Below are 57,671 nucleotides of genomic sequence, written 5' to 3'. Positions count from 1 at the left end.
CTGACGGTTTGAGCAATTGCCCTGCTGCAGCACTTTGCGGGCTGCATCACGGCGCACCTGATCAATCAGGTTGGCAAAATTGGTGTGATGTTGACGAAGCTGGCGTTTTAAACTGCTACCACTCAGGCCCAGGGCATCTGCAACGTGCTGTTGGGTTAATAGTACCGGTAAGGCACGTTGCTGCAGGGTGTATATGCACTCAAGCAAGCCACGCTGCGGGCTTAAGACACGGTTTAACTGCAAACAGGTGCGTTTTGCGGCGCGAAATTTAACCGGGTCAGCATCGGTAAATGTTTGATAGCACAGTGGCAAGGGGATGCTCAGGCTGTCACAATACTGGTTGAAGCTTACCGTGCAACCCCAGTAAAATTGCTGTTGCAGCAAATTTTCAGGTACATCTTGCTGCAGCCGGATAGTCACGCCTGTAAGGGTACCCAATTGTTGTTTCAGTAAGCTGACCAACAGTGAAAATACGGTGGCCAGCATAAAAGTGTGTTGATTAGCGAAACCCAACGCCGGATGTAATTCGATAACCAACTGCTGTTGGGTTTGATAGGCTTTGGCGAAAATGCCGGGAAACAGTTGATGGCGGAAATAATAAAGCTGGGTCAGTGCCTGACGCAGGTTTCGCGCATACTGTAAGCTCTTGCACAGCGAAATATAGCTGCTGTTCAGAAGCGCATCGCCCAACAAAAAAGGTAGCTCGGGGCTACTGACCTGCTGCTGACAGTTTTGCAACAATTTTAGCCAGTCAGCATGGTGCAGACGGCCATGGGGTCTATGTAAGTCTTGCTCAAAAATGTTAGTGCCACTTAATAGTTTGTGCAGCAGCGCGCCACGGCGTTGTGCCAGTGCCAGCAGTTCGGTGCTGCCATGTTGCAATAACAGTACCTTGTCCTGATAACTAAAGCTGCGCGCTGGCATCAGGTACGCTGCAGTTCTAGTGTTGTCGCAGCTTTGGCCTGAGCCAATGCCTTGTCGGCCGATTGCAACGCTGTTTTTGCACAGCTTTGCTGTACAGCTAATGCCTGAATGGTCAGTTCTGGCTCGTCATTATGGCTGGTTAGCTGAGCCAGTTGTTGGCGCAGGTGCTGTGCCATAATTTGTGCTTGCGGCAATGCGGTTGCGGGTAATAGCGCTATAAAGCGATCACCGGCGTACCGGCATATCACGTCACTGTGTCGCAGCTGGTTAGTCAGTAACTCACTTAACCGGCCAAGGTATGCGTCGCCTGCTGCCATACCGCAGCGGCGGTTAAAGCCGCTGAAGTTGTTGATATCCAGTACCAGCATACTCAGGCTTGATTGCTGACTTTGGTGCAATTCAATTTCACGTTGCAAAACGGCCTTTAAGTATTCCATCCCATAAAGCTGGGTTAATGGGTCAATCAGCTGATGATCACGTAAATATAATTCACGGCCGCGCAGCTGACGGTTTATAGCGCGTTGTTCCCGGTGCCAGCCAACCAACCCATAGGTCAGCACCAGCATACCGACAGGAGCCGGTAAGGATTCGAGCCAGCTCATCAGCCTGATATGGTCTGGGTAGCGAATAAATTCATCCAGCAAATCGAGAAAATAGGAATACACCAATAACAAGCTGCCGTAGTAAAGCCACTCGGTAACCCGGCCTGTCGGGCGGCTGCTGATAATCAGCCCCAACCAGCCGCACGCCACCAGTAAAGTAGTGCCTTCACCCAACACATCCAACCAATCGAACTGGTTGCCCGCTTTTGCTTCACCGGTATTAACGGCCAGCAGCAGACCACTTAACAGCAATAGCGCGCTAAGCAGCATTTTATAGCGGTGTTGTCGCCACATAGTCAGGTTATCCGATGAAATAAAACCAATTTTCCGCTGCCTGTATGACAGCCGGATGACAGACTTAGGCTGATTTGGCAACGTGGTGCACGGTGAAGACCCGGGTCTTCACAGCTCAGCGTAATGGCTTACTAAACGGCATTTTGTCATACAGCCACAGCACAATGTTCGGCAGTGATTAGCCCGGAACTGAGAGCAACCCATGAAGCCGATTTACCATAAAAATACCCGACGTACCCTGCTGGCCAGCGCAATCAGCCTGGCATTTGCCGGCCTGACTGCCCCGGCCTTCGCCGATGCCGATGTACAAGGCAGAATTACCGACAACCGCAGCAACCTGCTAAGCGGTGCTGAAGTCAGTATCCCCGAATTAAAGTTACGTCGAACTACGGCAGCCGATGGCCGTTTCTATTTTAGTCAGCTGCCGGCAGGAACTTACACTTTATTAGTGAACTACCTGGGCGCAATGCCAGAGACCAGGGTATTAGTAGTTGCTGATACTGAGCAGCGTTTGGGTGATATTAAGTTGCTGTCCGCCAGTGAAGAAATAGAGCATATTGAAGTGGTTGGTCAGTCCGGTGCAGTAAGCAAAGCACTAAACCGGCAGCGTAATGCTGCCGGTATTATAACAGTGGCGAGTACCGACGAAATGGGTCAGTTTCCGGATAGCAATGTTAGCGAAGCGCTGCAACGGCTGGCGGGTTTGTCAGTAGAGCGGGATCAGGGCGAAGGTCGCTTTGTCCGGGTGCGTGGTCTGGCGCCTGACTACAATGCAGTAACCTACAATGGTACTCAGCTGGCGGCGCCTGAAGCAGGCCGCAGGGCGGTGGCACTGGATGTTATTCCCTCTGATTTACTGGAATCAGTAGAAGTAAATAAAACCCTGACCCCGGATATGCCGGCCGGCTCGTTAGGCGGCACGGTAGAAATTAAAAGCTTATCTGCCTTTGATCGCAGCAATGACTTTTACTCTTTCACTGCGGAAGCGGGTTACAACGAGCAACAAAGTAAAACCAGCCCCAAAGTGTCGGGCGTCTATAGCAAAATACTCGATTTTGCCGGTGAAACCGATAGTTTCGGTATTGCTATTGCTGCCAGCTTCGCCGAACGTAAGTTTGGCTCAGACAACATTGAGACCGGCGGCAGCTGGGACTTCGATGAGGGACTGGAAGAGTTTGAACTGCGTGACTATGTGATTAGCCGCGAGCGAATTGGTCTGGCACTGAATCTCGACTACCGTCCTGGCAACAATAATGAATATTACCTGCGTAGCCTGTACAGCCGGTTCAGCGATACCGAGACGCGCCAGGGGATGATAGTGGAACTGGCCGAGCCGCAGATTTCCGGCAGCAGTGGTGGTGCGGAGCTAATTCGTTCGCTGAAACAACGCGAAGAAACCCAGAGCATCAGCGCCCTGGTTGTTGGCACCCAGCAAACTGCTGGTAACTGGCAATGGCTATTGGAAGCCGGCACCAGCCGCGCAGATGAAGATACGCCGTTTAATATCGGCGCCGCTGATTTTGAGCAGGAATTTACTGATGGCGTTGGCTTTAGCGGCAGCAAAATACTGCGGCTGACCGCGCCGGCAGACGCCTTTCTGGCCAATAGCTATCAGCTGAAAGAAGTGGAAATGGGCGATACCTATGCTAAAGAAACCGAGCGTAATATTAAGTTTGATCTTAGCCACGAAATTATTCAGCGTCATGGCAGTCTGCTGTTAAAAGGCGGTGGCAAATTCAGCCAGCGCGAAAAACGGGCCGAAGAAGATGTCTGGCTGTTTGAAGACTTTGAGGATTTGGGTATTAGTGCCCTTAGCCTGAGTGATTATGCCGGCGGTATTGTCGATTACCCGTTGAGTAATCTGGGACCAGCAATAAACAGTGGTAGTATTTATCAGCTGATAAATAGCCTGAATCGTGTTGGTTTTGTTGATGAGGTTGAATCTCAAATCAATGATTACCAGGTCGATGAGGATATCAGTGCGGCATACTTTATGGCGCAGTGGGAGCGCAGTAACTGGCAGCTAATCAGCGGCGTTCGATACGAGCACGAAAAGCGTGAAGCAACCGGTAGCCGCTATGATGCGATAGAGGAAGTTTTCAGTGCTAACCAGGTTGATAATTCAGAAGGTTACTGGCTACCGGCTGTGGTAGGGCGTTATAACCTGTCACAGCAGAGTATTGTCAGGGCCGCGTTTAGTACCGGTTTGGTCCGGCCCAATTTTGAACAGCTGTCACCGGCCTTTATTCTGGAACAGGATGACGATGAATTGGAAGCTGCCTTTGGTAATCCTGATTTAAAGGCATTAACGACCAATAATTTTGATCTGGGTATTGAACACTATGCCGATAAACTTGGTGTATTGTCAGCCATGCTGTTTTACAAACAAATTGATGATTTTATTTATGAAGCCGACTTAGCCGGCCGTGGTGAATACGCAAACTTTGCCAAAGCCGAAACCTTTGTTAATGGTGGTAAAGCGGATTTATACGGTCTGGAATTAAATGCAATTCATAAAGTGGCGGGTTTTGGTAACTGGCTGGATAATTTACTGTTGTCCGCCAACCTGACTTTAACAGATTCGTCGGCAGACATTGAGTGGTTTGACGATGGTGTTTTACTTAGCCGCGAAGTGGCGCTACCCAGTCAGTCAGATAAAACGGCTAACCTGAGTCTGGGTTATCAAACCGACCGGATCAGTCTGCGGCTTGCCGCCAATTATAAGTCGAAGTATCTGGCTGAAGTGGGTGATGTTACCAACGCGGCCTATGATGTTTACTCAGATGATCATCTGCAACTGGACTTCAGCAGCAAATGGACTTTTAGTCGCGGTATGCAGTTGTATTTTAATGTTATTAACTTAAATGATGAGCCCTATTACGCCTATACCGGTCTTAAGTCTTATAACTTCCAATATGAACAGTATGGCCGCACCGTGGTGCTGGGCGTGCAGATCACTAACTGGTAATGGGATTAGCTTATGCAATTTTTTAAAAAGAAGTTTATTAGAAGCACCCTTTACCTGACGTTCAGTGCAACGATAGCTGGCTGCCAATACGGGCAGCCGGGTACAACCGAATTACCCGGCACAACCGCACAGCAAGTGCAGTTGAACATTAGTGCCAGTCATTTTAATCAGTTTGAGCTTGGTGGTGAGCGCTATCAGTTGCTGACAAATCAGTCAATGCTGCAGGTAATGGCCGGTACAGAGCGACTGGCAACAGTTAAAGGTAATTTCAGCCGGCTTACTGTGCAGCGTCTCAACGGGCAAATGCTGTTGGCGGCAATGGATACAGACAGCAATAGTTTGTATTTATGGCGCCTGAATCCGCATGATAGTGAACCATTTCAGCTACTTTATCAGCAGTTAATCAGCAGCCGGGTAGTAGACGATCTGTGTTTTTATCAGAGCGGCGAGAACCAGCAACTGAGTCTGTTTCTGCTGGGGGGCCGGGGGGGCGCAGATCAGTTACTGTTACAGCAACAGCAGCAATGGCTGGCCGAACCCCTGGTGATCCGCGAGTTAAATGTGCCTTACGACAGCACCGCATGCGTTGCCGACCCCAACAACGGGGCACTCTACCTCGCTGAAGCGGATCGCGCCATCTGGCGTTATCAGGCTGAGCCGGAAGCAGATGAAGGCCGCAGCATCGTGCAGGTAAATGCGCCGTTTGGCCAATTGCAGGGCGAGATAAAAGCGTTGCAGCTATTGCCAGATGGCAGTCTGATGGTGTTGGAAGAAGAACCAGCCCGGATATTGCATCTGAACGGCAGTGGTCAAATATTTGCAACGTTGCCGGTAAATACCGTGGCTGAGGCAACTGGCTTATCAGTCAGTATGTTGGCAACTGACAGTGCAACCTTGTTTGTCAGCAGCGAAGATGCCAGCCCGGTGCAGCAGTTAACCCTGCCATTACCCTCAATGCAAGCCAGGCCAGGCAGGGAAGCGCTGGTTCAGGTCGCGCCTGCCCTGCAAACCGAGCCTGCCTTGCAGCGTGGCGATGTCATTGATGACCAGGCAGTATGGCATCATCCAACGAAGCCAGAGCTAAGTCTGATTCTCGGCACCGATAAACGTGCCGGGCTGGATGTCTACAATATGCGGGGGCAGCGGGTGCAACAGCTTAAGGTAGGCCGATTAAATAATGTTGATGTTCGTTATGGTGTTACCTGGCGGAACCAGGCTCATGATGTTGCTGTTGCCAGCTTACGCGATGATAATAGCCTTCAGCTATTTGCTATTGATAGCAATGGCTTGCTGCACAATGCCGGTAAAGTTGCTACGGCTATGACCGAGATTTATGGCCTGTGTATGTATCAAAGCAGCCGCAGTGGTCAGCACTATATTTTTGTCAACGATAAAGCGGGGCTGATAGAACAATATCGGCTTGTTAGTGATGGCATTCATTGGCAGGGTGTTTTAGTTCGCTCGTTGCAAGTACCCAGCCAGCCAGAAGGTTGCGTGGCCGATGATAAGCGCGCCGTTTTATTTGTGGGTGAGGAAGATCACGCTATCTGGCGTTTTGCCGCGGAAGCCGATGCGGCTACGACAGGCGAAGCTATTATACGGGTGGATGGTGAACGGTTGGTTGATGATATTGAAGGCCTGGCGCTGGCTGAACATAACGGCAGCAGCTATCTGATTGTTTCCAGTCAGGGCAATGACAGTTACCTGATTTATGATGCAATGCCGCCTTATACAGAGCGCCTGAGATTCAGAGTTACCACTAACCCGACGCTGGGAATTGACGGTACGTCAGAAACCGACGGTCTTGAAGTTACTACCCGCTCATTAGGGCCGGGCTTTGAGACAGGGGCACTGATCGTGCAGGACGGCCGCAACCGGATGCCGGAAGAAGGCCAGAACCTGAAACTTATACCGTGGCACCGCTTATCAGAGCAACTTAATTAGCGGGGTATTGCGCTGGCAACATCGCCCCGCCAAACCTGAGCGGGGCGTTTAATTCGGTTAATTAGCTCAGGTCCTGATCTTCCGGTGTAGTTTTTCACCGAGCACCAGCATACAAGGTGTTAAAAACAACGTAAGCAGGGTGGCGAAGGTTAAGCCGCCGGCAATGGCGCTGGATAACTGGGTCCACCATTGGGTGGACGGTGCGCCGAAACCCAAGCTGGGTTCCAGCAGGTTAACATTAACCGCCAAAACCATTGGCATTAAGCCCAGAACAGTAGTCACTGACGTTAACAACACTGGCCGTAAGCGCAGGCTGCCGGTTTCCAGTGCCGCCTCCACTGCAGACATGCCGCTTTGCCGCAGTTGATTAAAAGTATCTATTAACACAATATTGTTATTCACCACGATGCCAGCCAGGCCGATAATACCCATACCCACCATCACAATACCAAAGCTCTGGCCATTAACCAGCAGGCCCAGTAATACGCCGGCGGTTGAAAATACTATCGCTGACAACACCAGTAAGCTTTGATACCAGCTGTTAAATTGCACCAGTAAAATCATTAGCATTAAAAAAACAGCTGTCGCAAAAGCACCCATTAAAAAGGTCATGGCCTCCTGCTGATCAGCACTTTCTCCGGCTGTTTTTACTTTAACGTTGTCTGGTAACTTCATATCACTGGCCAGTAGTGCCTGTAAGCGTTCACTAACCTGGGCACCAGGCGCCAAATCGCTTTTAATGGTAACAGCCCGGTTGCCGTCAATACGCTTGATAACACTGGTTTTGGGGGCAGGCACCAGTTCAACAAAGTTGCTTAGTGGCACCTGGCCGCGTGGTGTTTGAATAGTTAACCGTTCAAGCTGGTTTAGTGAGCGCCAGTACGCTGGAAATCTGACCCGGATATCCACTTCATCGCTGGCATATTCCGGCCGGTATTTTGCCAGTAACAAACCGTTGCTGACCATTTGCACCGCGTTACCCACTGTCAGCACATCTGCGCCAAACCGGGCCGCGGCGGCGCGGTCAACCACTATCCGCCACTCAATGCCGGGCAGGCTGCGGTCATCTTCAATATCAACAAAGCCGTCCATTTGCGTCATCTGGCGGATAATCTGCTCCACTGCCTGCTCAGTTGCAGCTGCTTCGCTGCTGCTAACCTGCAACTCGATTGGTTTGCCGGCCGCGGGGCCTTCCTGCTGCTGGCGAAACTCCAGAATAACCCCGGGTATATCAGCTGTAAGCTTGCGCATATCATCCAGAATGGCGGCGGCTTTGCGCCTTTGGTGCCAGTCGATAAACTGAAATTGCAGGGTGCCGACCACATCCGGCGCCAGTTCACCACTGCTGCTGGCCAGAGACCTGGCGTACAGCGCTTTTACCTCGGCCAGGCCGAGCAGACGTTGCTCTACATCTTTTAGCAGCGCATCTTTTTCATAAATAGACATATCACCACGGGCCCGCACCCAGACTTGGGCCGACTCCGGCTCGACATCGGGAAAGAACTCCAGGCCATGGTTATATTTGCCATATGCCACAAAAATAAGCGCCATTGCCCCCAGCAAACCTGCCAGGGTCAGACCCGGGTGACGTAATAACCGGCTTAAAAGCTGCCGGTAGGCCTTGCCTGCGCGACTTGCCTCTACACTATGCGGGGCAGGCCTGGCCCGGCTGATGCCGCCCATTACCGGCAGAAAAATCAGCGCCATAAACAGTGATGCCAGTAAACACAGAATTACGGTCGCAGGTAGGTATTTCATAAACTGGCCTACTACGCCGGGCCAGAACAACAGGGGCATAAACACCACCACGGTGGTGGCAGTTGAGGCAATAATAGGCCAGGCCATGCGCCCGGCTGCATTGGCCCAAGCTTCTTTTGGTTGCTGGCCCTCACCGAGGTTTCGGTCAGCCAGTTCACTGACCACCACGGCGCCGTCAACCAGCATGCCTGCCACCAGAATAAGCGCAAACAGTACGATAATATTCATGGTGTAGCCAAGGGCAAAAATCATCAGAATGCCGGCAAAGAAGGCACCAGGAATGGTGATGCCAACCAGCAGTGCCGAGCGCACACCCATGGTAGCAATAATCAGGATCAGCACCAGCACCACAGCTGTCAACACGTTGTTCAGCAGGTCTGACAGCATGTTTTTCACTTCTTTTGACTGGTCCATAATGTAGTTAATCTGCATGCCGTCCGGAAACTGGCTGCTGGCCTGGTCAATTAAGGCTTTGGTTTGCTCGATAGTGGAAATAATATTGGCACCGGCCCGTTTTTTGACTTCCAGTACAACTGCTGGCTGGCCGTTGATCCGGGCAAAACCGAGCGGGTCTTTAAAGCTGCGGCTGATGGTGGCAACATCGCCGAAAGTAATAACGGTATCGCCATCTACTTTAATTGGCATCGACAAGACATCGTCAAGGTTTTCGATAACGCCGGGTACTTTCAGTGCCAGACGTCCGGCGCCGGTATCGAGGCTGCCAGCAGCAACCAGCCGGTTATTGTTTGATACCAGACTGAACAGTTGCTGGTAATCGAGGCCATAGCCCTCCAGCACTTGCGGGTCGACCACGATTTCCAGCATATCTTCCCGGTCGCCGCCAATATCCACTTCAAGTACTTCTGGGATGGCTTCAATGTTTTCCTGCAATTCCCTGGCAATATATACCAGCTGGCTTTCTGAAACCGGACCCGATAACCCGACAGACAGCACCGGAAACAGACCAACATTTATTTCATTTACCGTGGGCTCGTCGGCTTCACTGGGTAGCTTAGCCCGCGCTGCATCAACCTTTACCCGCACATCGGCCAGTGCCTGATCAGCATTAAAACCGGCATCAAACTCCAGCATAACGGACGCGTGGCCTTCGCTGGAGGTTGAGGTCATTTTTTTAATACCCTCGAGCGATCGCAGCTCGTGTTCCATCGGCCGGACTAACAGGCGCTCACCATCTTCGGGGCTGATACCATCGAGCGACATCGACACATACATCATCGGTATAGCAACATCGGGGTTGGCTTCTTTCGGAATGGTCTGATAGGCAGTTATGCCGGCAATAAACAGAAATAGCAGCAGCATTAAACTGGCACGGCTGCGACCAATGGCGGCCTGTATAATGGCGTTCATGGTTTAGCTCCTGCCACCTGTACCTTGTCGCCTGGTTTCGCAAAGCCGGCACCCTGGGTAATAATGTGGGCCCGGTCCGGTAAGCCAGTTACCCGCGCGCCCTCATTATCGGCACTAAGAATAGTGACCGGGTGGAATTCAACCTGTTGCTGCTCGTTAACCAGAGAAATACCTAACTGGCCATCACTATTAAGGCTTAACAGCGCAGGTGAGATTAAATGGGCCTGAACCGGTGGTAACAGCACTTCAACCGTGGCACTGCCGCCGGCTATCCGCAATAGTTCCGGGTTAGCAACGGTAACTTCAATATAAAAACTACGGGTGGCGTTATCGGCGGCATAACTGATAAAGCTCAGCTCGCCGCTAAGTTGTCTGCCATCCAGCAAGCGCAGGTTAACCTGCTGGCCTCGTTGCAGTGCTTTTACATGTTGTTGCGGGATCTGGGCGGTAACTTTCAGCTTATCAATTTGCACCAGTTCTAATAATTCGGTGCCCACCTGAACGACATCACCTACTTCAATATGACGACGGTCGATAACTCCGGCAAACGGGGCAACCGGTTCAAGTTGCTGTACTGCCAGGCTGGCACGTTCAAGCTCTGCTTCGGCTGTTGCCAACTCGCTTTTTAAGCGGGTAAGTTCGGTTTCGGACACAAATTGCGACTTACCAAGCGCCTGAGCACTGGCCAGCTCGTTTTGGCGCAAGGTCAGATTTGCCTGAGCTTGCACCAATAGTGCGCTTCGCCCTTCATCCGACAGCCGCAATAACTTATCGCCTTGCTCAACTTTGTCGCCCTGACTGACCAGCAGTTGGTTAACCGTGCCGGCTTGCTGAGATTTAATACTGACCCTGCGCCAGGGTAAAACCTGACCCTGTGCCACCCGGGTAAGCTGATAAGGTTCGGCCTCAGACCAGCGTGTTTCGACTAAAGCCAGGCTTTGTTCCGGTAGCTGTTGCGCCGCAGGTTCTTCCGTTTTTGCAGAGTAGTTATCACCACTTAATAACCAGAGCAATAATACCAGCGCCAGCACAACGGCGATGATGACAGGGGAGGCAGCGAGTTTTTTAAGCATGAACAATCCTTGGCGGTAACGAAAATAATAGCGGGGCCAGCAGCGCTAAAATATACCTACATGGATGAATGTCAGCAAGTTAAGAACTGTAACCAAATATGGCCACCGACCTGCTGCTTCTGGTTATTCATCGCCAGCACCCTTGTTTTTAGGCAAACCAGACCAATTAAGTTCAGACTGATTAACCCTGACTGACAGGATATAGCATGGCAAATTTATTCGACCCGATAAAAGTGGGAGACTTACAATTACCTAACCGGATTATTATGGCGCCGTTAACCCGTTGTCGCGCCGATGCCGGCAGAATACCAAATGATCTGATGGTTGAGTATTATTGCCAGCGGGCCAGTGCCGGACTAATTATAACCGAGGCAACGTCGGTAACGCCGATGGGGGTAGGTTACCCTGATACGCCGGGTATCTGGTCTGATGCACAGGTAGCCGGTTGGCAAAAAGTAACAGCGGCAGTACACCAGGCGGGTGGGCGAATTATGCTACAGTTATGGCATGTAGGCCGGATTTCTGACCCGCACTATTTAGATGGTGCGCTGCCGGTAGCGCCCAGCGCCATAGCTGCAGAGGGCCATGTTAGTCTACTGCGGCCAAAGCAGGCTTTTGTTACTCCCAGAGCGCTGGCCACTGAGGAAATTGCCGGCATTATCGAGGCCTACCGGCTGGCTGCTGAGAATGCCAAAAAGGCCGGCTTTGATGGCGTGGAAATTCATGGCGCTAACGGTTATCTGCTGGATCAGTTTCTGCAGGATGGCAGTAATCAGCGCACCGATAAATATGGTGGCAGTATTGAGAACCGCGCCCGTTTAATGCTGGAAGTAACCGATGCGGTAATCTCGGTTTGGGGCGCTGGCCGGGTTGGCATGCATCTGGCCCCCAGAGCGGATGCACACAGCATGGGCGATTCGCAGCGGGCAGATACTTTTGGCTATGTGGCTCAGCAACTGGGCAAAAGAAACATTGCTTTTATCTGTGCCCGTGAAGCCGAGGCCGATGACAGCTTAGGCCCGAAACTGAAACAGTTGTTTGGTGGTGTCTATATTGCCAACGAAAAGTTTAGTAAAGACAGTGCTAATGCGATCATTGAGCGCGGCGACGCCGATGCCGTAGCCTTTGGTGTGCCTTTTATCGCAAACCCTGATTTAGTCAGCCGCTTTGCTAAAGAGGCAGAACTGAATGCAGCAAGGCCAGAGCTGTTTTATGCTGGCAATGCTGAAGGCTATACCGACTATCCGGCGCTGTCTGTGTAAAGCAGATACCTTGATATAGAAAATAGATTTTCAGATGTAAAAAAGCGTCCTGGCTCAGGACGCTTTTTTTATAAGCATAATTTATTTTGAGCGTTTGCGTTTTGTCGCGCCGGCCAACAGTAATAAGCCAGCGCCCATTACTGCCAGTGAAGCCGGTTCTGGCACATCCACCGCCAGCGTGCCAAAAGTAAGGTTGTCGTAACGAACATTAAACGAATTACCATCGTTTTTGGCATTCAGAATGACTTCACCAAAGTATGAATGGTTGTCGCTGGTACTGGTAAATACCAGGTTGTCGTTTATCAGAAAATTAATAAAACCATCGGAGATTTGGTATGCAAAAGTATTAAAGCTATCTAAAGTAACTAACGATGAGTCAAGCGGGAAAAAGCTTGTGCCCCATCCCTGTATCCCGGTAACTCCCCCACTGACTATTGATTCCATTATCGGGTAATAGCTGATGGCATCAGCCGGGCTGTATGCAACACCCCAGATACCACCTAAGCGCTCATCTGTCAGGCCATGCTGGCTGTCCAGGAACATATCAATGGCCAGATAGGTAGACATGCCGGTGTCCAGTTTCATCCCCTGAGTGTGATAAAAGGACCCACCACATTTTCCCTGCTCGGCACCGTCAATGCTCATCTGCAGCTCGTTGCCAACGATAGCGAAACTTGCCGGGTCGCAACGATCAGTCGTCCAACCACTTAAATCGTCGCCATTATTGAATTCATAGGTTGTTAATGCCGCATTTGCATAGGCGCTGACACATAAAGTACTAAGTAGTAATGCCATTTTCATTTTCATTGTTATTTCCTTTTTTAGATACTCATGTTAACAAAAGCAATATGCAGGCCAACTAATTTAGTAAATAAAAACAAACGTTTAGTGTTTTAGGTTGCAGTATCTGTAAGATATTCTGACAGTGGGCTGTCAATTTGACAGCATGGGGCTTTGAAAAGTGGATCAATGATAAAAGCTACCCCCAGCCGGTTGCAATGCCTGGCAGGGGGAAACAATTTAACTGGCCGTTTCAGTTGACCAGGAGGTGACGACTGTTGGATCTATCAGTCTGGCTATCATACTTGGCAACGCAAAGTAGATGATCAAACCGCCAAGGGCAAAAAGTACAATATCCAGGTTTTTGCCGGAGAATTGATACAGTATTGCGGCTGCAATAACTAAGGTGCCAATAATTACACCTATGGCCCCGGCCAGTGCCGATTGTACGCGGGTTTTTGGTGTAATCCGGTGCACCAGTGCGCCGGGCAGCAAGTTGCTAATGCGTGCCATTGCATGCTCTTTCGCTGCGACTGAGAGAAACTGTACCCGTATATCGTGTTCAGTCTCTCCATCCAGCCATTCTAAGCTTATCTCATCTTTATAATGCTTACTTTCAAGTAAGGTGACTTTTGTCAGCGGAATCAACGTTTCTTCTGCTTTAACGGCAGAGACAATCTCTGAAAAAGCAGTATTTGATTGATAAAGCGCCTGTACTTTATCGACTTTTTTCTTGTCAAACTTTGCCACCCGCAAAGTATTGTTGTCTATTTCTGCAAGGCAATTGTCTTCAATATCTAACCAGCTGTTGTCGGTATAAAATCCGGCTGGAAGGGTGCCTTTAGGTTCCCGTATATAAAAGAAGGCGATAAATTTAAACAGGAACAGCATGGCAGGGATCACAAAAAGCGCAGCTGAAATAAGACGCCAGGTAAAACTACTGCTTCTGGCTTTTGATTTTAAATCTTTTTCAATTGAATTGTGTTCAGGGTTGCCTGGGGCATACCAGACCTCTATCTGCTCGACGCCCTGAAGTGATTCATAGTCATAAGCGGATACCAGCAGTGTTTTCTGATAACTTTCACCATTTACGGTGAATTGATACTGCAGCTATAGATATTTTTGAAGTCCTGCTCATCGGTTTTACCTGCCTTAATCTGATTGTGCTGCAAACTTAGCACGGTGGCCTGAGCAACCTGATGTGACGCAATCAGCCTGGCGGCTTTTTCCGAACTAAGTCCTTTTAACCATGCCACGGCGCATAGCGCTACCATAGTCAGGATGATAATCGTAAGTCGAAGTTTTGTTTTTCGTTGTTGAGCGACACTTTTGTAACTTGTTGGTTTTTCCATTTATTGTCTTCTTATTATTTGGATTGAAGTGCGGATACTATTATCTCGCCAAATATATTTACCTCAGCAGGCCGATTAAATCCATTTTTATTAACACAAGCGGCATTGTGGTTCGCGAAGTATTGGCTATATTTAGCTGATAGCTAATGCAGGGAGCTAAACGCGTGGTTACTGGCGTTTCCAGTATATTGATAACAAAACGGGTAATTAAACTGCACTGCCTGTTTTTGCTGGGCTGTCTGTTGTTTATGTTTTTTCAGCTGCATGCTCAGGTGTTGCGGGTTGCCATACCTGACGAAGATTACCCGCCTTACTATTATGTGCTGGACAACAGTCTGACCGGTTTTTCGGTTGAAACATTGTACGATATTGCCTCGGATCTTGCCATTCAGCTGGAGTTTCAGCGCCTGCCCTGGAGCAGGGTCGTCAACCATGTTGAAACAGGCAAAGCCGATCTGATCCCGGTATTTTACAAAACGCCGGAAAGAATGCAGCAGTTTGAATATAGTCACGAAAGCTACCTGGTTGATCCTATAGTCTTGCTGTGTGTTAACCCTTGCCCCTTTGAATTCGACAGCACCTTAGCCAGTGTGGGTGATGAACCGGTAGCAACGGTGCGCCATTTTTCCTATGGCAGTGTGCTGGATGAGATCAGTTTTGCCAGGGTAGATGTGGTTGAGTCCGATAATATGTTGTTTAAAATGTTACTGGCTAAACGGGTAAAACTGATAATGGCATCAGCTCATACTATCCGCCATTCTGCGTTGGTGCAGCAGGCTGAGGACAAGGTGGTCATGTTACAGCCTGCGCTGGATTCTGTGGAGGTATTTTTTGCTTTTGGTAAACAGCATGGCATATCAGCTGAACAGCGCCAGCAGTTTAATCAGGCGCTGGCGAGATTTAAGCGCGGTGAGCGATATCAGCAGTTGCTGACAAAATATCAGCTGCAGCCGCGCTAAAAGCTCCGTCAGACACCGTCAGGCCTGATATGGCCCGCCGTCTTTGGCGGTAAAGCATTTTTCACTCTGGCAACCTCTGCTAACCTGCTTACCGGTTAACATACTGAACCACGGCTCGTCAGACTGTTTAGCCTGCAGCTGAATATCATCAATACCGGCACAGTCGTTTTCACCATTACAGCCGTGGCGGTTTAATACCAGCTCAACATGGCGGCCATCATTAACCAGCACCAGTGACTCCGGTGCTTCCCGATGCCCACTTAACGCCACAAACTGCGCCGGGTTTTGCAGGCCGCTTTTGCTGCCATCGGCAAAAAATGCCAGCAAATGCTGGAAATACACCATGTAGCAGACCACATCTTTATGCGAGCCTTGGGCCAGCGGAAAGGTTTTATCCAGAAAGCCTTTTGAGTAATCCATGACTTGTTTGGCATGGCGCTCGTTCAGCTGATTAATAACGCTAAGCTCGGTCGCCATCCAGGCAGTTTGGGTTGGCGTGTTTTGGCTGTGGGTTGGGGCCAGTGTAGTCATGTTGTTATCCTCGTTTGTCGGGTCTTTTTTGCTAAAAGTTGGTTAATACTCCGGTCCGCAACTCCTGCTGTGCTCACCACAGCAACTCGCTGCCGCTTTCGCGTTCGCTCAGACACTCTGTGGTTGCGCCATCAGGATTCCGGACCTTCGTTCAGGTCGCGCAGTTTCAGAGCGCAGACCAGTTGCTATCGGTTAAAAACTAGTCTAGGCTAAAAATCAGAATAATTTCACAATAAAAATTTTACAGTGTGAATTTTACAAAATGAAAACCAATAAAAGCCTGCTCAGAAAGTCGCATTTCTTAGGGACAAAAATCAGAAACCTGAGAAAGCGCAATAACTTAACGATGGAGGACTTGTCTACCCGTTGTATCCGGGTTAACCCCGAGCAAGCACCGTCGGTGTCGTATTTGTCGATGATAGAGCGGGGAAAACGTACGCCGGGTATTGAAATGCTGGAAGTGATTGCTGAAGTATTTCAAAAAGATATTGACTGGTTTTTAGATGGCGAAGATGAAGGCCAGGATTTAACGCCGCAAAAAGGCAGCCGCGGCGGCATCAGTGGTATGGCGCTGGAGCCGGGCTTTTTATTTTCAAATGACATTTTGCAAATTGCCATCCCGGAAATGTTGTCGCAAACCGGCACCAGCGGCAAACAGTTTGCTCAGTTGCTGATCCGGGCGCATCAGGAACACCATCAGAACCATTTTCCTGAACTGGAACGGGCAGCGGAAGAGGTTGGCCAGAAACGAATGCCGCTGAGCATTGAAGAGCTGTTGGCCATTGTTAAACAACTGGGCCTGAAAGTAAGCTGGTTTGACGAGCCACCGAAAGACATTCTGGATGAGCTGGGAGTGCTATCTAAAAATGTTTCCACCTCGTTTTTTACCCCACCCGCTACCTTGCATTTAAATCGCTTGCTGCAACAATTCCCCACCCGTTTAAAGTACGAGCTGGCCGTACATATTGGCCATGCCGTGTTGCATAACAAAGATGGCGTCAAAAGCAGTATGACGGTAGGCGGAACCCATGATGATGAGCTGTCACAGTCTACAGGGGTGCAACCGCAGGATATTTTGCATGCCTGGCGCGATTTTGAATCGAGCTTTTTTGCCGGCGCGCTGCTCTGTCCGAAGTTACCGTTTCGCCAGTTGCTGGACCGCCAGGGCTACGAAATCAGCAGCCATCAACAGGCCGGTGTATCAGCATCGGTTGCTATGCGCCGAATGACTGCCGTATCGCCTTATACTCATTGGCATTATTTTGATGCGTATACGCCGGGCAAGCTGAAGGCGGTTTATCGGGGCAATGGCATACCGCTGCCCTGGGGTAATATGCGTAAAGTAGAGGATCCGTGTCAGAACTGGGCCGTATTTCGGATGTTTGATGTCGACGGCGTTAGCAGCAGCGCCCAGTTATCCTTACTGGATGTAAATGGCCAGCCGCGGATATACTGCTGTGAATCAACTAAAGTCAGCGATTTGGCCGGTAATAACCATGTATTGTGTGCCGGCATCGATCTTAATCCGGCGATGCTGGCACAAGGGGTCGATGCTGATGCAATGGCCAGCGAACTGAAACAGTTATGTATAAACAGTGCCGGTGGGGCCAAAGTGCCGAAAACGATTCAGACCTCGCTAACCAGTGTTGCTAATATTCTGAATATCAATTGGGTGGCGCGCAGCCTGCAAAAACCGGCACAGCTCATTTGCGCCAGGGGTAACAGCTGTCCGCGTAGCCCGGGCTGTTATCAGTGCGTCTAGCAAATATATTCTGTTACAACTTGCCTGCCGCCGATATTTGGCTTTGCCTGATGACAGCGCTAAGATAGCGACGACATAATAACCATAATCGTTACTTTAAAAGTAACTATAACCGCAACCTTTATCCGCGTATTTCAGGAACATATAATGAAAAAACTCAGTACTATTGCTGCCGGCGTTGCCCTGGCATTAGGTTTAACGGCGTGTAGCGAACCTGCCGCTACCAAAACCAGCGAGCCGGTTGTGGCTCAGGCTCAAGCCCCCCGGGTGTCTGGCGTAGATAGCCAGTATTTTGATCCGGCAGTAAAATTCAGTGAAGATTTTTTCCTGGCGGTAAACGGTAAGTGGCTGGCCCAGACCGATATTCCGGCAGACAAATCATCCTACGGTTCTTTTCATATTTTAAACGACAATTCACAGCAAGCTGTTAAAGCCATTATTGATGAAGTGTCTGCCCGTACTGATTTAAAAGAAGGCTCTGATGAGCAGAAATTAGGCCACTTTTATAACAGCTTTATGGATGAAGCTACCATTGAGAAACTGGGCCTGTCGCCACTGCAGCCACAGTTGGACGCGATTAGCTCGCTGGAAAATAAAGCCCAATTGCCTGACTTGTTTGCCAAGTTACAACGCGATGGTATTGCTATTCCGTTTGGCTGGTTTATTAACAACGATGCAAAAAACTCTACTGAGTACGCGGTGTATCTGAGCCAGAGCGGCTTAGGATTGCCTGACCGGGACTACTACTTTAATGATGACGAAAAATCATTAAAGCTGATTGCAGATTATAAAGCCTATTTGACGGATATGTTCAGCCTGGCAGGCAACGCAGACGCTGCTGCCGCTGCTGAGCGGGTTTATGCTGTGGAGAAAGCCCTGGCTGAACACCACTGGACCCGGTTAGATAACCGCAATGCAGACAAAACCTACAACAAGGTCACTGCAACTGAGTTAAACAATAGCATGGGCAGTTTCGACTGGGCTGCTTTTGCCAGTGGCGTGAAACTGGCTGAAGTCAGCGATATTATCGTGCGTCAGCCAAGCTATTTCGAAGGTTTTGCCAAGGTGGTCGACGCTACTGATTTACAAAGCTGGCAGGACTACCTAACGTTAAAAACCATCCACGGTTATGCTGATAAGCTCAGCAGCAACTTTGCTGATCGTCGCTTTGCCTTTTATGGCACCACCCTAAGTGGTACTGAGCAACAGCAGCCACGCTGGAAACGTGCTGTAGATGCCTCTGATCAGGTGCTGGGCGAGCTGACCGGTAAACTGTATGTTGAGCGTCATTTCAAACCTGAAGCCAAAGCGCGGATGGAAGAGCTGGTGGCGAACCTGATAAAGGCTTATGAGCTGTCGATCAACGAATTAGAATGGATGACCGAGGAAACTAAAATTGCAGCTCAGGAAAAACTGAGCAAGTTTACCCCGAAAATTGGTTACCCGGATAAGTGGAAGGATTACTCGGCGCTGGAAATTAAAGCCGATGATTTAGTGGGTAACTTTATCCGTGCCAGTCACTGGGGTTATGACCAGATGGTTGCCAAGCTGGGCCAGCCAATTGACAAAAGCGAGTGGTTTATGACCCCGCAAACGGTTAACGCCTATTACAACCCGGTAAACAATGAAATTGTATTTCCGGCAGCAATTCTGCAACCGCCGTTCTTTAACATGGACGCGGATGATGCTGTAAACTATGGCGGTATCGGTGGCGTTATCGGCCATGAAATCGGTCATGGTTTTGATGACCAGGGCGCAAAATATGATGGTGATGGTAACTTACGTAACTGGTGGACTGAACAGGATAAAGGCCAGTTCCAGGCACGTGGTGCCAAGTTAGTTGGTCAGTACAACAAGTTTGAGCCACTGCCGGGCGTTAATGTTAACGGTGCGGTAGCGCTGGGTGAAAACATTGGTGACCTGGGTGGTATGACGGTTGCACTTAAAGCCTATCAGCTGTCACTGGATGGCAAAGAGGCCCCGGTAATGGATGGCTTCACGGGTGAGCAGCGTTTCTTTATCAGCTGGGCCCAGGTATGGCGCACCAAGTTCCGTGAAGAAGCGCTGCGTCGTCAGTTAAGCACCGGGCCACACTCGCCGGCGCATTACCGGGTAATTGGCGTACTGCCGAATATTCCGGAATTTTACACCGCCTTTGATATTAAAGAAGGCGATGCGATGTATATCGCGCCAGAGCAGCGCGTTAAGATCTGGTAATGTGAAATCCATTGGGTAACTGAAATCTGTTATAATGCAAAGGCTGAACACTTAGGTGTTCAGCCTTTTGTTTTCGGGAGTAGCTCCGTTTGATAGAGGTTAGAACCCCGATTTGGGCGCCACAAAGTGTCTGAGCCATGCCGAAGGCAACAGGCGAGTTGCTGTGGCGAGCCAGAGCGGGCGTTGTAACCGGCATCTTTGCGCTCAAATCGGCAGCAACACTGGAGATGTTGAGGTCTGACCACTATAACAAAGAATATATAACATCCGGTTTTCCATTCACGCCACTTATACCCACTATAAGTGGCGTGGTTAACGGCCCGATGTCAATTTGGCCCGAATTTTCATATAATCGCGCCCATTCATTCTAAGAATGACGCCGCAGTAGCAAGACTGCCGGCAACGACCAAGAGGATCATACTGTGCTACAACAATATCGCGAACATGTGGCCGAGCGCGCAGCGCAAGGTATCCCGCCAAAACCGCTCAATGCCGAGCAGGTAGCCGCCTTAGTTGAACTGTTAAAAAATCCGCCAAAAGGTGAGGAAGACACCTTAATTGATCTGCTGGTAAACCGGGTACCACCTGGTGTGGACGAAGCGGCTTATGTAAAAGCCGGCTTTCTAGCAGCAGTAGCCAAAGGTGAAGCCAGCTGCAGCCTGATCAATGCCGAGCGGGCGACTGAGTTATTAGGCACCATGATGGGTGGCTATAACATCCAGCCATTAATCAGCCTGTTAGACGATGCTAAGCTGGCGCCAATTGCCGCTAAAGCACTGTCACACACCCTGCTGATTTTCGATGCCTTCCATGACGTGACCGAAAAGGCTGACGCAGGTAATAGCCACGCTAAGCAGGTACTGCAAAGCTGGGCCGATGCCGAGTGGTTTGAAAGCAAGCCCGCGCTGGCTGAAAAAATTACTGTGACTGTTTTTAAAGTATCAGGCGAAACCAATACCGATGATTTATCTCCGGCGCCTGATGCATGGTCACGGCCGGATATTCCGCTGCATGCGTTAGCTATGCTAAAAAACGCCCGCGAAGGCATTACTCCTGATCAGCCGGGTACCGTAGGCCCGATTAAGCAGTTAGACGAGCTGAACAAAAAAGGCTTCCCGCTGGCTTACGTTGGTGATGTGGTTGGTACCGGTTCTTCACGTAAATCTGCCACTAACTCAGTGCTGTGGTTTATGGGTGACGACATTCCTTATGTGCCAAACAAGCGTGGTGGTGGCTTTGTGCTGGGCGGCAAAATTGCCCCTATCTTCTTTAACACTATGGAAGATTCAGGCGCCCTGCCAATCGAAGTTGACGTATCTAAACTGGAAATGGGCGATGTGATCGACATTCTGCCGTTCGAAGGCAAAATTGTTCGTCACGGCAGCGACGAAGTGCTGGCTGAGTTTGCCCTGGCGACGGATGTATTAATTGACGAAGTGCGCGCAGGTGGCCGTATCCCGTTAATTATCGGTCGTGGTTTAACCGACCGCGCCCGTGAATTTTTAGGCGAAGGTCCGTCTGATAAATTCCGTCGGCCAATGCCTAAAACAGATTCGGGTAAAGGCTTTACTCTGGCCCAGAAAATGGTGGGTAAAGCTTGTGGCGTAACTGGTATTCGTCCGGGCACTTACTGTGAGCCAAAAATGACTACCGTAGGCTCGCAGGATACTACCGGCCCGATGACCCGTGATGAGTTAAAAGACTTAGCCTGCTTAGGGTTCTCGGCCGATTTAACCATGCAGTCATTCTGTCATACTGCCGCTTATCCGAAGCCGGTTGACGTGGATACCCACCACACCCTGCCAGACTTTATTATGAACCGTGGCGGCGTGGCACTGCGTCCGGGCGATGGCATTATCCATAGCTGGTTAAACCGCATGTTACTGCCTGATACCGTAGGTACCGGTGGTGACTCACATACCCGTTTCCCGATTGGTATTTCATTCCCGGCCGGATCTGGTTTAGTGGCCTTTGCCGCTGCAACCGGCGTTATGCCACTGGATATGCCTGAGTCAGTACTGGTACGTTTTAAAGGTGAAATGCAGCCAGGTATTACCCTGCGCGACCTGGTACACGCTATTCCGTACGCGGCAATTCAAAAAGGTTTGTTAACCGTTGATAAGAAAGGCAAGAAGAACATTTTCTCTGGCCGTATCCTGGAAATCGAAGGCTTACCAAACTTAACGGTTGAGCAGGCGTTTGAGCTGTCTGATGCATCAGCAGAGCGTTCAGCAGCAGGTTGTACTATTAAGCTGTCGCAGGAATCAATCGCTGAGTACTTAGAATCAAACATCGTTATGCTTAAGTGGATGATCGCTGAAGGCTATGGCGATGTGCGTACTATCGAGCGTCGTATCAATGCGATGCAAGCCTGGCTGAAAGATCCTCAGCTGATGTCTGCTGACGCTGATGCCGAATACACTGAAGTGATCGAAATTGACCTGGCTGACATTAAAGAGCCGGTACTGTGTGCACCGAATGACCCGGATGATGCGCGCTTACTGTCTGAAGTAGCAGGCGATAAGATTGACGAAGTGTTTATCGGTTCTTGTATGACTAACATTGGCCACTTCCGTGCTGCTGGTAAGTTACTGGATAAATACAAAGGCCAGCTGCCAACCCGTTTATGGATTGCCCCGCCAACCAAAATGGACCAGGCGCAGTTAACTGAAGAAGGTTACTACAGTATTTTTGGTAAAGTCGGTGCCCGCACCGAAATGCCGGGCTGTTCACTGTGTATGGGTAACCAGGCACGGGTAGCTGAGAACTCAACGGTTGTGTCTACGTCAACCCGTAACTTCCCGAACCGCTTAGGTCAGGGTGCCAACGTGTACTTAGCGTCTGCGGAACTGGCAGCAGTAGCATCTATTATTGGTAAGCTGCCAACGGTAGCCGAGTATCTGGACTATGCGAAGCAAATCGACGCGACCGCGGCTGATACTTATCGTTATCTGAACTTCCATCAGATGCCGCAGTACACCAAAAAAGCGGATAACGTGATTATCCAGCAAGCGGTATAAACGTCTGAGCTATGCAAAAGGCCTGCAACTGCAGGCCTTTTTTCTGCTCGCTAACACATTACCAACAGCTACAATTTAACAAACGCTGCATCAGCGGTCCTGGATGCTCTGTTGGGGCGACACAGGGTGTCTGAGCGCCGCAGGTGCGAGTTACTGTGGCGAGCCCGGCAGAGTATGCAGGCACCGTTGATATTACAAGTGGCAGAGATGCTACGCTTTCGGAACTTTAGTATGGAATACGACTTTATTTATGATCGCCACACCGGCCAGTTCAGCATCCGGCTGGCAGCGGAGCATGAGGTATTGGGCCGTTTTTTGCTGGATGAATTTGGCCAGCAGGCCGAAGCCTACCTGCCGCTGTTGCAGCAGCTTAGTGAGTTAAAGCCATCTCAGAGCATGCAATATCAGGGTAAGGAATTCTTGCTGGAAATAGAAAACGGTGAAGTGACTTTAAGCCACAACACGTTGTTTTACCAAAACTCAGAGCAACCAACTGAGCAGCAACAAGCGCTGGCTGACGATGATTTACAACTGGACCAGCAGGGCATGACCAGCCAGTGCGGTCTGGAAGATTTACTAAAACTACTGCGGGAATGGCAGCAGTTTCTGGCGGACTAACGGTTATTGCCAGCGGTCCTGGCGTTTGGTGCGGGTTTTAAAGGCCGCGGAAAATGCCCGCATTCTGGCTTTTAATAACTGTTCGCGGCCGCTGTCATTCCGGCAATAAATCAAGTCACCCGGGCCAACGTACATACTCCAATAGCGATAAAAAATACTGGCTTGCTCTTTGGTCGAGGCCAGACGCATTGGCACCGCGTGATAGTCATCACGGGTCATTCCCATGAAAGTGCCAGAACGTATTACCAGGTACCTGGGGTTCTCTATAGGCCGGAGTATTTCATCCAGACAATCGGCAAATAATGATGACTCGTAAAAAGTACCGCCCTGCAGCGCCAAAAAGTTTATCCCGTTTTCCAGCTCTGTCGCATGCACATTTAACCGCCGGAACGGTGTGCTGATATGGCCGGTTTGGCATAAGGCTGCAGTCAGCGCCATGCCAATTTGTTTAAGGCTGCCATCTGTGGGGAGATGCCGCAGCATAATTTTTATGCAGCGCACCGTGCTGGGCAGCAGATAAATAATGCCTCCAATCAAACACAGCGCAAACACCACTAACATCGCCGACAAGCCAGCCCGGGCGATGGAGAGCGAGACAACGGTGCCTAAACTCAGCAACAAGGTGAATTGAGCCAGCAAATATTTAAAGGTTTTGGTCGTATGGTACCAGCTAATGCCAGGGACCTTTTCACTGCTGACGCCGGGTGTAACCTGCGCCTGATGATCTAATGTCAGTGCCTGTTGCCAACGTTGCTGCAGCGTTGCCAACTGCTGTAACCTGCTACGCATGGTCTGGTTACTGGCTCGCACCAGGTCGGGCTGGCGGTTACTGTTAACCAGTTTGTTCAGTTCCGTGGCGTTAAGTCTGGCAAAACCACTTTCAATGGTGCTTTTGTGCTCAGCTAAGCCGACAAAGGTATCAAAGCGGCGGCTCAGGCTTTGTAAATCCTGCAGGCCGAAAAAAGATTTGCTGTCTACCGCCAGTAAATGCCAGATGCTACTGGCTTTAGCTGGTGTCGTTTTATCCAAACGGATAGCGCGGCCTCGCATCTGATTGGTTAGCATAAAAGAGCCTACCGAGCTTGCGAGGATCAGCGAATTAACCACCGGTGCATCCCAGCCTTCGCCTAATAACGCCCTGGTGCCGACTAACAGCTGAATTTGACCGCTGATTAACAAGCGGGTATGTAAGCTGGTTAGCGCATTAAGCGGGCCGCTTAGCTTGCTATAACCGGGCGCCTCAGCAAAAGTACTGACACTTATTCTAACCTGGCTAAGTTCTGCATTGAGTTGGGTCACTAACGCTGTTGGCAACAAGCTGAGCCTGCCGGTCAGTAAACCCATGGCAGGGGTGGCTGCCGGCGCCTGGCACAGGGCGTTAAACACCGGCCAGGCACCCAGCGACGCTTCGCCACTGGCGGCGCCGGTAGCCAGTTGCTCATCGCGGATATAGTCGGTCAGGATCACCTGACGCAGCTGTGCCCCCCGCAGTTGGTATTCAAGCTGATGGATGTGCACGCAGGCGTTAATTTTCACGGGATTAAGTGCCAGGGCGCGATCCAGCTGCGGGTGACTGGTCAACAGTAATTCGCGTTTGTGCAGCAGCTGGCTGGACGTAAGCTGACGCCTTAACTGGCCAAGATAATCCTGCTGCTGGTTATCGGCGGCAAAATCGGCGGTAAACAGCAGGGCGTTAAGCAGAATTTGCCAGTTTTTCCGGTCTAATTTAGGAATATCTTGCCGTTGAAAATCTAATATTTGCATTAAACCCATCGGCAACTGATGCTGACGCGCTGCCATAAATGCCAGCAGTGCGGCCGCCAGTTCGGGCGCTGCTAAAATATCCCGGGCAATTATCGTGTTGTTCAGCCACTTATGTTGGAGCACTAGCTGGTTAAATTCTGCCTGTTCAAACAAGCTGTCGCATAGTGCGACGACTTTGTTGTCATGCTCGGTAAAACGTTGTTGCTCACTTTGGCTGATAGCCTCGGCCCAGACGTAATCCTGATGTGGGCATAAGGTGCCGGCTTTAACCAGCTCCGGTACTGAGATTTCTTCGTCGACCGGGCCACAAAGCTGCTCGTAGCGCTGCCAGTTGTGGTGTTGTGCATCGTAGGGTGGGGTAGCGGTCAGTGACACCAGGGTAAGTTCCGGCATAGCGCGGCAAATATTATCCAGCGCCCGCCACCATTCATTTGTCAGATGATGGGCTTCATCCAGAATAAGCACCCCAATTTTATGTTGTTGCAGCATCGCGATAAAACACTGAATTTCAGTGTTATCCAACACCTCTGGTTCCGCTTCTGTCGGGTCGTCATCACTGATTTGTTCAGCGTTATCATCGGCCAGCCGGTCTGTCAGTTGCCAGTGCAGCGCCTGATAGGTCACCGACGTTAACACCCCGGGCGCCCGGATATCCGTGCTTAGCCAGTCGGGGCTGGGGTCGCTACTCTCAGGATAAAAGTCAGTTAAGCGCAGTAGCCATTGGTCACGAATAACCCGGGTTGGTGACATGACCAGAGTGTTTTGCTGCAGCAGCCGGAACACCTCCAGACCGAGGCTGGTTTTACCGGCACCGGGTGCGGCAACAATGTGCAAGCGGTTATTGGCTAAATGACTATGAATAGCGTCCAGTACGCGTTGTTGATAAGGCCGCCAGGGGTAACGAAACGACAACTGATGAAATGGCAAAATATTGCATCCTGCAAAAAATATTGCCGCAGATAGTACCCAGACTGATAACGGAATTGCAACTTCGCTGCACTCATAAAACTGCACAGGCAACGGGAAAAAATGCACCTTTATGGTGCGCTTTGTATTTTGCTCTAGCTTGATTATGGGTTAAGCATCTGATTTTAAATTGATTTTAAAAAGTGGCACAAGGTTTTCTTGTCAATGTTGCAATCGCAGAAGATTAGTACATAAGGAAACCATCATGAAGCTTGTTTGTGCCATCATCAAGCCGTTTAAACTGGACGATGTTCGCGAAGCCATTGCAGACATTGGGGTAGAAGGTTTAACGGTTACCGAAGTAAAAGGCTTCGGCCGTCAGAAAGGGCATACCGAATTATATCGCGGTGCCGAATATCAGGTCGACTTCCTGCCAAAGGTCAAACTGGAAATTGCGGTGCTGGACGATCAGGTTGATCGGCTGCTGGAAGCGATTCAGCAAGCGGCGCATACCGGCCGAATAGGTGACGGTAAGATTTTTGTTTACGAGCTGGAACGTGCGGTTCGGATCCGTACCGGCGAAGCCGACGCTGAAGCGATATAAGGAGCCCTGTCATGCAAGAACAAATTTATCACTTACAATATGCCATGGACACCTTCTACTTCCTGATTTGCGGAGTGTTGGTTATGTGGATGGCTGCTGGCTTTTCAATGCTGGAAGCCGGTCTGGTACGCTCTAAAAATACGACCGAAATACTGACCAAAAACGTCGCTCTTTATTCCATTGCCTGCATTATGTATCTGGTGTGTGGTTACGCGATAATGTACGACGGTACCTGGTTTTTAAGCGGGCTGACATCAGTAGATGTTGATGCCACACTGAGTAGTTTTGCTGAACGGGAAGATGGCTTTACCGGTGGTGCAGTTTACTCCGGTGCATCTGACTTTTTCTTTCAGGTGGTATTTGTTGCTACCGCCATGTCAATCGTATCAGGTGCAGTGGCTGAACGGATGAAACTGTGGGCATTCCTGGCGTTTGCGGTAGTCCTGACCGGTTTTATATATCCGATGGAAGGCAGCTGGACCTGGGGCGGCAATGCCGTGTTTGGCCTGTATACCCTTGGCGATTTAGGTTTTTCTGACTTTGCCGGCTCTGGTATTGTGCATATGGCTGGTGCTTCGGCGGCCTTAGCGGGGGTATTGCTGCTGGGCGCCCGTAAAGGTAAGTATGGCAAAGATGGCAAAATTAACGCTATTCCCGGTGCTAACATGCCGCTGGCAACATTAGGCACGCTGGTGCTGTGGATGGGTTGGTTTGGTTTTAATGGTGGCTCGGTACTGAAGCTGGGTGATATCAGCAACGCTAACGCTGTGGCCGTGGTGTTTTTAAATACCAATGCAGCCGCTGCTGCCGGTGCTGTAGCGGCATTAATTCTGTCAGTGGTGTTGTTCCGCAAAGCTGACTTAACCATGGCATTAAACGGTGCGCTGGCAGGTTTGGTAGCGATTACCGCCGAGCCGTCTACTCCAACCCCGTTACAGGCAACCTTGTTTGGTGCTATTGGTGGTTTGTTGGTTGTAGCGTCGATTATCGGCCTCGACAAACTGAAAATTGATGATCCGGTGGGCGCTATCTCTGTGCATGGTGTGGTTGGTTTACTTGGCTTGTTGCTGGTGCCGGTAACCAATAGCAACAGTACTTTCAGTGGCCAGCTGATTGGCGCAGCTACTATATTTGTCTGGGTATTTGTTACCAGCTTTATTGTCTGGTTCGTGCTGAAACTGGTGATGGGTATCCGTGTTAGCGAGCAGGCCGAGTATGAAGGCGTTGACGCCTCAGAGTGTGGTATCGAAGCCTATCCTGAGTTTGTCTCGTCGGTAAAGTAAGCAGCCTGGGGAGGGCTGGTGGAACTTCCCGGGAGCGGGCTGGCGATGCAATACCGGTTATAGCAGGTAGCGCATCAGTCAACTGAACGTAAACCACCAAACTACGTCTATCCTTGTCCTTTGTCGAATAGTCTGACGCCCCGTGGTAATTGCCGCGGGGTTTTTTTATATCCTTCGTACTTGAAGCTGCAGCTTTGTTTGCCCCAGAAAAGCGAAAGGCCGCAAACTTCGCGGCCACTTTCGGTTCTGTTTCAGCTAATCCATACTGTTACTCTTCCTGAGTAAGTCATCCCTGGCTCCATCCCGGAGTGTCCAGCGGCTTCATGCCGGGTCCTGCTATCCATAACTATTACCACCTTGTAATAGCACACTCGTCCTGAGTGGTCCTGCAGTCATCCCTGTTATTGTGCGCTTGTGAAGCAAATTATCCGCCATCCTGGCTTTGCGTCCTGCAATATCATCCTAATGCTTCCTGCATTATCATCCTGATATTCGGCTCATCCCGGAGCGTGTCCTTTGGTCTTCCTTGTGCTATCCTAGCTCCGATTTACGTCCTGTAAATCTTACTGACTTCCTGCCAGTTATCGTCCGTTGATGTTGTTATTATGCAGCGAAACACGATTGCAGGGGCGGTGGTTTAAGAAATAAACCTGCTGTAATAATATTGTAAAATGTCGATTTTCTTTATTTTTTTTATTAAAAACAGTAGTTTATATGATTTCAACGCAAGTTGCTCTGCAGAAAATAGCGTTAAAACTTACCTTTTTGTGAGATATATCTCACACGGCGATTAGGTTTTCACCTTTGTTTTTAGCAAGCAGTCAATAATAGTAGTAAAGTTTGTAATAGTAATCGGGATTCAGGGAAGGCAATGGCAAGAGAACAACTAGGCATTTGTGCTGAGGCTAATTTACATGCCAGCTATTTGCTGTTTAACGCGTTAGAGGGCCAGGAAGCCATCTTACGCCAGAAGCTGGCCCGGATACCGTTATTGTTGGCCCGACTGGCGGAACATTTTTCAGAAGCTCAATTGACCGGTGTGGTAGCAATAGGTGCAAATTACTGGGACAGTGTGTATCCGGGTGCACGACCGCGCGGATTGCAGGCTTTTCCATTTGCTGGTAATGATCATCTTGCACTGGCAGAAGTCTGGGCAGATTTACTGATAGTTGTGCGCTCTGACCGGCTGGATGTCAATTATATTGCTTGTCAGCAAATATGTCAGTTACTAAAACCTGATGTTGATCTGCTGGAGCAATTACAGGGCTTCCGTTATCTGGATGGGCGTGATTTAACCGGTTTTATTGACTCGCCACAGAATCCTAAAGGAAGCCGTAAACGTCAGCTAACCTTGGTAGATCCGCTAGCGCAGCCGGTATTTGCTGCCGGCAGCTATCTGCATTTTCAACGCTGGCATTATGATCTGTTGCATTGGCAGCAGCTGGAGGTTAGCCAGCAGGAAGAAATTATGGGCATAAATAAAATTGAGGGTACATTGCTACCCCCTCCCCGTTTACTGGCGAATAGCCACGCCCTTAGCAGCCGGCGGGGCGATGAGCAAAACCAGCCGTTACTGTTAATGCAGAATATGCCGTTTGCCGGACAAAATAACCATGGTGTTATCAGTGTTTGCTATGCCGCTGAACCAGATAGTTTTACCCGACAGTTTGGTTATCAGTTGGGCTATCAAACCACCAGTCAGTTATCGTTACAACAGCCGGCAAATCAATATGATTTGTTTTTTGATTATTGCCATGCCGATCTTTGTGCCGCTTTTTTTGCACCCTCACTCAGCTTTCTGGAGATGGCATGCCGGCCTAATGTTATCTAGCTTTGGTTGTAGAGTATAAAAAGCTAAATTACAGTGTAGTGATGGCACGACAAACTGCAGTACTACACTTTCTCAAACAGTTCAGTAACTTTACCGAGGGTAAAGTTAATATTCTTTACGCTAATCGGGGCAATAAAAATAGTATCATCGCCGGCGATAGTACCCAGCACACCCTCCGCTTTGCCGACAGAGTCCAGCAAGCGCGCTATAAGTTGAGCAGCTCCCGGGCTGGTTCGGATGATAATCATCACGTCATTGTGCTCAATATCCAGCACCAGTTGGCGTAATGGGCTTTTGGTTGTTGGCACACCTAATTCAGGAGGTAAGGTATAAACCATTTCTTGCCGGGCATTGCGGGTTCGCACCGCACCATACTTACTGAGCATCCGCGATACTTTTGATTGACTGACATTGTCAAAACCGTCATTTTTCAGTGCGTCGACAATTTCACTTTGCGAGCCGAAACTTTCTGTTTTCAGTAATGCTTTAAATGCCTGAATTAAGGCTTCCTGCTTTGATTGTTTAGTCATGATAGCTTTTTCTTGTTGTTGATCGCGTAATCATAGTAACAAATTCGGCCGGGCAATACAGTTTGTCAGGTAAACATGTAGAAAATTCGCTAAAATGCATAGACTTTAGGCTTAAGCCGTTTGTAATTGTCGCGCCAGTTCAGTATTGTTGGCGCGTTTTATCTTACCCAGACATATGGAGAAAATCATGAAAGTTGCCGTATTAGGTGCTGCTGGCGGTATTGGCCAGGCATTGTCATTATTATTGAAATTAGATTTACCTGCGGGTACCGATCTGGCCCTTTACGATCTGGCACCTGTCACTCCTGGTGTTGCCGTTGATTTGAGCCATATTCCAACAGCAGTAACGGTAACCGGTTTTGGCAAAGAAGATTTGAACAAAGCCCTGGCTGGCGCTGACATCGTGATGATCCCAGCGGGTATGCCACGTAAACCGGGGATGGACCGCTCTGACCTGTTTAACATCAATGCAGGTGTTGTGAAAACACTGGCTGAAGCCATAGTGCAGCAGTGTCCTAAAGCGTTGGTGGGTATTATTACTAACCCGGTTAATACCACTGTTGCTATTGCAGCTGACGTATTTAAAAAGGCGGGTACCTATGACGCTCGTCGTTTATTCGGTGTAACAACTCTGGATGTTATTCGCGCGGAAACCTTCGTTGGTGAGTTAAAAGGTAAAAACCCGCAAGATGTTACAGTGCCGGTTATTGGTGGTCACAGTGGCACGACAATTTTGCCTTTACTGTCACAAGTTGCAGGTGTCAGCTTTAGTGACGATGAAGTTGCATCGCTTACTCACCGCATTCAGAATGCCGGTACAGAAGTGGTAGAAGCAAAAGCTGGCGGCGGATCAGCAACACTTTCAATGGGGCAGGCAGCTGCCCGGTTCTGTATTTCCCTGATCAAAGGTTTACAGGGAGAGCAGGTAACGGAATATGCCTATGTGGAAGGTGATGGCGAGCACGCCCGCTTCTTTGCCCAGCCATTAGTACTGGGTAAAAATGGCGTGGAAAAACTACTGCCAATTGGCGAGCTTAGTAGTTACGAGCAAAAAGCGATGAATGATATGCTGGCTACCCTGAAAGCCGATATTACGCTTGGCGAAGAGTTTGTTAAGAACAACTAAGCAATGTTTTCACAGCAAAAAGGCGCCTTAGGCGCCTTTTTTATTATCCTCTGATGAAAATCTAATGGCTACGTGATACAGCCATTTCGGTTAGTGCCAGTAAAGCTTGTTTGAAATCTGATTCGGCAATGTTATCCAGCGCACGCCTTGCTTTTTCAGCTTCCTGCTCTGCGATATTACGGGTGTAACCAAAAGCATTTGTCTGCTCCATTGCCTGGAGGATTTCAGTCAGGTTGGCCATGCCGTTGCCGTCAGTAATAGCACTGCGAATAAGCGCTTGTTGCAAGGAATTGCCATGTTTCAGGGCGTGAATAAGTGGCAGGGTAGGCTTGCCTTCGGCTAAGTCGTCACCAATGTTTTTGCCCAGTTCAGCTGCATCGGCCTGATAATCCAGCACGTCATCAATTAACTGAAACGCGGTACCTAAATGCATGCCATACAACTTCATGCTGTTCACCACAGCTTCAGGTTGCTCGGCGATAATCGCAGCTAACTGGGTCGCAGCCTCAAACAGCTTAGCGGTTTTGCAATAAATAACCTGCATATAGTTTTGTTCGCTGGTGTCAGGATCATTAACATTCATCAGCTGCAGCACTTCACCCTCAGCTATGACATTAGTAGCGTCTGCCAGGACTTGCATAATGCGCATATCATCCAGTTGGACCATCATCTGGAAGGAGCGGCTGTAGAGAAAGTCACCTACCAGCACACTGGCCTGATTACCAAATACTGCATTGGCGGTTTGCTTGCCACGGCGCAAAGTTGATTCGTCCACCACATCGTCATGCAGTAGGGTAGAGGTATGAATAAACTCAATAATGGCAGCAACGCTGAGATGTTTTTTACCCTGATAGCCCAATGCTCTGGCAGCCAGCACAGCAAGCAGCGGGCGCAAGCGTTTACCGCCGCTATTGACAATATAGATACCCAGTTGGTTTATCAATGCGACGTCTGACGTCAACTGAGAGAAAATATGCTGGTTTACTGCGGCCATATCAGCATCGCTGAGCTGGCGGATGTCGTCAAGCGTCATGAAAAAACAACTGCTGAACCCCAAGAATGGCGGCAATTCTACACTATAGTAGCGGCAGGCATAAAGAGAATCTCGATCCTTTTCACCACCTGATGATCTTTTTTATAATTGTGCTTGCGGCTATCAGGGAAATTGCGTACAATTCGCGCCCTGTGATTTGAATTAAACACGCCCCTGATGTCCCTGATAAAGTACAGGGCGTAGGCGTGGCTTGTACGGAGTTAACTATGTACGCGGTTTTCCAAAGTGGTGGCAAACAACACCGTGTGACGGAAGGTCAAACGCTTCGTCTAGAAAAACTAGACTTAGAAACCGGCGCAACGATTGAATTTACCCCGCTGATGATCGCCAATGGCGAAGAAATCAGCATTGGTGCCCCTTTAGTTGAAGGTGGCAAGGTAGTAGCGGAAGTGGTCAATCATGGCCGTGGCGATAAATTAAAAATCGTTAAATTCCGTCGTCGTAAACATTCACGTAAACAGATGGGTCACCGTCAGTGGTTTACTGAAGTTAAAATTACCAGCATCAGCGCGTAACAGGAGTATCGACACATGGCAAGTAAGAAAGGTGTAGGTAGCACTCGTAACGGTCGCGATTCAGAAGCTAAACGTCTTGGTGTTAAACGTTTTGGTGGTGAGTCGGTATTAGCTGGTAGCATTATTGTTCGTCAACGTGGTACCAAATTCCACGCTGGCAGCAACGTAGGCATCGGTAAAGACCACACTTTATTCGCTTTAACTGAAGGTAAAGTGAAATTTGAAGTGAAAGGCGAGCACAACCGCAAATTCGTTAGCATCGTTAGCGAATAAGCAACATATACTGAAAAAACCCCGCCTGGTGCGGGGTTTTTTTATAAATTTACTCCCGTCACAATCACATGGGTTATACTTAGCGGCTACGGCACGCGCCTATGTTTTTACAGTGGATCAGGACACAGCACATGAAGTTTGTAGATGAAGCGATAATCCGGGTTGAAGCCGGCGATGGCGGTAACGGCATTATCAGTTTTTTACGCGAAAAATTTATCTCTAAAGGTGGCCCTAACGGGGGTGACGGTGGAGATGGTGGGGATGTGTACCTGGTAGCTGATGAAAACCTGAATACCCTGGTAGATTTTCAGTTTGAAAAATATCATAGTGCTGAGCGTGGCCAGAATGGTGGCAGTGTTAATTGTACCGGCAAACGTGGCAGTGATTTAGAGCTGCGGGTACCGGTTGGCACCCGTGCTGTCGATATTGATACCGACGAGATTATTGGTGATTTAACCACCAATGGTCAGAAATTGATGGTCGCTAAAGGTGGCTGGCATGGTTTGGGCAATGCCCGTTTTGCCAGCAGTACTAACCGGGCACCACGTAAAAAAACCAACGGTACACCTGGCGAAATTCGTAATTTACGGCTGGAACTGTTGTTACTTGCTGATGTTGGCTTGTTAGGTTTACCAAACGCAGGTAAGTCAACATTAATCCGCTCTGTGTCAGCGGCTAAACCGAAAGTAGCCGATTATCCTTTTACCACCTTAGTCCCTAATCTGGGTGTGGTGCGGGTTGAAGCACATCGTTCCTTTGTAATTGCTGATATTCCGGGGTTGATCGAAGGTGCCGCCGAGGGTGCCGGCCTAGGGATCCAGTTTTTAAAACACCTGGAACGTTGCCGCTTGTTGCTGCATGTTATCGATGTATTGCCAGCTGACGGTTCTGATCCTGCCGAAAATGCGAAAACTATTATTCAGGAGCTGCAAAAGTACAGCAGCAAACTTGCCGGCAAGCCGCGTTGGTTGGTATTTAATAAGCTGGATTTAGTGCTGGATGATGAACTAGAGCAAACTATCGCAGATGTTACCAAAGCGCTGAACTGGCAGGGACCGGTATTTAAAATATCAGCGGCAGGACGCACCAACACCGAAAGGCTGGCAGCTGATATTCTTAACTATATTGAAGAGTTACCGGCAGAGGTCGTAGATACAGAGGTGGCAGATCCGGTGCATTTCAAATGGGACGACTATCATGATGATGCTGCTAAAGAGCTGGCAGACGATCTGGATGATGATGATGACTTTGATGATGACGACTATGATGTCGAAGTGATATATCAGCGCTAGGTCAGGGCAGAATATGAAAGTTGCAATGATTGCTGCCATGGCTAACAACCGGGTTATTGGAAAGAATAACCAGATGCCATGGCATTTGCCAGCAGATTTAAAGCATTTTAAAGCGGTTACCCTGGGAAAGCCGGTAATTATGGGCCGAAAGACGTTCGAATCTATTGGCCGTCCGCTACCTGGGCGGCGCAATCTGGTGATAAGCCGTACTAACCCCGAACAGCTGCAAGGGGTCGAGTGGTTTAACAGTTTAGAGCAGGCACTTGCAGCTGCTTCAGACAGCCCCGAAGTAATGGTGATTGGTGGTGGCGAGATATATAAACAATGTCTGCCCCTGGCCAGTACCTTATATTTGACCGAAATTGAGCTTGTTGTTGACGGTGATGCGTACTTTCCTGATTATCTGGCCGCTGGTAGCTGGGAGCGTGTGGCTGAGCAACACCATCCTGCTGATGCTGCAAACCCATATGATTGTCGCTTTATAACCTTACAACGTAATTAGTTGTAGTGAGGCATTTGCACAGGTTGTAACATGTTGCTAAGATGCTCATTAACGATCCAGCTGAGGAGTTGTAAATGAGATTGGTCCACACCTTATTATGCACAGCCGCATTGACTGCCGCTGTTGTTATGTCGCCGATAGCTGTAGCTGATCAGCAGTTGGCGGCCTCTATGTGCGATTATGTGGCGGCTAACGACAGAAACCGTTTACGTAAGGTACTCAGTGATTACCGTCTGCGTTTACGTAATATTTATGATGGTGTCGTTTGTAATGGTGAGCCACTGATCCGGCATGCTTTTAAAAGTAATGCCCCCGATGTGGGCGAGTTCATCGTTCGGCAACTACCCGGGTCACAAGTGGCTGAATCAGGCGATATAGCCTGGGCAGAAAGTAATGGTTTTGCTGATTCACCGCTACTTGCGGCTTTAAAAGATCGCGCCGGTTCAAGTGATTAACTTTCAAAATTGATTTAATTCAAAAAAAATCCGCTTAAAAAGCGGATTTTTTTTATTTGTAACGTTGCTAGCTGCTTACACCCGGAATTGCTCAACTGACTGGCGAAGCTCTTCAGCCAGACGTGCAACCTCGTGGCTGGAATCAGATGTTTGTTCTGCGCCAGAGGCAGTTTCCTCTGCAATCGCGACGATAGACTCCAGCAGCTGGCTAATTTCGTTCGATACTTGATTCTGCTCTTTAGCAGCACCTGAAATTTGCTCGCTCATGTCGTGTGCCAAATGTACAGCGTGAGTAATAGAATCCAGGGCTGAGGTTGCTACTTCCGTTTGGGTTACACAATTTTCAGCTTGTTTTTTACCTTTATTCATCGCTTCTACGGCAGCCTGAGCGCCACTTTGCAGCACCTGGATCATTGCCTGAATTTCCTGGGTAGAGGCCTGAGTTTTACTGGCCAATGATCGTACCTCATCAGCAACAACGGCAAAGCCACGACCTTGCTCGCCGGCTCGGGCAGCCTCAATGGCAGCATTGAGTGCCAATAAGTTTGTTTGTTCGGCGATGCCACGGATTACATCAAGAATGCTGCCGATAGAGGCGCTATCTTTGTGCAGCTTATTGATAACTACTGATGCCTGGTCTACCTCTTTAGATAACTGAATAATAGTACTCTTGTTATCCAGGGAAATACCTTTTACCCGCTCAGCTTCTTTATCTGCGTTTTTAATTTCAGCAAGCGCGTCATTAGAGCTTTGCAGAACACCCTGAGAGGTGCTGCTCATTTCAGTAGTGGCAGTTGCTGCCTGAGTAACCTGAGATTTCTGCTCACGAATAGCCTGAGTTGTTTGAACGGTAATAGCAGACGTTTGTTCTGACGCAGCCGCCAATTGGGTAGAGCGGGAAATAATACCCTGAATTAACTGCTGTAGGTTGCTGACAACTTTATTCACATTACGGGCCAGTTCACCAAATTCGTCTTTTGATGAGGCATTCAGGGTTTTGGTCAGATCACCTGATGCCACCACACCCAACATCGAATTAACTTCTGCCAGTGGTTTAATAATACGTCTGACGGTGACCGTGGCGATAAACACAGACAGCAGAATAGAAATGATAACGACAATAACAATCCAGGTAATGGCATTATCAACGCCTGAGGCGGCATTCTGTTCAATTTCTCCGGCGGCTGTTCTGGTTAAACTAAGCAAGGTATCCAGCCGCTCCATACCGGTTTGGGTAAGCTGGTTAGCGGTTGTCAACTGAGCTTCCGCATCTTTAATGCCAGCCAGTAACTGTACTTTTAATGCCGGAATACCGTCACTACCTTCAAGGAAACCAGATATTTGCTGAACCTTTTCGGCAATGTCTGAAGTCAGTGGCACAGCGCTGCCTGCTTCCTGCTGGATAATTGCAACTTGTTCCCGCAGCTCCTGCAGCCTGAATGCTATTTCGTTACTGACGGTAGCGACGGTAGTATCTGTTTCAGTGCGGTTTAAATCAATCACATTGTTTATCAGGGTATTTATGCCGGTTTCTATCTGTGTTGCTGCCTGATATGCCTTGGGGAAACGGCGCTGCACATCCCGCACATCGGTAAAGTCAAGAATGAGCGACGCCATGTCATCAGCACTGAACTCCAGGTCACTAATTTTACTGGCGATAGAAGTCCGCAGGCGTATGTTGCTGTCAAGCTGGCGTTGCAGATCAGTACTGGCTTTAATAAAGCTATTATAGGTTTCATTAACCTGTTCAGCGCCTGCTTTTAGCTCAGGATGCTGCGCTATTGCCTGACGAAGTGCATCGGCAGCTTTATCATATATCGCTTTTTCTTCAGCGAAGCGTTGATTGACAGCAGCAGTCCGTTCCAGGGTATCAGCGTAAAAACCCTGCAGGCTGGCGCGACTCATCGTCACAAACTCGGTTTTCAATGTTGCACTGTTTTCAAGTGCCGGAATGGAGACTTCATTCACTTCAGTGGTGGCGTTACTTATATTATTCAGACTGACATAAGCTGTAATACCAATAAACAGCAGTAACAGCGAAATGATGGCAAAACCACCCATAACCCGCAACGCTACAGTTAACTTCATAATAACTCCCACTTTCAGTGTTTTATTTAAGCACCTTAGCTTAACATTTCCTGCTAAACAAGACTCGGATCAGCAGTTTCGTTGCTCAGATATCGGTTAAATCATACGTTGCCGGCGACACTATAGCGTTGCTGGCGCTCAATGCAGTACGCCGTCAGGCTGTTTCCCCAGACACAGCCTGTGTCCAGAGCATGTATGTCCTGGACCGGGCTGAAACCATTTAGCGCCGCCCAATGGCCAAAAAACAGTTGCGGATGGGGTTTGCTCCGCCAGAACTCATACCAGGGTACCAGCTGGTTTTGCTGTGCCGGATTGCCTTTTTCCTGCAGATTTAATCCGCCATCAGGCAGACAAAAACGCATTCGGGTGCAGGCATTAATGGTATAACGCCACCGTTGTTGTTCTGTTTCAGCCTGATGCCATTTTGCAGGAGTATCGCCGTACATAATAGCAAAAATTTGTTCCGGTTGACGCTTTAATTGTTTGCTGACGGCTGTCGTTGCCTCCTCTGCATCCTGCAGCGTCCATTCCGGCGACAAACCAGCATGGACCATTAGCAGCTGCTTATCATCGCTCTGATAAATGAGAGGTTGTTGTAACAGCCAGTCCACCAGCTCGGACAGATTAGCAGCTTGTTGCAACTGATGCAGCTTGTCATTGTCTTTTATGCGGCTGAAGCCAAAATGGCTGGCCAGAAAATGCAGATCATGATTGCCCAGAACGCATCTGGCACTGTCACCGAGTGACTTGACAAAATTCAGGGTTGCCAGAGAATCAGGACCGCGCGCAATTAAATCACCACAAAACCAAAGCTGATCAGCGTCGGGATTAAATTGAACATGCTTGAGCAGGCGTTGCAGGGCGTCATAACAGCCTTGTACATCGCCAATAACATAAGTGGCCATCAGTTTAAAATATTTGGCATGGCCAACCGGAATACCGGTATAGCGGCATTAAAGCTTTGATCGTTAGCGCTGATCATCTCATAATGGCCCTGCATCGTCCCGACTGGTGTTTCCAGCACAGCACCACTGGTATAACTGTAACTGGAACCCGGGGCGAGCTCTGGTTGTTCACCAACTACACCATCACCATATACTTCTGCCTGCTTGCCATTGGCATCGGTAATTAACCAGTAGCGTTTAAGCAATTTAACCTGTTCGTTACTGTGATTTTCAATAGTAATAGTGTAAGCAAAGACAAACCGGTTCTCGGCGGGATCAGATTGTGCTCCCAAATAAAAATTATCTACCTTAACCTGAATATCAAATGCCTTACTCATCGCTATTTTCCTGCTCTGCCAGCCACTGTGCCACCTTTATAAACTCACTTACAGCCAGTTGTTCCGGCCTGATGCCAGGGTCAATTCCAAGTGCGCTTATCTGCTCAGCAGTAGCAAAATTGCTAAAACCGTTGCGTAAGGTTTTACGTCGCTGATTGAAAGCTTCCAAACATACCCTGTTTAACACGGCAGGATCAACTTTAGCCCGCTCAGCAACCGGGTAGGGCAACAATCTGACGACGGCAGAATCTACTTTCGGCGCAGGAATAAATGCACCCGGGCCGACGTCAACTACCGGTATAGCCTGACAGTAGTATTGCGTCATTACGCTAAGGCGGCCAAATGCCTTGCTGCCATGACTAGCCGTCATTCGCTGCACAACTTCTTTTTGCAGCATAAAATGCATGTTGTCGATATGGTCTGCAAATTCAAACAAATGAAATAACAACGGAGTTGAAATATTGTAAGGTAGATTGCCGAAGATTTTTAATTTTTGTCCTGGTGCCAGTAGCGCAGCGAAATCAAATTTCATTGCATCGGCCTGGTAGACGGTAAGTTTATCAGCAAGGGTCGGATGCTGGGTTAGACGTTCGGCCAGATCACGGTCCAGCTCTACCACCACCAGCTTGCCCGCAGCGTCGGCAACTGGTTCAGTAAGGGCTCCAAGGCCAGGGCCAATTTCTACCAGTACGTCGGTGGACTTTGGCGCAATGGCTTTTACGATCCGGCCAATGACGTGTGGGTCATGTAGAAAGTTCTGGCCGAATCTTTTGCGGGCGCGATGGCCCTGATGAACACTATCTGTCATATATTAGTTCGCTTGTTGGGCCAGTGTAATGGCCTGATTTACCGCATGAAATAAACTACCGGGGTCGGCCTTACCTGTGCCGGCAAGATCCAGTGCGGTGCCATGATCAACTGACGTGCGGATAAGCGGCAGGCCCAGACTGATATTCACCGAACGGCCAAAGCCCTTGTATTTAAGAACCGGCAACCCCTGATCATGATACATGGCCAGTACTGCGTCTGCATCATCCAGATACTTGGGCTGAAACAGGGTATCGGCTGGCAGTGGGCCCACCAGATCAATACCCTGTGTCCGCAGCTCATCAAGTGTTGGGGTGATAATGTCTATTTCTTCCCGGCCCAGGTGGCCATCCTCTCCTGCATGAGGGTTCAGGCCACATACATATATGCGAGGCTTTTTGATAGCGAATTTATGATGTAAATCATGATGCAGGATGGTAATAACCTTTAGCAGCCGGTCGCGGGTTATAGCTTTAGCAACATAAGCCAATGGAATATGTGTTGTTGCTAAAGCAACACGCAACCCCTCTGTAGCAAGCATCATAACCACATAAGGCGTATTAGACTGATGGGCAAAGAACTCAGTGTGGCCACTGAACGGAATACCTGCTTTGTTGATAATGCCTTTGTGTACCGGGCCGGTGACGATACCAGCAAACTTACCGGTAATAGCGTTTTCGCCGGCATATTGCAGGGTATTAACCACATACTGACCATTAGCCACATCAAGCTTACCTGGCTGCACAGGCTCTTCAACGGCAAAATCGGCAATGGTCAGTGTACCTGCGCGCTGTGCTTTGGCGGGGGAGCTTTCATCATAGGGTAACAGTGTTAAATCGATACCCAGCATGGCAGCCCGCTCGGCCAGTATGGTCGCATTGCAACACACCACCAGTTCAACCGGCCAATCCTGACGGGCAAGTGCCACGACTAAATCAGGTCCTATGCCGGCTGGCTCACCGGGAGTTATAGCAATGCGCAGGGTCATTTAACTCTCCGGCAAGACGTCGATAAAGGCTTCGTCACGGATTTCTTTCAGGAAGTTGGCTGATTCTTCATTAAAACGACGGTTATAAATCATCCGGTAAACCTGCTCGCGTTTCTTGTCTGCGGTGGCATCGACAACCCGTTTATCCAGTACCTGAGCGATATGCCAGCCATGCTCTGTCCGGAAGGGCTCACTGATTTCATTGGCATCCAGCCGTAATAAAGTATCCCGGAAAGCAGGTACAAAAACCTGGGGTTCACTCCAGCCAAGCTCGCCACCATTCATCTTGGACCCTGGGTCCTCTGAATGGGCTTTCGCTAATTCAGCAAAGTCCGCTTCACCGGCACGAAGTTTGGTTACAAAGTCCTTGAGCGTGTTGCGGGCACGTTCTTCACTAAGAATAATTGACGGCTTAATTAGAATGTGGCGAGATTTAACCTCTTGAATTTCAGCAACATTTTCACCGCGGATATCGAAGATAGTTAAGATGTGAAAGCCGGCACCAGATCGCATAGGGCCAATTAAATCGCCTTTTTTCTTGTCACGAATGCTTTCTGAAAACAGGGTTGGCATTTCATTGATATTCATAAAGCCAAGTTCACCACCTTCCAGCGCTTTGCCACCTGAAGATGATGCGATAGCGATCCTTTTAAAGTCACTACCGTTTTCCAGTAACTCCATTACTTTATCAGCCCGTTCTTTCGCTGCGCTGATATCGTCAGGTGTTGCCTGGCTAGGGATGGCAATCAGGATATGCCCCAGATTGTATTCCTCACTGACGGCCCCTTGTTCTTCCATCAACTTCAGAAGACTGTCAACTTCCTGCGGGCTGATGTAGATCCGGCGCTGAACACTGCCCCGGACAACTTCGTTAGTAATAATTTCTTCCCTGAGTTTTTCCCTGAAGCGCTGATAATTACCCTCCTCGGCTTCGACCTGACGCCGGAACGCTTCCAGGCTGAGGTTTTCACCCTGAGCAATGTTACGAATGGTGTCGTCCAGCTGGGCATCACTGATTTGCAGTCCCATCCGCTCTGCTAACTGCAGTTGTAAACTGGTTAAGATTAGCCGTTCCAGCGCCTGAGTCCGCAGTGCCTGATCGGAAGGTAAGGTTTGCCCCTGTGCTTCGGCATTACGTTTAACCCGGCTAACCACATCATCAATATCGCTTTTCAATACGACACTGTTGTCGACAATAGCGGCAATCCGATCAATCTCCTTTTCGGCTGCAATACTTGAAAAACTTAAACAGCCAATAAAAGCCAGACAGATAACTTGCTGTAACTTCATAAATTCCTACACTAATTAGTTAGTAAATATGGCCGGCGATAGCCAAAAATGCCATTGGACAACATGTCTGATACGCCAAAGCCGGCTTTATCGCCGAAACCTTTTAACACAAATTGCAGGCTTAACCCGCTGTCAAGCTCACCAAATTGCAGAGCGTTGTCAATGTTAGTATCCAGATTTGCTATGATATAGCGCCTTGCTACCAGCCGGACCGCCCAGCAACAAGACTCATACTGCACGCCAAAATTGGCATCTATCATACGACGATTTGTCACGTCACGATAGTAACTGGCGACAAGCTGCCAGTTTTTTGCCAGCGGTACAGTGCCGAGCACACCCAGTTGCTGAATTTCCAAACCTGAGACAGCGCGACTGTACCGATGGTTCAATTGCAGCAGGGTATTCTCGCTACCGCGGTAATCCAGACTTGCATTACTTTTTAGCAGTTGCTGGCCGTCAGTATCATATTGTGCGGCTGCGCTGAACACCCATTTCCGATACCAGTGCCAAATCATTTCCGCAGCCAGCACAGAGTCGGTTGCAGTTTGATTCCCGGTCAGGTTATCAGCCATCTCTACCGGGTCTTCCAGAAAAAATATTTGGCCCAGACTAAAACGAAACAGTTCATTGTCGACATTGTCATAAAAACGGGTAGTCCAGCCAACGGTGAGTTGATTTGCTTCGTTGATTCTGTCGATGCCAGAAAAACGGTTTTGCCGGAATAAGCCGTAATAGTCATCCTGCAAGCGGGTTGTGTCGTACAAGCCAATGTTATTTTGCTGACGGTACGGGATGTATAAATACTGGATCTGAGGCTCAAAAGTCTGCAGTGCTGGTTCACCAAACCAGTCATATTCACGCTCCAGATTCAACCTGCTGTACAGCCTGATTTTTGGCAGCGTCCGATCTACTGTTTCATCAACCTCTGCCGCTGCCAGATTACCGTCTTGCTGATAGTAAGTGTAAAGCATACTGGCTTCTGCGCTAAACTCCAGCGCAGGTGTAACAAAGGGTAGACGAAGAGTCGGTTCCAGATGCAGCCTGTTAGCTGAACTAATCAGGGCGTTATCATTTCTAAAATGGGCGTAGCTTGCTTGCCAGACAAACTGCAGAGGGCTTAGCAGTTGCAGTGGTTCGGCAGAACTAAGTTGTACTTCGGGCAGGGCTTTATAGGCATCAGAGAAATTACCAAGAATTTCAAAACCCTGCAGCCTTATTGTACTGTCAATCGTATCGCCGTAGTAAGCCAGGGTTGCCTCCCGGTATAACTGGGTGTCACTCTGATTGGTATAGTCTGAACCCAGTTCCGTCAGATAGGCATCGTCACTTACGTCGGTGAAATCAATATAGCCACGCCAGTTGGTCGTGAAATCTGAACGATGGCTTAAATGGCCTAAATATCGGCTACCAAAGTTATCTGGTTTATCTTTATCTGTACCGAGGTATTCAAGTTGCAAAATGCCCTGATGTTCCTCAGTAAGATACCGAAACTCTGATTTCAATTGTGTGCCCCTTTTGCTCATATAACGGGGCGTCACAGTCATATCATAGTTGTCAGCCAGGTTTAAGTAGTAAGGAAGCTCAACATCCAGCCCAAGTAACTGCGAACTGCCAATTTTTGGTAGCAGCAATCCGGTCTTACGCTGTTCATTTACCGGAAAAGTCAGGTAAGGCAAATACAATACCGGAATATCTTTTATTCTGAAAACCGCATTGCTGGCAGAGCCCCAGCCTTCACCCTCGTTGATTCTGATATCACTGGCATGCAGTGCCCAGCTATCGTCGTGCGTCGGGCAGGTAGTAAAAAGTGCCTGGTCCAGCCTTATTTGCTGGGGACTTGCTTGCAATCGTTCAGCATAGCCCCGACCTGCCTGATCAATAAACTGATAATGGGCATCACTAATAGCGGCGTTATTGTCATTGGTATCAGCAACAAAAGAGCTGGCAGAAACTTTTAAACTGCTGTCATAATATTCGATGCCGCCGTCTGCAAATATTCGCTGCTCACCTCGGCTGAAGCGGGCAGTAGGCGCTGCAAGCAGGGTGTCACGATGGGTAATTCGAACATTACCGTTAAATAATGCGGTTTGGTTACCACGCAAATCGGCATTATCAGAAATAATCCGCACGGTATTATCTTCAGGATCCAGATCACTTAATATAACAGGCTGGGCAAGTGGCTGGTAACACATCGGTATTACAGGTTCCTTGGCTTGCAGCTGACTACACAGCAAGCCTGTGACGATTATTCCAGTAACCCAAACTTTCATCCGGTATTCTCTGCCCCAGCAATATGATGTTTTTTGATAAGATTAGCCCGCTATGATAAATCAATTTTAGATTTCCTGCTAATCCGATATAGTGCGGTTCTACAACGGTCACTGGCGTGTTTCAGTATGTCAGAGCGACAGATGCCGCCTGGTTCATTTTATGGGGTAGATACTTTGTGGGGTAAAATACTTGGAGCGCTGTTCGGTCTTGCCCTGCTCAGGCTACCTGGCCTGTTTATCGGCCTGATCCTCGGTCATTGGCTAGACATAAAAATGGGCTCAAATCTGGCGCGGTTCAAAGGAATTTTTCAGGAGCCGGATGAACAGCAGGGGCTGTTTATGTATACCACGTTTGCCGCTATGGGGCATATTGCTAAAGCCACTGGTGTCGTTACACCTGCCCATATTCGCCAGGCCAGGCATTTTATGCAGCAGCTGGGCTTGAATGATGCACAGCAACAAGAAGCACAGGCTGCTTTTCGTGATGGTAAAGCCAGTAATTTCCCTTTAGTCGCCCAACTACAAGCTTTTTATCAGCAATATGGCCGGCAAAGAGATGTAATTCAATATTTTATTGAAATTCAGCTTGGCATAGCGAATGCCGACGGCGCCATGACCAGTGATCAATATAGGCTGTTGCAGCAGATAGCGATGCAACTGTCAGTATCGCATCTGCAATTAGAGCAGTTGCTGGCAGCGTATCGGGCTCAGCAACGCTTCAATCAGCGAGACAGCAAAAAGCCTGCAGCAAATGCTGTACAGGATGCATATAAGGTACTTGGTGTCAGCGCCCAATGCAGCGATAAAGAATTAAAACGGGCATACCGTAAAAAAATGGCACAGCACCATCCGGACAAACTGATGGCAAAAGGTGTGCCGGCTGCCATGCTTGATGTAGCGAAAAAACAGACTCAGGAAATTCAGGCGGCTTATGAGTTACTGAAAAATCGTCATTAAGCTACAAAATTACAAGCCAATACTATGCAGCCAACCTGTTATTTCTTTTAGCACCCATGCATGGGTATCTGCATCGTAAAAGGTACCTGTTAGCTGCCGTTGCCGGTACTGTGTTTTCAGGTTTCGGTTTACCAGTTGCTGTCTCAGCTGCAGGTTGGCGCTGACAAACCGGTTATCGCGCTGATGGCTGATATCTAGTGTCGGTACCGACTGCGACGCAATATGGTTTGCTAACTCACGGTTAAGCTTAACATCAGCCAGATAAGCACCCAACATGACAAAGGCTGCAGGCGCAGGAAGTTGCTCTGTTGCAAAAAGCTGATTAAGTAGTGCCGCACTGCTCCCTTTGGCAATGACAATCAGATTAGCTTGCGAATCTGCCTGACGGATCGCAGCGTTTAATCGTTGGACCAGCTGCTGTTGATAATCTGCTTCATTAGCAGATGGTTCGGTTAGCAGAATATCCGGTGGCATTACTGCCAGTGTATGCCAGCCATATTCATTCATTTGTTGACGCAAAGGATTAATAAAGTCAGGACTGGCAGCATGTTCATGCCAGTCAGGAACCAGAATTGCCGTGCCTTTGGTATAGCTGGTCAGCGCTTGTCGTTGTAGCGTTAAGAAACTGCCTTTATCGGTGGTCAGCTCGGTAACTTCCTCACTAAGCAACTGTTGCTGTAAGTCCTGTGATGATAACTGCTGCTTGCTATGGGCCTGCTGTGCAATAGCAGTTGTTTGCAGCAGGGTAGCGAACAACAGCCAGGCTACCAAAGCATTTTGCATCGTGTTCACTTTTCATCCGTCAAATCAACTCAATGTTATAGGCTGTTATCGGCTAAACCGGTTAAAACATTAGCTGTATCGTCAGATTCAATGTATTCGGGGAAAGTAAACATCACTTTAGCGTCATGACTGAATTTGACGTAAGTGTCACCCTGTTCCAATACTGTCACGGCAAGTGAAGGCTGCATAATAAAACAGAATGTGGTTGGTTTAAATTCTGCCAGAGCTTTAGCCATATCCCGCAACTGGTCATTAATGGCCAAACGTTGGGTTTCGCCCTCATCGGTACAGACATGAGCTGCCTGAATCAAAGTAGCAGGTTGTTCAGCGTATGACGTAAAGGCCGTACATGCTAATACTGCGCTGAAAACACAGTAACGACTTATAGCTTGCAGAGACATAATTCAGATCCTTAACTTGCGGTATACCGACTAAACCTAGCAGGAACTGACAGTGGCAGCAATAAAAAAAACCGCCAAAAATGGCGGTTTTAGTTAAGCGTAAGAAAATTAACGTAATACTGGTTCTTTTACTTTCGCCGTTACTTTAGCTTCAATCCGCTGGTTGGCAGCGTTAGCTTCAGCCGAGCTACCTTGCACTCTCAGACGGGTCTCACCGTAACCAACTGAAGTAATCCGTGACGATTCAACACCTTCACTGGTTAGAATATCTGCTACAGATTTTGCACGACGTTTCGATAACAACATGTTGTAGTCATCGTTACCCGGCATAGAGGCATGACCCTCTATTACAACTTCTGACTCAGGGAAACGCTTCATAAATGCAGCTAACTGGATAATCTCAGAGCGTTGGTCTGCTGAAACCGTTGCAGAATCAAAACCGAATTTAACTTCGATATCAACATCGCCGACCCGCTGCATAGTTTCTTTAAATACCGTACAACCCTGAGGGTCAACCTGATGGTTGGCCGCTGTGTCAGGACAACGATCATTAGCATCGATCACGCCATCATTATCACTGTCTGCAGGTTTAGCTGGCTGAACCGGAGCTGCCGGAGCCGGAGCAGGAGCAGGAGCCGGCGTTGGTGCAGGTGCTGCTTCGGCGCCAAAAATCCAGCTGGCACCTAACTTAATGCCGGCATCATACCATGAGCCATTGTTAATACCCTGGTAACGATTTGCTTCAGCAAATAAAGCCACGTCATTGCGAACAAAATGACGGTAGCCCACACCCAGGTTTAATGCATCTGAGCTAAGATTGCCTTCAAAGTGCTTCCAACCACCAACAATATAAAAATTGCTGTTTGTCAGATGATACATAGCATCAACACCAAAACGGTCGTTGCCAACACTACCACCGGTCAGAGAATCCAGACGCTGTCTTGCATATTCTAAACGAACGCCCCAGGTTTCATTTACCCGGTAACCCAGTTCTGCACCAATACCAGGGCCATGTTCGACGTTGTCCCATTCAGCTGATAGTGATTTATTCTCATGAGACCAGTAGTACTCACCGAATAGGGAACCAAATACTTTGCGCTCTAGTTCAGCAGCGGAAGGTGATTGTGCAAAAGCTTGTGAGCTTATAAACGGCAGGGCAGTCAGTACAGCAAGAGTGGTTATTTTAAGTTTCATCCATTTCTCCTTAGATTTATCCGGCATAAAAGTAGCAAAATGTTTTCTAAAGCTGCTTACCGTTATGCAATCTTTATTACAAACCGTTTGTTATTTAATCGTTGTTTAATAAAAATAGTACAGTAATTTGTTATTTAGCAACCTAACATGCTGAGTATCATAAGCCAGTAAACTGAATATGGGGTTAATAATTGTAAAAAGAAGTCAAAAAGAACAATTGACTGAAAAAATTCTTATTTTCCGGCTAGCAGGATGAATTAACGATAATGTATTGGCGTGCAACTGCAAACGATTTGCAGCATTGTAGGTTTCCGGGTCAGCATAGAACTTGTCACCGAGAATCGCATGACCAATCATTTGCATGTGAACCCGTAACTGATGAGAACGGCCGGTAACCGGCGTTAACATCAGCCTGCTAGAGGTTTCAGAACGTTCCAGCACTTTATAATGGGTAACCGATTCTTTGCCGTTCTGGTAACACACCATCTGCTTTGGGCGGTTTGGCCAGTCACAAATTAGCGGTAAAGATATGGTGCCTTGATCAGCCTGCACCCGCCCCCTTACCCGGGCAATATATTGCTTATGGGTTTGGCGTAACTGAAATTGACGGTTCAAGTCTCGCTGGGCTGCTGCATTTAACGCCAATACCATTACACCAGAGGTTGCCATATCAAGTCTGTGAACAATTCGCGCTGTTGGCAGGACCAATTTAACCCGGTATTCCAGGCAGTCGCGATGTGCTATGTCTTTGCCTGGCACTGACAATAAACCACTGGGTTTATTAATGACTACAATATCGTCATCCTGATAGATAATATCCAGATAAGGGGTCTGTGGCGGCTGGTATTGAAACAGCGGCATATTAATCATGGCTCACAACAATAAGCCGGACCGCATCCAGTTTCAGGCGTGCTTTATTAATATAATCGGTCAGTTGCTGTTGCCTGTCGCCAAGCATATCAATTTCATCCTGTCTGATCAGCGGGTTAATCTGTTTTAAAGCGATCAAGCGTTGCTGTTCAGTCTGCAATGCCTGTTGCATTTTTGCCAGTGCACTTTGACGTAGAGTAGTGAGTTGGTCGATTGCCGTCGATTCACTGCTGCCCAGCATCGGGTGGATCAGGCTTTGTAAAGCATTGACCAGCTTACTGGCAGTTTGCCGGCCAACCGGTTTCAATTGCCGGTTGAAATTTTCAAATGGTACTTTCGCTGCTAAATCTTTCCCTGTTTTGTCCAGCAACAATCGGATTGGTGTTGCCGGCAAATAGCGGCTCAGTTGCAATTTAGCCGGAGCGCTGGCTTCGATAATATAGATAAGCTCAACAAAATAGCTGCCAACAGGCAGCGCTTTGTTTGGCAGCAAAGCTACTGCGGTGTTACCAATATTGTCATTCAGCAGTAAATCCAGCGTGCCGTTAACCATGGGATGATCCCAGCTTAAAAACTGAACGTCTTCCTGAGCCAGGGCAGTAGCACGGTCAAAGGTAACGGTAACACCATCATCTTCAAGCCCGGGATAGGCGCAGCGTAAATGTTCAGCCGGCGTTAGCACAATACTGGTATCAGAGCGATCTTCCTGATTCACCCCCAGCAGGTCCCAGGCCTGAAACATCAGCATCGGTAGCTGAACGTCCGCATCTGCTTTGGCAATATCGCTGGCCAACTGGCGGGCTTTTTCGCCACCGGCTGAGTTTAACTCCAGTAACTTATCCCGTCCCTGTTCCAGCTGTTGTAAAAGCTGCTGATGCTGCTGCTGACTTTGTGCTACCAGTTGCGCCACTTTTGTGGTGTCAGGCTGCACTGACGCCAGTAAGCTGAGCAGAGTATGACTTTGCTGGTCATATATTGTCCGGCCCGTCTGGCAGGTTTTAGCAAAGGCATTCAGCCCATGCTGATACCAGTCAAACAATACTTGCTGCGCACTGTTGTTGAAATAGGGGATATGCAATTGAATATCATGTTGCTGACCTATCCGGTCCAGCCTGCCAATCCGTTGCTCTAGCAAATCAGGATTAAGCGGCAAGTCAAACAATACCAGATGATGGGCAAACTGGAAGTTACGGCCCTCACTGCCAATTTCCGAGCAAATCAGCAGCTGTGCACTGTAGTCTTCCTGTGCAAAATAAGCCGCGGCCTTATCACGTTCGACAATTGACATGCCTTCGTGGAACACGGCTGCCCGGACACCTTCTTTTTGCCGCAGAGCTTCTTCTAATGCCACTGCGGTTGCTGCCGCAGCACAGATAACCAGGAACTTAGCAGGTTTGTGTTGTTTGAGTAACGTGATCAGATAGTCAATTCTCGGGTCAAATTGCCACCATTGACTATTCGTGCCTTCGAAAGCCTGAAAAACCTGTTCCGGAAATAAATTGGCCTGCGCCAGTTCTTCTAACTGACGGTTGCTGTTCAGGCTGTGATACACCTTTAGGGCATTTCTATACTGCTCTGGTAGTTCCAGAGCAACGGGTAGCGCCTGGCGCTTTGGAAAACCTTTAATACTGGCGCGGCTGTTACGGAAAAGGATCCTGCCGGTGCCATGACGGTCAAGCAACTCGGACAAGAGATGTTCGCGAGCCTGCAACGCAGCGGGAGTTTGTTCGCTCTGGCACAACAGTGCCAGCTGCGTGCTGATATCCTGTTCACTGATATGCTGCTGCAACGTCTCTGATAATTCGTCATTCAGCGGCGTATTATCAAGTAAGCGGGCAGCGGTAGCCGCAATGTGCTGGAATTGCTGTTGTTCATCAACAAAGGCCTGATAATCGAAAAAACGGTCAGGATCGAGCAGGCGCAGCCTGGCAAAATGGCTTTGCTGACCCAGCTGATCCGGCGTGGCGGTAAGTAGTATGACACCAGCCGTGTCTTGCGCCAGGCTTTCGATACAGCGGTATTCTTTACTGACATGTTCGGCCGACCAGGCTAAGTGGTGTGCTTCATCAACGACCAGTAAATCCCAGTCACTGCTTTGCGCCTGATCCAGCCATTTACTGTTGTTGCTGATAAATTCAAGGCTGCATAGTACCAGTTGTGCGGTATCAAACGGGTTGCTGACATCCAGCTGCGATTGCTGGCAACGCTCTTCATCGAAAATTGAAAAGTGCAGGTTAAAGCGGCGTAGCATCTCTACCAGCCACTGATGCTGCAAAGATTCGGGTACAACGATCAGCACCCGGCTGGCCAGCCCGGATAGTAGTTGCTGATGAATGATTAAACCTGCTTCAATGGTTTTGCCCAGTCCTACTTCATCGGCCAGTAACACGCGAGGTGCATGCCGGCTGGCAACATCTGCTGCAATATGCAGCTGGTGAGGGATCAGGCTCATCCGTCCTCCTTGCAAGCCCCGCAATGGGCTTTGTTGCTGCCGGTTTTGCTGTTGCCAGGCCAGATAACGCAGGGTGAAATTATCGAAACGATCGATCTGGCCGGCAAATAAGCGGTCTTGCGGCTTACTAAAGCTGATGAAGTGGTCGAGAAACGTCTCTTTCAGTTCAACGGGTTCGCCATTGTCGGTGCGGGTACCAATGTAAATCAATGTGTTGTGCGACGATTTCAGTTCGGTGACAACCAGGCTGAATCCGTCAGCACTTTTTATTTCATCACCGACATTAAATGACACCCGGGTAAGAGGCGCTTCTGCCTGCGCATACTGCCGGGTTTCACCGGTGGCTGGGAACAAAACTGTCAACATACGACCATCGATACCTACCAGGGTACCTAAACCCAAATCAGATTCTGTATCGCTGATCCAGCGTTGTCCCAAAGCAAAATTCATATCAAAACTACCATCATAAAATCGGGGCGCCATGGTACTAGTAAATTAATAAAACTGCATCTGCCAGCGGCGCTTTATTTTGTTTTTGTATTCTGTCATGCCCTTGTCACGATACTGTCGCACAGTGGTTTAACAGCTAATTACATTTTTAATTCAATAATTCAGCGCCAGACGGTGCTGTTGCACTATGCTTAGTTAAGCTACATTGAGCTGACAACGACAACACGGATATCAGGTAATCATAGTCTCGTTTGAAGGAGCTGCGTATGGCGCGAAAAAAAAGCAAAGAAAAGAAAATCTATGTGTTAGACACCAATATTCTGCTGCATGAACCCTTCGCCTTTCTGAATTTTGAAGAACACGACGTTGTCATCCCGATGACGGTGCTGGAAGAGCTGGATCACATAAAAGACCGTAATAAAGATGTAAGCCGTGATGCCAGGGTGGCGATTAGGGCATTGGAAGATGTGTTAAGAGACGCCACACCTGAGCAGATGCTGCAAGGGGTAGCCTTACCACGGCAGCATGAAAACCTTGGCGGTGGGCATTTATTCATTATTAACGATCATCATATTAAAGACGAAATTCCGGGCCTGCCCGGTGGCGAAAATGACCATTTAATTATTAATACTGCACTCTATCTGCAGCGAGAGAAAGGTCCGGTAAAAGTTATCCTGGTTACCAAAGACATCAACATGCGTCTGAAGGCGAAAGGCGCCGGGCTAAAGCAGGTTGAAGACTACCGTACTGACCAGCTGATTGACGATGTACGTTTTTTGTATAAAGGATATTTTAAATTCAGTGGTGAATTCTGGAGCCAGGTAGGTGAGTGTCGCAGTGAAAACGAAGGCCGGGACACCGTGCATTACGTCAGCCGCAAAATATTACCTAATGCTTATGTGAACGAGTACCTGATAGATGAAGCAGAAACCTTTGCCGGCCGGGTGCTGGCCATCACCGAACAGGAAATTAAAATTCTTGATTTTGGCTATGAAAGGCTGATGCACCGGCACGCCTGGGGTATTCATCCGAAAAATATTTATCAGGCGATGGCAATGCAGGCGCTGCTTGATCCACAAATGGATCTGGTTATCTTAACCGGCCCTGCCGGCTGCGGTAAGACATTGATAGCACTGGCTGCCGCTCTGGAGCTGGTTATCGAAAAAGGCCAGTACGATAAAGTGATTGTTACCCGTAATACGCCGGAAATTGCCGAGTCGATAGGCTTTTTGCCCGGAACAGAAGAAGAAAAAATGGCACCCTGGCTGGCCGCAATCACAGACTCGTTAGAGGTATTGCATAAAACAGACGAACACCCTCACGCCAGTGTTAACTACATTATGGAAAAAGCCAATATTCAGTTTAAGTCGGTTAATTTTATGCGGGGCCGCAGTATTCAGAACGCTATTGTAATCCTGGATGAGTGTCAGAACCTGAGTGCGGCCCAGTTAAAAACCATTATTACCCGTTGTGGCGAAGGCACTAAACTGATTTGTTCCGGCAACTTGTCGCAAATTGACAGTAACTACCTGACGGCCGTTACGTCTGGCTTAACTTATATTGTTGAGCGTTTTAAAAACTTTGAAGGTAGTACTACCATTAACCTGAATGGCGTAGTGCGCAGTCGGCTGGCTTCTTTTGCTGAGGCTAATTTATAGTTTTAGCGGACGGGGGCGAAAAAAGCCCCCGCCCCTGTTTGCATATCAGCAGAAATGGTCTAGGATTTGCGAAACTAAAAAATCAGTACATTGCAAAGGAGTTGCATGTCCAGTCCCGCTTTTGTTGTATATACCAGAACTGTCAGGTTTTCCATCCTGATCATCCTGATGCTCAGCTTCGCTGCAGCTTTTATTCAGTTTTTGCTGCAGTTTAATAGCAACTTTAAAAACAGCCAGTTGCAACTTGAAATGTTCTCACAGCAAATGGATGCCCAGATAAGTCCGGTAATACAATTTGCGCAGGCGGTCACCAACCGCGCTCAGCTTGGCATTCAGCGTGCTGTATCTGATGAAAGTCAGATCCCGGTTTTATCACTGACAACCGGCGACCTGGTGCAGCAAAAACTGAACGCTGACAGTGCGCCGCTTAATCAGGAATTGCAGATGTTGCTGCAGTTGCAACCCTATTTTGATATAGCGCCAGCCAGCATATCGCCACTTAAAGATTTGTATTATGTGTCTGAGCAAGGTTATGCCTATAACGGTCAGCATAAATGGTCAGATTATGTCATTGAACAGCTTACAGACTGGCTGCAGCGCTATCAACGTTCAGAGAACGGCTATGATCGTAATCCGGTTTTTTATAAGGATTTTATCCTGGAACAGGCAGCAATGAGTGTACCTTTCTACGTCAATGAACGTAAAATTGGCAGATTTGTGCTGGCGCTTGAACTGGCGCCTTTGCTGGCAAATCTGGAAAGAAATAATCCTGACCGTTATTTTTTGCTGCTGGATCAGGCTGGTAATGTGGTGGCCAGCTCTAAATTCATTAATGGCGATAATCTTGAACAATATCAGTTACAGATACAAAGACTTGCCGATTTGCCATGGTCACTGGCACTGATTGACAAACGGGGCTCTGCACTTGGCAGCGGCCTGGCCAGTTTTATCTTGCATTGGTTCAGCTATGCAGCGGTGCTAATGTTGCTGGCCTGGCTGCTGGCCCGGCGCTATAAACGGAAAATTATGGGCCCGTTGCAGCGACTGTCTATTCATATAGACAGATTAGCCAATGAGCAGGCAGGAGTACGACGGATCCCTGACGGTTGGCAAGACCTGTTTGAAAAGATTAGCGAGCTTAAAACAACCGATAAGCAAAAAACTGACTGACAATAAATGCCTGCTGTGACATTGCTACTGTACCAGCAGGCATCAATTCAGGCCCGGAAGGGTCTGCCACCAGATAATCTGTGCCTTGCAGAGATACTGTTCTATCGTCTGTTTCAGCCGGTATTGCCAGTGCCAGTACGGTGCGTTGTGGTAAATATAGCAACGCTTGCTTTACATCAGGTAAAAGGCTGCGGACGAGGGTAGCAAGTAACACCGTTTTACTGGCGCTGTCACCATGATGCTGGCGCAGCAGTTGCAGGGGCGGCGAGAAGCTTTGGCCATAGTCTGCCTGCTCAGCCGGCTGCAAAGGTATTAACTGCACCCAGCTTAGTAAAACACTTAGCAACTGCCGTTGACTTTGGATATTCAGCTGACTTACCAGCGACTGGGCTAACGGTGTTACATCTGGCAGACTCTGCTCAATAATATGCAGGTGATCGACGATAATCTGTTGCCGGTTATCTGGCAGATATTGCAGCTGATAACCGTTATTGCTTAGGTACTGCTGTTGAAATTGTCGGCTGAATTGCTGCAGTTGTTGCAACAATTGCAAGCGTTGAGTGTTGGCTTGCTCTGCCTGTGCTGATGTCGCAGGGAAAGCATGCAGTAACTGAAAATTTTGCCAGTCCCGGCCGGGGCCGGGGGCAATCCGGTAGGGGCCGGCTTGCTGCGCCTGCTGCTGTAACTCCCGCCACAGTTGCTGTTGCATAACCTCTGGTACATAAGGCTTTATCAGGTTGCTGTTGCGAACAATGCTGGCTACCGGCAACGAAAACTGAAAACGAATATCCTGCTCAGCTGCCCGGAACTGATAGCTGAACAGGCGCTGCGCATTATCGGTTTGTTGCTGCATAGCAAGTGGGCTTGCATGCAGTAACGGTGGCAACACTAACATCAGTAATAAAAACGCTTTCAATCAATGCTGCTCCTGGCGTCGCAGAAACAATAAGCATAACGCCATCAGCGCCAGCATGCCAATACTGCCGGCAGACACTTCGACACTGCTGCTGGTCTGGATTTGGTCACGTTGAAAATCCTCCAGGGTTAAAGCATCCAGCGCGCTTAAATCATAACCTGATGCTTCGGCTAGCAAGTAACCGGTGCTGGCATCGTATAGTCGAATGGTAAGCAGGTAAAAGTTGGTCGGATACTGGTGCTGTAAGTCAGTTTCAATACCCAGCCAGTCATTGCTGTTGTCACCGAACAGTTCAAACACCGAGCTGGTGTAATACACCCGTTCATAACCATAATCTGGTGTCAGGCTAAGTTCTGCAAAAATCTGTTGGTACGAATAGTCAGTATCGGCATCAAATTCAACATATAACTGGTGAAAGTAGCCATTATAGTTATCATCCCGCGCCAGGCTGATATCAATACTGTGGAACCAGGTTGCAGACTGATAACTCTGGTTGACTGCGGAATTTTGCACTTTAATTGTTTGCATCCGGTTTTGCTGCTGGCCATGCACTTCGGTGCTGATACTGTCGCTGCTAATATTGTCGGCTGTGCTGAATAACGGCAACAATAACAGTAAACCAGCCGTGGTTTTAAGAAGGGTTTTCATAAGCAGATCTCCTTGATGTTTGTTACTATTACAGGCCAAAGCGCTGAATTTCAGCTGAACTCGTCAGTAAAGGAATGGTAAAGGTATGAAGTTGTCACGGCGGATTGAGGTACATACTGCGGGGCAGGCCATTGCCATTTTAGCCGCGGCAGTGCCGGAGCTGACCAAAGGCCGGCTGAAAGATGCAATGAATAAAGGTGCGGTGCAATTACTGGCCCGGCCGGTAAAAAGGCTACGCCGGGCCCAGTATGCACTGCAGGTGGGCCAGGTACTGCAACTTCACTACGATCCGGATATTTTGAGCCGCAGCTGCCCCTCAGCCGCTTTGATTGCCGACTTTCGCTCTTACAGTGTCTGGTTTAAACCGGCAGGCATGTTGTCGCAGGGTAATGAATGGGGAGACCATCTGAGTATTCTGCGTTTTGCTGAGCAACATTTTGGCAGCAGGCCGGTTTTTCTGCTGCACCGGTTGGACCGGGAGGCCAGTGGCCTGGTACTGATTGCTCATACCAAAGCAGCTGCAGCTGCTTTTAGCAAGCTTATCGCTGCCCGGCAACTCAGCAAAACGTATCTGGTGCAGGTTAAGGGAGCATTGGCGGCGGATTTACTTGCGGCAGGTGAGATCAGCCTGGCACTGGATGGCAAAGCCTGTTTAACCCGGTTTAAACAGCTGACATATCAAAGTGAAACCGATACCAGCTGGCTGGAAGTTGATTTAATCAGTGGTCGCAAGCATCAAATCCGCCGCCATTTTGCCGCTGCAGGTCATCCGGTGATGGGCGATCCGCGGTATGGCGAAAACAACAAAAACGAAAGCGGCCTGGCGTTACAGGCCTGTGCAGTCGCGTTCGTATGTCCGATGCAGCAGCATCAGCGATTAATTGCTTTGCCTGATAATTTACGACTCACTAATATCAGCAGCGCCAGCCACCAGCAACGCGCTTAAGGTTGCTGGCAGTGCTTCCTGATTCAGGCTGAGGATCAGTGTGCCCAGCTGCAGTGCGCTAATCATATCATGCCGGATATTACTGCTACGCCATTCACAGGGGCGTGATTGTTCGGCTTTTAGTTGTAATTGCCAGCAGCGTGAGTGATCGTCGGCTAAACTGGCAAGCTTCCAGCTAAGCCAGAGTGCTTCGCGCAGCGCTGTCAGATCTTGTGTTTGCCATTGGGCACCAAGCAACTGCGTGATATCCAGCTGCAGACTAATCAGCCTGCTGTCACCAAGCAACGGTGCCATTGCCTGCTGGATCCCATATTCAAGTTGCCGGGCAAAGCGGGCGGTCTCATCGGCACCGGCCCGGTAGCCCAACCACAGTACGTCGTTGTCAATGCAATAACCACTTATCTGTGGGTCAGACAATTTATTTAATGCAATTTGCAAAGGCTGGCGTAACGTTTCCTCACCCTTGTCCAATTTAAGTTGCTGGTTGTTGTCAATTGCAAAGGCTAAAAAATGCAGTGGCTGTTTGTTTTTACCATCCTGTTGCAACCTTTCACAAAAACGATTCCAGCTATGTGAAAGCAACACTGGCATTTGTACTGGTAGTTTATCTGGCGAATGTCTGCGTTGTCTGAAATACAGAAAAATACTGAGGGTTAACAGCAGCGCCAGGATCGCAGCGCTAAGTTGCCAGTAGCGCAGGGTTATCTGAATAGCGCGTTGCTGCGATAGCCATTGAGCTTCATTGTCATGTCTGGCGTTGCTCTGGCTTAAATGATGTTTTAACTCGTTCAGCTTTTCTGTTGTTGTTGCGGTTAACTCAGTAAATTGCAGCTGACTCGCCTGTTGCTGCAACAAATAGGCAGCTTGCCAGTCCTGGTGCTGTTCGGCCAATCTGGCCCGGAGATCGTAATAGCGGGCTTGCAGGTAGTTTGCT

General features: G+C 48.8%; 47 protein-coding genes (2 of these 47 cut by a window edge). 21 read left to right on the top strand and 26 right to left on the bottom strand.

Annotated features, from left to right (window positions below; translation table 11 throughout):
* Both KQY15_RS08275 and KQY15_RS08270 read right to left on the bottom strand, forming a co-directional pair.
* Positions 1 to 924 carry the 5' portion of a helix-turn-helix transcriptional regulator gene (locus KQY15_RS08275; RefSeq protein ID WP_217668713.1) on the bottom strand. The gene continues 108 nt to the left of window position 1, outside the view, so only the first 924 of its 1,032 coding nucleotides appear in the window; it begins with the start codon at positions 922 to 924; its stop codon lies beyond the left edge, outside the window.
* The gene (locus KQY15_RS08270) at positions 924 to 1,820 is read right to left on the bottom strand and encodes a GGDEF domain-containing protein (RefSeq protein WP_217668712.1); all 897 of its coding nucleotides are present in this window, start codon (positions 1,818 to 1,820) and stop codon (positions 924 to 926) included. The genes KQY15_RS08275 and KQY15_RS08270 overlap by 1 nt, the downstream gene beginning before the upstream one ends.
* 202 nt (positions 1,821 to 2,022) lie before the next feature.
* On the opposite strand from KQY15_RS08270, the gene KQY15_RS08265 reads away from it, so the two are divergent.
* On the top strand, positions 2,023 to 4,788 hold the full coding sequence (locus KQY15_RS08265) for a TonB-dependent receptor (protein ID WP_217668711.1): 2,766 nt from the start codon (positions 2,023 to 2,025) through the stop codon (positions 4,786 to 4,788).
* A 12-nt stretch (positions 4,789 to 4,800) separates the two neighbouring features.
* Positions 4,801 to 6,732 carry a phytase gene (locus tag KQY15_RS08260; protein WP_217668710.1) on the top strand — a complete coding sequence of 644 codons (1,932 nt, stop codon included), beginning with the start codon at positions 4,801 to 4,803 and terminating at the stop codon, positions 6,730 to 6,732.
* Positions 6,733 to 6,798: 66 nt separating this feature from the next.
* On the opposite strand, the gene KQY15_RS08255 is transcribed toward KQY15_RS08260, so the two are convergent.
* On the bottom strand, positions 6,799 to 9,858 hold the full coding sequence (locus KQY15_RS08255; RefSeq protein WP_217668709.1) for an efflux RND transporter permease subunit: 3,060 nt from the start codon (positions 9,856 to 9,858) through the stop codon (positions 6,799 to 6,801).
* Positions 9,855 to 10,931, bottom strand: coding sequence for an efflux RND transporter periplasmic adaptor subunit (locus KQY15_RS08250; RefSeq protein ID WP_217668708.1), 1,077 nt, complete (start codon positions 10,929 to 10,931; stop codon positions 9,855 to 9,857). The genes KQY15_RS08255 and KQY15_RS08250 overlap by 4 nt, the downstream gene beginning before the upstream one ends.
* Positions 10,932 to 11,137: 206 nt before the next feature.
* Between KQY15_RS08250 and KQY15_RS08245 the strand changes: the two genes are divergently transcribed.
* The gene (locus tag KQY15_RS08245; RefSeq protein ID WP_217668707.1) at positions 11,138 to 12,193 is read left to right on the top strand and encodes an alkene reductase; all 1,056 of its coding nucleotides are present in this window, start codon (positions 11,138 to 11,140) and stop codon (positions 12,191 to 12,193) included.
* Positions 12,194 to 12,274: 81 nt separating this feature from the next.
* Here the strand turns inward: KQY15_RS08245 and KQY15_RS08240 are convergent, their stop codons facing one another.
* The 3 genes from KQY15_RS08240 to KQY15_RS08230 form a co-directional block, all read right to left on the bottom strand.
* Positions 12,275 to 13,000: a PEP-CTERM sorting domain-containing protein gene (locus tag KQY15_RS08240; protein WP_217668706.1), complete on the bottom strand. Its 726-nt coding sequence runs from the start codon at positions 12,998 to 13,000 to the stop codon at positions 12,275 to 12,277.
* Between the two features lie 213 nt (positions 13,001 to 13,213).
* On the bottom strand, positions 13,214 to 13,876 hold the full coding sequence (locus KQY15_RS08235) for a hypothetical protein (RefSeq protein ID WP_217668705.1): 663 nt from the start codon (positions 13,874 to 13,876) through the stop codon (positions 13,214 to 13,216).
* 185 nt (positions 13,877 to 14,061) lie between these two features.
* Positions 14,062 to 14,325 carry a hypothetical protein gene (locus KQY15_RS08230; protein WP_217668704.1) on the bottom strand — a complete coding sequence of 88 codons (264 nt, stop codon included), beginning with the start codon at positions 14,323 to 14,325 and terminating at the stop codon, positions 14,062 to 14,064.
* Positions 14,326 to 14,573: 248 nt separating this feature from the next.
* Between KQY15_RS08230 and KQY15_RS08225 the strand changes: the two genes are divergently transcribed.
* Complete coding sequence (locus tag KQY15_RS08225) at positions 14,574 to 15,284, top strand: substrate-binding periplasmic protein (protein WP_254795599.1); 711 nt, start codon at positions 14,574 to 14,576, stop codon at positions 15,282 to 15,284.
* Positions 15,285 to 15,302: 18 nt separating this feature from the next.
* On the opposite strand, the gene KQY15_RS08220 is transcribed toward KQY15_RS08225, so the two are convergent.
* Positions 15,303 to 15,815, bottom strand: a complete 513-nt coding sequence (locus tag KQY15_RS08220) for an aldolase/citrate lyase/malate synthase family protein (RefSeq protein WP_217668702.1) — start codon at positions 15,813 to 15,815, stop codon at positions 15,303 to 15,305.
* Positions 15,816 to 16,077: 262 nt separating this feature from the next.
* Here KQY15_RS08220 and KQY15_RS08215 point away from each other — a divergent pair, with 262 nt between their 5' ends.
* The 4 genes from KQY15_RS08215 to KQY15_RS08200 all read left to right on the top strand — a co-directional run bounded on the left by KQY15_RS08215 (position 16,078) and on the right by KQY15_RS08200 (position 23,432).
* Entirely contained in the window at positions 16,078 to 17,577 is a 1,500-nt protein-coding gene (locus KQY15_RS08215) for a DUF3612 domain-containing protein (RefSeq protein WP_217668701.1), read from the top strand.
* Between the two features lie 147 nt (positions 17,578 to 17,724).
* Complete coding sequence (locus tag KQY15_RS08210) at positions 17,725 to 19,794, top strand: M13 family metallopeptidase (protein WP_217668700.1); 2,070 nt, start codon at positions 17,725 to 17,727, stop codon at positions 19,792 to 19,794.
* Positions 19,795 to 20,216: 422 nt separating this feature from the next.
* A complete protein-coding gene (acnB, locus tag KQY15_RS08205) occupies positions 20,217 to 22,814 on the top strand; it encodes a bifunctional aconitate hydratase 2/2-methylisocitrate dehydratase (RefSeq protein WP_217668699.1) in 2,598 nt (865 codons plus the stop codon).
* 174 nt (positions 22,815 to 22,988) lie between these two features.
* Positions 22,989 to 23,432, top strand: coding sequence for a YacL family protein (locus KQY15_RS08200; RefSeq protein ID WP_217668698.1), 444 nt, complete (start codon positions 22,989 to 22,991; stop codon positions 23,430 to 23,432).
* Between the two features lie 3 nt (positions 23,433 to 23,435).
* On the opposite strand, the gene KQY15_RS08195 is transcribed toward KQY15_RS08200, so the two are convergent.
* A complete protein-coding gene (locus KQY15_RS08195; RefSeq protein WP_217668697.1) occupies positions 23,436 to 26,123 on the bottom strand; it encodes a DEAD/DEAH box helicase family protein in 2,688 nt (895 codons plus the stop codon).
* A 244-nt stretch (positions 26,124 to 26,367) separates the two neighbouring features.
* Between KQY15_RS08195 and glnK the strand changes: the two genes are divergently transcribed.
* The 3 genes from glnK to KQY15_RS08180 all read left to right on the top strand — a co-directional run bounded on the left by glnK (position 26,368) and on the right by KQY15_RS08180 (position 29,820).
* Positions 26,368 to 26,706, top strand: coding sequence for a P-II family nitrogen regulator (gene glnK / locus KQY15_RS08190; protein WP_019675062.1), 339 nt, complete (start codon positions 26,368 to 26,370; stop codon positions 26,704 to 26,706).
* Between the two features lie 11 nt (positions 26,707 to 26,717).
* On the top strand, positions 26,718 to 27,989 hold the full coding sequence (amtB, locus tag KQY15_RS08185; protein WP_217668696.1) for an ammonium transporter AmtB: 1,272 nt from the start codon (positions 26,718 to 26,720) through the stop codon (positions 27,987 to 27,989).
* 871 nt (positions 27,990 to 28,860) lie between these two features.
* Entirely contained in the window at positions 28,861 to 29,820 is a 960-nt protein-coding gene (locus KQY15_RS08180; RefSeq protein ID WP_217668695.1) for a Dyp-type peroxidase, read from the top strand.
* Positions 29,821 to 29,882: 62 nt separating this feature from the next.
* Here KQY15_RS08180 and argR read toward each other — a convergent pair whose 3' ends face one another.
* Positions 29,883 to 30,350, bottom strand: a complete 468-nt coding sequence (argR, locus tag KQY15_RS08175) for a transcriptional regulator ArgR (RefSeq protein ID WP_019675065.1) — start codon at positions 30,348 to 30,350, stop codon at positions 29,883 to 29,885.
* Positions 30,351 to 30,537: 187 nt separating this feature from the next.
* Between argR and mdh the strand changes: the two genes are divergently transcribed.
* Positions 30,538 to 31,476 (top strand): malate dehydrogenase, encoded by a 939-nt coding sequence (gene mdh, locus KQY15_RS08170; RefSeq protein WP_217668694.1) that lies wholly within the window; start codon positions 30,538 to 30,540, stop codon positions 31,474 to 31,476.
* Between the two features lie 61 nt (positions 31,477 to 31,537).
* Here the strand turns inward: mdh and ispB are convergent, their stop codons facing one another.
* Entirely contained in the window at positions 31,538 to 32,509 is a 972-nt protein-coding gene (gene ispB / locus KQY15_RS08165) for an octaprenyl diphosphate synthase (RefSeq protein WP_217668693.1), read from the bottom strand.
* A gap of 227 nt (positions 32,510 to 32,736) precedes the next feature.
* Between ispB and rplU the strand changes: the two genes are divergently transcribed.
* From rplU to KQY15_RS08140, 5 genes are all read left to right on the top strand, one after another.
* Positions 32,737 to 33,045 carry a 50S ribosomal protein L21 gene (gene rplU / locus KQY15_RS08160; RefSeq protein ID WP_019675068.1) on the top strand — a complete coding sequence of 103 codons (309 nt, stop codon included), beginning with the start codon at positions 32,737 to 32,739 and terminating at the stop codon, positions 33,043 to 33,045.
* Positions 33,046 to 33,060: 15 nt separating this feature from the next.
* Positions 33,061 to 33,318 (top strand): 50S ribosomal protein L27, encoded by a 258-nt coding sequence (rpmA, locus tag KQY15_RS08155; RefSeq protein WP_217668692.1) that lies wholly within the window; start codon positions 33,061 to 33,063, stop codon positions 33,316 to 33,318.
* A gap of 131 nt (positions 33,319 to 33,449) precedes the next feature.
* Positions 33,450 to 34,610: an Obg family GTPase CgtA gene (cgtA, locus tag KQY15_RS08150; protein WP_217668691.1), complete on the top strand. Its 1,161-nt coding sequence runs from the start codon at positions 33,450 to 33,452 to the stop codon at positions 34,608 to 34,610.
* A 13-nt stretch (positions 34,611 to 34,623) separates the two neighbouring features.
* The gene (gene folA / locus KQY15_RS08145; protein WP_217668690.1) at positions 34,624 to 35,112 is read left to right on the top strand and encodes a type 3 dihydrofolate reductase; all 489 of its coding nucleotides are present in this window, start codon (positions 34,624 to 34,626) and stop codon (positions 35,110 to 35,112) included.
* A gap of 74 nt (positions 35,113 to 35,186) precedes the next feature.
* Positions 35,187 to 35,567, top strand: a complete 381-nt coding sequence (locus tag KQY15_RS08140) for a DUF3718 domain-containing protein (protein WP_217668689.1) — start codon at positions 35,187 to 35,189, stop codon at positions 35,565 to 35,567.
* Positions 35,568 to 35,642: 75 nt separating this feature from the next.
* Here KQY15_RS08140 and KQY15_RS08135 read toward each other — a convergent pair whose 3' ends face one another.
* The 7 genes from KQY15_RS08135 to KQY15_RS08105 all read right to left on the bottom strand — a co-directional run bounded on the left by KQY15_RS08135 (position 35,643) and on the right by KQY15_RS08105 (position 44,292).
* Positions 35,643 to 37,655 carry a HAMP domain-containing methyl-accepting chemotaxis protein gene (locus KQY15_RS08135; RefSeq protein WP_217668688.1) on the bottom strand — a complete coding sequence of 671 codons (2,013 nt, stop codon included), beginning with the start codon at positions 37,653 to 37,655 and terminating at the stop codon, positions 35,643 to 35,645.
* Between the two features lie 101 nt (positions 37,656 to 37,756).
* On the bottom strand, positions 37,757 to 38,560 hold the full coding sequence (locus tag KQY15_RS08130; protein ID WP_217668687.1) for a symmetrical bis(5'-nucleosyl)-tetraphosphatase: 804 nt from the start codon (positions 38,558 to 38,560) through the stop codon (positions 37,757 to 37,759).
* On the bottom strand, positions 38,560 to 38,937 hold the full coding sequence (gene apaG / locus KQY15_RS08125; protein WP_217668686.1) for a Co2+/Mg2+ efflux facilitator ApaG/CorD: 378 nt from the start codon (positions 38,935 to 38,937) through the stop codon (positions 38,560 to 38,562). The genes KQY15_RS08130 and apaG overlap by 1 nt, the downstream gene beginning before the upstream one ends.
* Entirely contained in the window at positions 38,930 to 39,745 is an 816-nt protein-coding gene (rsmA, locus tag KQY15_RS08120) for a 16S rRNA (adenine(1518)-N(6)/adenine(1519)-N(6))-dimethyltransferase RsmA (RefSeq protein ID WP_217668685.1), read from the bottom strand. The genes apaG and rsmA overlap by 8 nt, the downstream gene beginning before the upstream one ends.
* A 3-nt stretch (positions 39,746 to 39,748) precedes the next feature.
* The gene (pdxA, locus tag KQY15_RS08115; RefSeq protein WP_217668684.1) at positions 39,749 to 40,732 is read right to left on the bottom strand and encodes a 4-hydroxythreonine-4-phosphate dehydrogenase PdxA; all 984 of its coding nucleotides are present in this window, start codon (positions 40,730 to 40,732) and stop codon (positions 39,749 to 39,751) included.
* Positions 40,733 to 42,022: a peptidylprolyl isomerase SurA gene (gene surA / locus KQY15_RS08110; RefSeq protein ID WP_217668683.1), complete on the bottom strand. Its 1,290-nt coding sequence runs from the start codon at positions 42,020 to 42,022 to the stop codon at positions 40,733 to 40,735.
* Positions 42,023 to 42,033: 11 nt separating this feature from the next.
* The gene (locus tag KQY15_RS08105; RefSeq protein WP_254795550.1) at positions 42,034 to 44,292 is read right to left on the bottom strand and encodes an LPS-assembly protein LptD; all 2,259 of its coding nucleotides are present in this window, start codon (positions 44,290 to 44,292) and stop codon (positions 42,034 to 42,036) included.
* 126 nt (positions 44,293 to 44,418) lie between these two features.
* On the opposite strand from KQY15_RS08105, the gene djlA reads away from it, so the two are divergent.
* Positions 44,419 to 45,249: a co-chaperone DjlA gene (djlA, locus tag KQY15_RS08100; protein WP_254795549.1), complete on the top strand. Its 831-nt coding sequence runs from the start codon at positions 44,419 to 44,421 to the stop codon at positions 45,247 to 45,249.
* 9 nt (positions 45,250 to 45,258) lie between these two features.
* Here the strand turns inward: djlA and KQY15_RS08095 are convergent, their stop codons facing one another.
* The 5 genes from KQY15_RS08095 to rapA all read right to left on the bottom strand — a co-directional run bounded on the left by KQY15_RS08095 (position 45,259) and on the right by rapA (position 51,399).
* On the bottom strand, positions 45,259 to 46,032 hold the full coding sequence (locus tag KQY15_RS08095; protein ID WP_254795598.1) for a DUF3530 family protein: 774 nt from the start codon (positions 46,030 to 46,032) through the stop codon (positions 45,259 to 45,261).
* A 35-nt stretch (positions 46,033 to 46,067) separates the two neighbouring features.
* Positions 46,068 to 46,433, bottom strand: coding sequence for a hypothetical protein (locus tag KQY15_RS08090; protein WP_217668681.1), 366 nt, complete (start codon positions 46,431 to 46,433; stop codon positions 46,068 to 46,070).
* A 108-nt stretch (positions 46,434 to 46,541) separates the two neighbouring features.
* On the bottom strand, positions 46,542 to 47,627 hold the full coding sequence (locus KQY15_RS08085; RefSeq protein WP_217668680.1) for an OmpA family protein: 1,086 nt from the start codon (positions 47,625 to 47,627) through the stop codon (positions 46,542 to 46,544).
* Positions 47,628 to 47,831: 204 nt separating this feature from the next.
* On the bottom strand, positions 47,832 to 48,488 hold the full coding sequence (locus KQY15_RS08080) for an RluA family pseudouridine synthase (protein ID WP_217668679.1): 657 nt from the start codon (positions 48,486 to 48,488) through the stop codon (positions 47,832 to 47,834).
* A 1-nt stretch (position 48,489) separates the two neighbouring features.
* Entirely contained in the window at positions 48,490 to 51,399 is a 2,910-nt protein-coding gene (rapA, locus tag KQY15_RS08075) for an RNA polymerase-associated protein RapA (RefSeq protein ID WP_217668678.1), read from the bottom strand.
* A 266-nt stretch (positions 51,400 to 51,665) separates the two neighbouring features.
* Between rapA and KQY15_RS08070 the strand changes: the two genes are divergently transcribed.
* Both KQY15_RS08070 and KQY15_RS08065 read left to right on the top strand, forming a co-directional pair.
* Positions 51,666 to 53,057, top strand: a complete 1,392-nt coding sequence (locus KQY15_RS08070; RefSeq protein WP_217668677.1) for a PhoH family protein — start codon at positions 51,666 to 51,668, stop codon at positions 53,055 to 53,057.
* A 105-nt stretch (positions 53,058 to 53,162) separates the two neighbouring features.
* Positions 53,163 to 54,227 carry a hypothetical protein gene (locus KQY15_RS08065; protein ID WP_217668676.1) on the top strand — a complete coding sequence of 355 codons (1,065 nt, stop codon included), beginning with the start codon at positions 53,163 to 53,165 and terminating at the stop codon, positions 54,225 to 54,227.
* On the opposite strand, the gene KQY15_RS08060 is transcribed toward KQY15_RS08065, so the two are convergent.
* Positions 54,196 to 55,143, bottom strand: a complete 948-nt coding sequence (locus KQY15_RS08060; protein ID WP_217668675.1) for a hypothetical protein — start codon at positions 55,141 to 55,143, stop codon at positions 54,196 to 54,198. The genes KQY15_RS08065 and KQY15_RS08060 overlap by 32 nt on opposite strands.
* Positions 55,144 to 55,791 carry a choice-of-anchor H family protein gene (locus KQY15_RS08055; protein ID WP_217668674.1) on the bottom strand — a complete coding sequence of 216 codons (648 nt, stop codon included), beginning with the start codon at positions 55,789 to 55,791 and terminating at the stop codon, positions 55,144 to 55,146.
* 85 nt (positions 55,792 to 55,876) lie between these two features.
* Here KQY15_RS08055 and KQY15_RS08050 point away from each other — a divergent pair, with 85 nt between their 5' ends.
* Complete coding sequence (locus KQY15_RS08050) at positions 55,877 to 56,737, top strand: pseudouridine synthase (protein ID WP_217668673.1); 861 nt, start codon at positions 55,877 to 55,879, stop codon at positions 56,735 to 56,737.
* Here the strand turns inward: KQY15_RS08050 and KQY15_RS08045 are convergent.
* Positions 56,690 to 57,671: the final stretch of a tetratricopeptide repeat protein gene (locus KQY15_RS08045; RefSeq protein ID WP_217668672.1), read on the bottom strand. The gene runs 1,109 nt beyond the window's last position; only the last 982 of its 2,091 coding nucleotides appear in the window; its start codon lies off the right edge, out of view; its stop codon occupies positions 56,690 to 56,692. The two genes, KQY15_RS08050 and KQY15_RS08045, sit on opposite strands and share 48 nt — an antisense overlap.

It is taken from the genome of Arsukibacterium indicum (genome assembly GCF_019100565.1).
In the GTDB taxonomy this organism is placed as follows: domain Bacteria; phylum Pseudomonadota; class Gammaproteobacteria; order Enterobacterales; family Alteromonadaceae; genus Alishewanella; species Alishewanella indicum.
This window is presented reverse-complemented; position numbering and strand designations above follow the sequence as displayed.

What these genes read in the sequence shown, in the direction of transcription:
- KQY15_RS08270 (WP_217668712.1), bottom strand. Translation starts at nt 1,820, where the DNA reads ATGTGGCGACAACACCGCTATAAAATGCTGCTTAGCGCGCTATTGCTG.
- KQY15_RS08265 (WP_217668711.1), top strand. Translation starts at nt 2,023, where the DNA reads ATGAAGCCGATTTACCATAAAAATACCCGACGTACCCTGCTGGCCAGC.
- KQY15_RS08260 (WP_217668710.1), top strand. Translation starts at nt 4,801, where the DNA reads ATGCAATTTTTTAAAAAGAAGTTTATTAGAAGCACCCTTTACCTGACG.
- KQY15_RS08255 (WP_217668709.1), bottom strand. Translation starts at nt 9,858, where the DNA reads ATGAACGCCATTATACAGGCCGCCATTGGTCGCAGCCGTGCCAGTTTA.
- KQY15_RS08250 (WP_217668708.1), bottom strand. Translation starts at nt 10,931, where the DNA reads ATGCTTAAAAAACTCGCTGCCTCCCCTGTCATCATCGCCGTTGTGCTG.
- KQY15_RS08245 (WP_217668707.1), top strand. Translation starts at nt 11,138, where the DNA reads ATGGCAAATTTATTCGACCCGATAAAAGTGGGAGACTTACAATTACCT.
- KQY15_RS08240 (WP_217668706.1), bottom strand. Translation starts at nt 13,000, where the DNA reads ATGAAAATGAAAATGGCATTACTACTTAGTACTTTATGTGTCAGCGCC.
- KQY15_RS08230 (WP_217668704.1), bottom strand. Translation starts at nt 14,325, where the DNA reads ATGGAAAAACCAACAAGTTACAAAAGTGTCGCTCAACAACGAAAAACA.
- KQY15_RS08225 (WP_254795599.1), top strand. Translation starts at nt 14,574, where the DNA reads ATGTTTTTTCAGCTGCATGCTCAGGTGTTGCGGGTTGCCATACCTGAC.
- KQY15_RS08220 (WP_217668702.1), bottom strand. Translation starts at nt 15,815, where the DNA reads ATGACTACACTGGCCCCAACCCACAGCCAAAACACGCCAACCCAAACT.
- KQY15_RS08215 (WP_217668701.1), top strand. Translation starts at nt 16,078, where the DNA reads ATGAAAACCAATAAAAGCCTGCTCAGAAAGTCGCATTTCTTAGGGACA.
- KQY15_RS08210 (WP_217668700.1), top strand. Translation starts at nt 17,725, where the DNA reads ATGAAAAAACTCAGTACTATTGCTGCCGGCGTTGCCCTGGCATTAGGT.
- KQY15_RS08200 (WP_217668698.1), top strand. Translation starts at nt 22,989, where the DNA reads ATGCAGGCACCGTTGATATTACAAGTGGCAGAGATGCTACGCTTTCGG.
- glnK (WP_019675062.1), top strand. Translation starts at nt 26,368, where the DNA reads ATGAAGCTTGTTTGTGCCATCATCAAGCCGTTTAAACTGGACGATGTT.
- amtB (WP_217668696.1), top strand. Translation starts at nt 26,718, where the DNA reads ATGCAAGAACAAATTTATCACTTACAATATGCCATGGACACCTTCTAC.
- KQY15_RS08180 (WP_217668695.1), top strand. Translation starts at nt 28,861, where the DNA reads ATGGCAAGAGAACAACTAGGCATTTGTGCTGAGGCTAATTTACATGCC.
- argR (WP_019675065.1), bottom strand. Translation starts at nt 30,350, where the DNA reads ATGACTAAACAATCAAAGCAGGAAGCCTTAATTCAGGCATTTAAAGCA.
- mdh (WP_217668694.1), top strand. Translation starts at nt 30,538, where the DNA reads ATGAAAGTTGCCGTATTAGGTGCTGCTGGCGGTATTGGCCAGGCATTG.
- ispB (WP_217668693.1), bottom strand. Translation starts at nt 32,509, where the DNA reads ATGACGCTTGACGACATCCGCCAGCTCAGCGATGCTGATATGGCCGCA.
- rplU (WP_019675068.1), top strand. Translation starts at nt 32,737, where the DNA reads ATGTACGCGGTTTTCCAAAGTGGTGGCAAACAACACCGTGTGACGGAA.
- rpmA (WP_217668692.1), top strand. Translation starts at nt 33,061, where the DNA reads ATGGCAAGTAAGAAAGGTGTAGGTAGCACTCGTAACGGTCGCGATTCA.
- cgtA (WP_217668691.1), top strand. Translation starts at nt 33,450, where the DNA reads ATGAAGTTTGTAGATGAAGCGATAATCCGGGTTGAAGCCGGCGATGGC.
- folA (WP_217668690.1), top strand. Translation starts at nt 34,624, where the DNA reads ATGAAAGTTGCAATGATTGCTGCCATGGCTAACAACCGGGTTATTGGA.
- KQY15_RS08140 (WP_217668689.1), top strand. Translation starts at nt 35,187, where the DNA reads ATGAGATTGGTCCACACCTTATTATGCACAGCCGCATTGACTGCCGCT.
- KQY15_RS08135 (WP_217668688.1), bottom strand. Translation starts at nt 37,655, where the DNA reads ATGAAGTTAACTGTAGCGTTGCGGGTTATGGGTGGTTTTGCCATCATT.
- KQY15_RS08130 (WP_217668687.1), bottom strand. Translation starts at nt 38,560, where the DNA reads ATGGCCACTTATGTTATTGGCGATGTACAAGGCTGTTATGACGCCCTG.
- apaG (WP_217668686.1), bottom strand. Translation starts at nt 38,937, where the DNA reads ATGAGTAAGGCATTTGATATTCAGGTTAAGGTAGATAATTTTTATTTG.
- rsmA (WP_217668685.1), bottom strand. Translation starts at nt 39,745, where the DNA reads ATGACAGATAGTGTTCATCAGGGCCATCGCGCCCGCAAAAGATTCGGC.
- pdxA (WP_217668684.1), bottom strand. Translation starts at nt 40,732, where the DNA reads ATGACCCTGCGCATTGCTATAACTCCCGGTGAGCCAGCCGGCATAGGA.
- surA (WP_217668683.1), bottom strand. Translation starts at nt 42,022, where the DNA reads ATGAAGTTACAGCAAGTTATCTGTCTGGCTTTTATTGGCTGTTTAAGT.
- KQY15_RS08105 (WP_254795550.1), bottom strand. Translation starts at nt 44,292, where the DNA reads ATGAAAGTTTGGGTTACTGGAATAATCGTCACAGGCTTGCTGTGTAGT.
- djlA (WP_254795549.1), top strand. Translation starts at nt 44,419, where the DNA reads ATGTCAGAGCGACAGATGCCGCCTGGTTCATTTTATGGGGTAGATACT.
- KQY15_RS08095 (WP_254795598.1), bottom strand. Translation starts at nt 46,032, where the DNA reads ATGCAAAATGCTTTGGTAGCCTGGCTGTTGTTCGCTACCCTGCTGCAA.
- KQY15_RS08090 (WP_217668681.1), bottom strand. Translation starts at nt 46,433, where the DNA reads ATGTCTCTGCAAGCTATAAGTCGTTACTGTGTTTTCAGCGCAGTATTA.
- KQY15_RS08085 (WP_217668680.1), bottom strand. Translation starts at nt 47,627, where the DNA reads ATGAAACTTAAAATAACCACTCTTGCTGTACTGACTGCCCTGCCGTTT.
- KQY15_RS08080 (WP_217668679.1), bottom strand. Translation starts at nt 48,488, where the DNA reads ATGCCGCTGTTTCAATACCAGCCGCCACAGACCCCTTATCTGGATATT.
- rapA (WP_217668678.1), bottom strand. Translation starts at nt 51,399, where the DNA reads ATGAATTTTGCTTTGGGACAACGCTGGATCAGCGATACAGAATCTGAT.
- KQY15_RS08070 (WP_217668677.1), top strand. Translation starts at nt 51,666, where the DNA reads ATGGCGCGAAAAAAAAGCAAAGAAAAGAAAATCTATGTGTTAGACACC.
- KQY15_RS08065 (WP_217668676.1), top strand. Translation starts at nt 53,163, where the DNA reads ATGTCCAGTCCCGCTTTTGTTGTATATACCAGAACTGTCAGGTTTTCC.
- KQY15_RS08055 (WP_217668674.1), bottom strand. Translation starts at nt 55,791, where the DNA reads ATGAAAACCCTTCTTAAAACCACGGCTGGTTTACTGTTATTGTTGCCG.
- KQY15_RS08050 (WP_217668673.1), top strand. Translation starts at nt 55,877, where the DNA reads ATGAAGTTGTCACGGCGGATTGAGGTACATACTGCGGGGCAGGCCATT.